This window comes from Rhizobium sp. YIM 134829, assembly GCF_046546455.1.
On sequence record NZ_JBKHKI010000009.1, the window covers coordinates 1 to 49,895 of the forward strand.

Annotated in this window: 47 protein-coding genes; 26 read left to right on the top strand and 21 right to left on the bottom strand. The window is 63.7% G+C overall.

The window, feature by feature from the left end:
• Positions 1-143: 143 nt before the first annotated feature.
• From ACLE20_RS14820 to ACLE20_RS14845, 6 genes are all read right to left on the bottom strand, one after another.
• Positions 144-296 (bottom strand): hypothetical protein, encoded by a 153-nt coding sequence (locus ACLE20_RS14820; RefSeq protein WP_410941087.1) that lies wholly within the window; start codon positions 294-296, stop codon positions 144-146.
• Between the two features lie 139 nt (positions 297-435).
• A complete protein-coding gene (locus tag ACLE20_RS14825) occupies positions 436-906 on the bottom strand; it encodes a DUF1810 domain-containing protein (protein WP_410941088.1) in 471 nt (156 codons plus the stop codon).
• Positions 907-1,021: 115 nt separating this feature from the next.
• Positions 1,022-1,621: an IMPACT family protein gene (locus ACLE20_RS14830; RefSeq protein WP_410941089.1), complete on the bottom strand. Its 600-nt coding sequence runs from the start codon at positions 1,619-1,621 to the stop codon at positions 1,022-1,024.
• Positions 1,622-1,753: 132 nt separating this feature from the next.
• On the bottom strand, positions 1,754-5,434 hold the full coding sequence (putA, locus tag ACLE20_RS14835) for a trifunctional transcriptional regulator/proline dehydrogenase/L-glutamate gamma-semialdehyde dehydrogenase (RefSeq protein ID WP_410941130.1): 3,681 nt from the start codon (positions 5,432-5,434) through the stop codon (positions 1,754-1,756).
• Positions 5,435-5,643: 209 nt separating this feature from the next.
• Positions 5,644-5,958, bottom strand: a complete 315-nt coding sequence (locus ACLE20_RS14840; RefSeq protein WP_410941090.1) for a YkgJ family cysteine cluster protein — start codon at positions 5,956-5,958, stop codon at positions 5,644-5,646.
• 25 nt (positions 5,959-5,983) lie between these two features.
• Positions 5,984-6,793 (bottom strand): phosphodiesterase, encoded by an 810-nt coding sequence (locus ACLE20_RS14845; RefSeq protein ID WP_410941091.1) that lies wholly within the window; start codon positions 6,791-6,793, stop codon positions 5,984-5,986.
• Between the two features lie 213 nt (positions 6,794-7,006).
• Here ACLE20_RS14845 and ACLE20_RS14850 point away from each other — a divergent pair, with 213 nt between their 5' ends.
• Entirely contained in the window at positions 7,007-8,041 is a 1,035-nt protein-coding gene (locus tag ACLE20_RS14850) for a proline racemase family protein (protein WP_410941092.1), read from the top strand.
• On the opposite strand, the gene ACLE20_RS14855 is transcribed toward ACLE20_RS14850, so the two are convergent.
• Positions 8,042-8,467 carry a sel1 repeat family protein gene (locus ACLE20_RS14855; RefSeq protein WP_410941093.1) on the bottom strand — a complete coding sequence of 142 codons (426 nt, stop codon included), beginning with the start codon at positions 8,465-8,467 and terminating at the stop codon, positions 8,042-8,044.
• Between the two features lie 127 nt (positions 8,468-8,594).
• Entirely contained in the window at positions 8,595-9,299 is a 705-nt protein-coding gene (locus tag ACLE20_RS14860; protein WP_410941094.1) for a Crp/Fnr family transcriptional regulator, read from the bottom strand.
• Between the two features lie 183 nt (positions 9,300-9,482).
• On the opposite strand from ACLE20_RS14860, the gene ACLE20_RS14865 reads away from it, so the two are divergent.
• Positions 9,483-9,866 carry a DoxX family protein gene (locus tag ACLE20_RS14865; protein ID WP_410941095.1) on the top strand — a complete coding sequence of 128 codons (384 nt, stop codon included), beginning with the start codon at positions 9,483-9,485 and terminating at the stop codon, positions 9,864-9,866.
• Positions 9,867-9,960: 94 nt separating this feature from the next.
• On the opposite strand, the gene ACLE20_RS14870 is transcribed toward ACLE20_RS14865, so the two are convergent.
• Together ACLE20_RS14870 and ACLE20_RS14875 are read right to left on the bottom strand one after the other, a co-directional pair.
• Complete coding sequence (locus tag ACLE20_RS14870; RefSeq protein ID WP_410941096.1) at positions 9,961-10,389, bottom strand: RbsD/FucU family protein; 429 nt, start codon at positions 10,387-10,389, stop codon at positions 9,961-9,963.
• A complete protein-coding gene (locus tag ACLE20_RS14875; protein WP_410941097.1) occupies positions 10,389-11,621 on the bottom strand; it encodes an ROK family transcriptional regulator in 1,233 nt (410 codons plus the stop codon). The genes ACLE20_RS14870 and ACLE20_RS14875 overlap by 1 nt, the downstream gene beginning before the upstream one ends.
• Before the next feature lie 260 nt (positions 11,622-11,881).
• Between ACLE20_RS14875 and ACLE20_RS14880 the strand changes: the two genes are divergently transcribed.
• The 7 genes from ACLE20_RS14880 (at position 11,882) to ACLE20_RS14910 (ending at position 18,612) form a co-directional block, all read left to right on the top strand.
• Positions 11,882-12,904, top strand: coding sequence for a sugar ABC transporter substrate-binding protein (locus tag ACLE20_RS14880; RefSeq protein WP_410941098.1), 1,023 nt, complete (start codon positions 11,882-11,884; stop codon positions 12,902-12,904).
• A gap of 254 nt (positions 12,905-13,158) precedes the next feature.
• Complete coding sequence (locus ACLE20_RS14885; RefSeq protein ID WP_410941099.1) at positions 13,159-14,262, top strand: ABC transporter permease; 1,104 nt, start codon at positions 13,159-13,161, stop codon at positions 14,260-14,262.
• A complete protein-coding gene (locus tag ACLE20_RS14890; protein WP_410941100.1) occupies positions 14,262-15,059 on the top strand; it encodes an ATP-binding cassette domain-containing protein in 798 nt (265 codons plus the stop codon). Before ACLE20_RS14885 ends, ACLE20_RS14890 begins: the two co-directional genes overlap by 1 nt.
• Positions 15,056-15,688, top strand: coding sequence for a nucleoside triphosphate hydrolase (locus ACLE20_RS14895; protein ID WP_410941101.1), 633 nt, complete (start codon positions 15,056-15,058; stop codon positions 15,686-15,688). Before ACLE20_RS14890 ends, ACLE20_RS14895 begins: the two co-directional genes overlap by 4 nt.
• Before the next feature lie 120 nt (positions 15,689-15,808).
• Positions 15,809-16,867, top strand: a complete 1,059-nt coding sequence (gene pyrC / locus ACLE20_RS14900; protein WP_410941131.1) for a dihydroorotase — start codon at positions 15,809-15,811, stop codon at positions 16,865-16,867.
• Between the two features lie 42 nt (positions 16,868-16,909).
• Entirely contained in the window at positions 16,910-17,605 is a 696-nt protein-coding gene (locus ACLE20_RS14905; RefSeq protein ID WP_410941102.1) for an orotate phosphoribosyltransferase, read from the top strand.
• Positions 17,606-17,685: 80 nt separating this feature from the next.
• On the top strand, positions 17,686-18,612 hold the full coding sequence (locus ACLE20_RS14910) for a carbohydrate kinase family protein (RefSeq protein ID WP_410941103.1): 927 nt from the start codon (positions 17,686-17,688) through the stop codon (positions 18,610-18,612).
• A 37-nt stretch (positions 18,613-18,649) separates the two neighbouring features.
• On the opposite strand, the gene ACLE20_RS14915 is transcribed toward ACLE20_RS14910, so the two are convergent.
• The 4 genes from ACLE20_RS14915 to ACLE20_RS14930 all read right to left on the bottom strand — a co-directional run bounded on the left by ACLE20_RS14915 (position 18,650) and on the right by ACLE20_RS14930 (position 22,999).
• Positions 18,650-18,949: a type II toxin-antitoxin system RelE/ParE family toxin gene (locus tag ACLE20_RS14915; protein ID WP_410941104.1), complete on the bottom strand. Its 300-nt coding sequence runs from the start codon at positions 18,947-18,949 to the stop codon at positions 18,650-18,652.
• Positions 18,946-19,209: a type II toxin-antitoxin system ParD family antitoxin gene (locus ACLE20_RS14920; RefSeq protein ID WP_410941105.1), complete on the bottom strand. Its 264-nt coding sequence runs from the start codon at positions 19,207-19,209 to the stop codon at positions 18,946-18,948. The genes ACLE20_RS14915 and ACLE20_RS14920 overlap by 4 nt, the downstream gene beginning before the upstream one ends.
• Positions 19,210-19,524: 315 nt before the next feature.
• Positions 19,525-21,150, bottom strand: a complete 1,626-nt coding sequence (pgi, locus tag ACLE20_RS14925; protein ID WP_410941132.1) for a glucose-6-phosphate isomerase — start codon at positions 21,148-21,150, stop codon at positions 19,525-19,527.
• 148 nt (positions 21,151-21,298) lie between these two features.
• Positions 21,299-22,999: a long-chain-fatty-acid--CoA ligase gene (locus ACLE20_RS14930; RefSeq protein WP_410941106.1), complete on the bottom strand. Its 1,701-nt coding sequence runs from the start codon at positions 22,997-22,999 to the stop codon at positions 21,299-21,301.
• Between the two features lie 348 nt (positions 23,000-23,347).
• On the opposite strand from ACLE20_RS14930, the gene ACLE20_RS14935 reads away from it, so the two are divergent.
• The 4 genes from ACLE20_RS14935 (at position 23,348) to ACLE20_RS14950 (ending at position 28,582) form a co-directional block, all read left to right on the top strand.
• The gene (locus tag ACLE20_RS14935; protein ID WP_410941107.1) at positions 23,348-24,550 is read left to right on the top strand and encodes an MFS transporter; all 1,203 of its coding nucleotides are present in this window, start codon (positions 23,348-23,350) and stop codon (positions 24,548-24,550) included.
• A gap of 122 nt (positions 24,551-24,672) precedes the next feature.
• Positions 24,673-25,863, top strand: coding sequence for an AI-2E family transporter (locus ACLE20_RS14940; RefSeq protein ID WP_410941108.1), 1,191 nt, complete (start codon positions 24,673-24,675; stop codon positions 25,861-25,863).
• A 183-nt stretch (positions 25,864-26,046) separates the two neighbouring features.
• A complete protein-coding gene (locus tag ACLE20_RS14945) occupies positions 26,047-28,104 on the top strand; it encodes an NAD(+) synthase (protein ID WP_410941109.1) in 2,058 nt (685 codons plus the stop codon).
• Between the two features lie 172 nt (positions 28,105-28,276).
• Positions 28,277-28,582, top strand: coding sequence for a hypothetical protein (locus ACLE20_RS14950; RefSeq protein WP_410941110.1), 306 nt, complete (start codon positions 28,277-28,279; stop codon positions 28,580-28,582).
• Here the strand turns inward: ACLE20_RS14950 and ACLE20_RS14955 are convergent.
• Complete coding sequence (locus ACLE20_RS14955) at positions 28,557-29,276, bottom strand: Crp/Fnr family transcriptional regulator (RefSeq protein WP_410941111.1); 720 nt, start codon at positions 29,274-29,276, stop codon at positions 28,557-28,559. The two genes, ACLE20_RS14950 and ACLE20_RS14955, sit on opposite strands and share 26 nt — an antisense overlap.
• Before the next feature lie 155 nt (positions 29,277-29,431).
• Here ACLE20_RS14955 and ACLE20_RS14960 point away from each other — a divergent pair, with 155 nt between their 5' ends.
• Together ACLE20_RS14960 and ACLE20_RS14965 are read left to right on the top strand one after the other, a co-directional pair.
• Positions 29,432-29,692, top strand: coding sequence for a DUF6894 family protein (locus tag ACLE20_RS14960; protein WP_410941112.1), 261 nt, complete (start codon positions 29,432-29,434; stop codon positions 29,690-29,692).
• A 175-nt stretch (positions 29,693-29,867) separates the two neighbouring features.
• Complete coding sequence (locus tag ACLE20_RS14965; protein ID WP_410941113.1) at positions 29,868-32,099, top strand: PAS domain S-box protein; 2,232 nt, start codon at positions 29,868-29,870, stop codon at positions 32,097-32,099.
• Between the two features lie 26 nt (positions 32,100-32,125).
• Here the strand turns inward: ACLE20_RS14965 and ACLE20_RS14970 are convergent, their stop codons facing one another.
• Together ACLE20_RS14970 and ACLE20_RS14975 are read right to left on the bottom strand one after the other, a co-directional pair.
• Complete coding sequence (locus ACLE20_RS14970; protein WP_410941114.1) at positions 32,126-33,007, bottom strand: DMT family transporter; 882 nt, start codon at positions 33,005-33,007, stop codon at positions 32,126-32,128.
• A gap of 100 nt (positions 33,008-33,107) precedes the next feature.
• A complete protein-coding gene (locus ACLE20_RS14975; RefSeq protein WP_410941115.1) occupies positions 33,108-33,251 on the bottom strand; it encodes a hypothetical protein in 144 nt (47 codons plus the stop codon).
• Between the two features lie 121 nt (positions 33,252-33,372).
• On the opposite strand from ACLE20_RS14975, the gene abc-f reads away from it, so the two are divergent.
• Positions 33,373-34,995: a ribosomal protection-like ABC-F family protein gene (gene abc-f / locus ACLE20_RS14980; RefSeq protein WP_410941116.1), complete on the top strand. Its 1,623-nt coding sequence runs from the start codon at positions 33,373-33,375 to the stop codon at positions 34,993-34,995.
• A 45-nt stretch (positions 34,996-35,040) separates the two neighbouring features.
• Here the strand turns inward: abc-f and ACLE20_RS14985 are convergent, their stop codons facing one another.
• Positions 35,041-35,526, bottom strand: a complete 486-nt coding sequence (locus ACLE20_RS14985; RefSeq protein WP_410941133.1) for a dual specificity protein phosphatase family protein — start codon at positions 35,524-35,526, stop codon at positions 35,041-35,043.
• 335 nt (positions 35,527-35,861) lie between these two features.
• Entirely contained in the window at positions 35,862-36,083 is a 222-nt protein-coding gene (locus tag ACLE20_RS14990) for a hypothetical protein (RefSeq protein WP_410941117.1), read from the bottom strand.
• Between the two features lie 280 nt (positions 36,084-36,363).
• On the opposite strand from ACLE20_RS14990, the gene ACLE20_RS14995 reads away from it, so the two are divergent.
• The 9 genes from ACLE20_RS14995 to ACLE20_RS15035 all read left to right on the top strand — a co-directional run bounded on the left by ACLE20_RS14995 (position 36,364) and on the right by ACLE20_RS15035 (position 47,350).
• Positions 36,364-38,037, top strand: a complete 1,674-nt coding sequence (locus tag ACLE20_RS14995; protein WP_410941118.1) for a methyl-accepting chemotaxis protein — start codon at positions 36,364-36,366, stop codon at positions 38,035-38,037.
• A gap of 211 nt (positions 38,038-38,248) precedes the next feature.
• Complete coding sequence (locus ACLE20_RS15000; RefSeq protein WP_410941119.1) at positions 38,249-39,379, top strand: vWA domain-containing protein; 1,131 nt, start codon at positions 38,249-38,251, stop codon at positions 39,377-39,379.
• A gap of 408 nt (positions 39,380-39,787) precedes the next feature.
• Complete coding sequence (locus ACLE20_RS15005) at positions 39,788-41,290, top strand: tyrosine-type recombinase/integrase (RefSeq protein WP_410941120.1); 1,503 nt, start codon at positions 39,788-39,790, stop codon at positions 41,288-41,290.
• Positions 41,291-41,545: 255 nt separating this feature from the next.
• Positions 41,546-41,743, top strand: a complete 198-nt coding sequence (locus tag ACLE20_RS15010; RefSeq protein WP_410941121.1) for a helix-turn-helix transcriptional regulator — start codon at positions 41,546-41,548, stop codon at positions 41,741-41,743.
• Positions 41,740-41,928: a hypothetical protein gene (locus tag ACLE20_RS15015; RefSeq protein ID WP_410941122.1), complete on the top strand. Its 189-nt coding sequence runs from the start codon at positions 41,740-41,742 to the stop codon at positions 41,926-41,928. The genes ACLE20_RS15010 and ACLE20_RS15015 overlap by 4 nt, the downstream gene beginning before the upstream one ends.
• A 268-nt stretch (positions 41,929-42,196) precedes the next feature.
• On the top strand, positions 42,197-43,204 hold the full coding sequence (locus ACLE20_RS15020; protein WP_410941123.1) for a hypothetical protein: 1,008 nt from the start codon (positions 42,197-42,199) through the stop codon (positions 43,202-43,204).
• Positions 43,205-43,893: 689 nt separating this feature from the next.
• Positions 43,894-44,454, top strand: coding sequence for a hypothetical protein (locus ACLE20_RS15025; protein ID WP_410941124.1), 561 nt, complete (start codon positions 43,894-43,896; stop codon positions 44,452-44,454).
• Positions 44,455-44,607: 153 nt separating this feature from the next.
• Complete coding sequence (locus ACLE20_RS15030; RefSeq protein ID WP_410941125.1) at positions 44,608-44,871, top strand: hypothetical protein; 264 nt, start codon at positions 44,608-44,610, stop codon at positions 44,869-44,871.
• Between the two features lie 61 nt (positions 44,872-44,932).
• Positions 44,933-47,350 carry a hypothetical protein gene (locus tag ACLE20_RS15035; protein ID WP_410941126.1) on the top strand — a complete coding sequence of 806 codons (2,418 nt, stop codon included), beginning with the start codon at positions 44,933-44,935 and terminating at the stop codon, positions 47,348-47,350.
• Positions 47,351-47,509: 159 nt separating this feature from the next.
• Here the strand turns inward: ACLE20_RS15035 and ACLE20_RS15040 are convergent, their stop codons facing one another.
• The gene (locus tag ACLE20_RS15040; RefSeq protein WP_410941127.1) at positions 47,510-47,800 is read right to left on the bottom strand and encodes a hypothetical protein; all 291 of its coding nucleotides are present in this window, start codon (positions 47,798-47,800) and stop codon (positions 47,510-47,512) included.
• Between the two features lie 689 nt (positions 47,801-48,489).
• Between ACLE20_RS15040 and ACLE20_RS15045 the strand changes: the two genes are divergently transcribed.
• Positions 48,490-48,759 (top strand): hypothetical protein, encoded by a 270-nt coding sequence (locus ACLE20_RS15045; RefSeq protein WP_410941128.1) that lies wholly within the window; start codon positions 48,490-48,492, stop codon positions 48,757-48,759.
• A gap of 451 nt (positions 48,760-49,210) precedes the next feature.
• Here the strand turns inward: ACLE20_RS15045 and ACLE20_RS15050 are convergent.
• The coding region (locus tag ACLE20_RS15050; RefSeq protein ID WP_410941129.1) for a manganese catalase family protein at positions 49,211-49,895 on the bottom strand (685 nt) is incomplete at its 5' end.

The following is a 49,895-nucleotide window of genomic DNA, read 5'->3' on the forward strand; positions in this document are numbered from 1 at the left end:
AAATCAACCGACGATCGAGGAGGAAGCTACACTTCAGATTACACCCAGAGCCGCCTGATCATGACGGCCCGGAACCACACCCGAAATTACACCATCTTGACGGACGCTATCCGTTGCGGAGACGATGCCTCCTGTTTGCGCCTTTAGCGCTTGTCGTAGAGCTCTTCGACGCGACGCTTCTGCATGGCCTTCTCCACGCCGCTCAGGCGGCGCCTTGCGATGATGCCATAGGCGATCGCGATGCCGAGGATGAGGGCGCCGCCGCCCGTGGCAAAGAGCCAGAGATTGTTTTCCATGCTGCATCTCCTTGAGCGGCACGGGCCGACTGCCGGTGTCGCGACGTTCGGAGAACGGGCGATGGGAAGCTTGGTTCCGAACGCGCATGCCGCCGGATCCGGCTGCCGTCGCTGCTTCGCTGCGCCTGTGCCTTCGCCTTCAAGACCGGCGCACAGCGTCCGACGGTGGTGGTGACGGCATTTCGCTTAGGAGGGCGTCGAGCGTGCGCGGATCGGGGTCGCCGCCAAAGAAACGGTCGAGAGCCGCCTGGAAGGGCGCAGGGTCTTCGGCCGCTTCTCGAAACAGCGTCATCGAGGAGCGGAACTTCAGGTCGTCGGGGCTCGAGAAGATGGCATGGGCGGTTGGAGTGCCGGGCAGGGCGGTGACGGCCTCGGTGCAGGCCAGCAGCCTGCCCGACAGGGTGGGGTGCGCGACATAGGCGCGCGCTTCGGCAAGGCCCGAGAGGGCGAAGTGCTGCGCCGTGGAGGAACTGCCGAGCCCCTTGATTTGCGGGAAGATGAACCAGATCCAGTGGCTGCGCTTCGCGCCCGCCCGCAGCTCGGCAAGCGCCGTCTCATAGACGCCGCGCTGTGCCTCGATGAAGCGCGCAAGGTTGAATGGGTCCGGCATGACGTTCCCTCGGATTGGAAAGCAGTTGCTCTGGCGAATTTCTGGTGAAGAATGCAACCAAGAGAAAATTTATGAGCACATTTCGCGCTTAGGAACATTCAAAGCGGCATTTTGTTCACGACACAGCGCTCTTCTCGATCACGCGGAGGCTCCCGCGCCCGCGCGTAATATCGCCGAGCAATCTGCCGACGCGCTCGGCATCTGCTTCCGGCAAGGCAATCGCCAGCCGCGCGCCCTGCGCGTCGAACTGCTCGCTCAGGATCAGCACGCCAGCCTGGGTCAGCCGCGCTTTCAAGCGCGCGAGATCGGCGAAGGGGCAGGTGATGTCCATCTCGATCCGCGCCACCCGCTCGATCGTCTCCGCCTCTCTCAGGCATGCCGCCGCCGTGCCGCCATAGGCGCGCATCAGCCCGCCACTGCCGAGCAGGATGCCGCCGAACCAGCGGACGACGAGAACCGCCACGTCCTCGAGCCCTTGGCCTTCGATCGCCTGCAGGATCGGCCGGCCCGCCGTGCCGGACGGTTCGCCATCGTCGGACGCGCGCGAGACCGGTCCGACCTTGAAGGCCCAGCAATTGTGGCTGGCGGCGGGATCGGCCGCAGCCGCGATGAAGGCACGCGCTTCCGCCTCGTCGGCAATCGGCGTGGCGATCGCCAGAAAGCGGCTCTTGCGGATCTCCTGGGCGAAGCGGTGCGGGGCGGCGAGCGTCAACATGGCGCCCGTCATAGCGCGCGCGGCCTGTGCTGGCCATTCGGCCTTTGCGCCGATCACCTCTGAAGAGGCGAGACGGCCCGGCGGTCATCCTCCCCGGGCCGTCTCGAACGCCGCAATCGGCTTCTATGCGGTTCAGCCGATTGACATCAGGCTGGCATTGCCGCCGGCGGCGGCCGTGTTGATGCTGGTCGAGACCTCTTCGAGCAGCCAATTGAGGCAGATGGCATCCGGATCGACGCGGAGAGCGGCTGTGCTCGCTGCCTGAACGAGGATGAGAGGCCCAGGCAGTTCGGCAACGGCCTTCGTTGCCGCAAGGATTGTCGCGCCGTCTCCTTCGATCAACGCGCCCGCATAGGGTCCGCTCGCAGCCCGGTCGCGGGTGATGGCCGCTCGGGCGGCGAGCGAGGCAGGCAGCGCCTGGATCAGGGCCTCGATCTCAGCGCTGGCATCGGCCTCGCCGCCGCTGAGGGCGATCAAGGCGCTATTGCCTGTGGCGAAGACAGCGGCGAGCTGGCGGGTCAGTCCGGTCACCGTCTGCGGCATCAGCAGGATCTGGCCGCGCGGATGCAGCGCGTAGAGATTGCGCTCACCGACGGGACCCGCAAGCTCGCTGGTCAGGCCGAGCGCCGACTGGCTGCCCGTCTCACGGGCGGCATCGGCATCGGCGCGGGCGCCGCGACCGTCCAGCCATTTGGCGAAATCGAGCAGCGCCGGATCGGTATGGACGGAGCTCACCTGCGGCGGCACCGGCGGACGCGCCACCAGCCGGCCGAGATAGAGCGGGCCGCCGGCCTTGGGCCCGGTGCCGGAAAGACCGCGGCCACCAAAGGGCTGCACGCCAACCACGGCGCCGATGATGTTGCGGTTGACATAGACATTGCCGGCCTTCACCCGGCTCGTCACATGGGCGATCGTCTCGTCGAGACGGGTGTGAAGCCCAAAGGTCAGGCCATAGCCGGTGGCGTTGATGTCGTCGATCAGCCGGTCGAGATCGGCGCGTTGATAGCGCAGCACATGGAGAACCGGGCCGAAGACCTCGCGCTTGAGCTCCGACAGCGCGCCGATCTCGATGATGGTCGGCGCGACGAAGGTGCCGGCGTCCGTTTCCGGCGGCAGCGGCAGGCGGTCGATCCGGGCGCCGCGGGCGGCAAAGGCGGCCACATGCGCCTCGATCGTCTCGCGGGCTTCCGCCGTGATGACCGGGCCGATATCGACGCTCAGCCGATCCGTCCTGCCGATCGAGAGCTCCTGCAGGGCGCCCTTGAGCATGGTCAGAACCCGGTCGGCGATATCGTTTTGCAGGCAAAGCACGCGCAGCGCCGAGCAGCGCTGGCCGGCGCTGTCGAAGGCGGAGGCGATGACGTCGAAGACCACCTGTTCGGCAAGCGCGGAGGAATCGACCACCATGGCGTTCTGGCCGCCCGTCTCGGCGATCAGCGGGATCGGCCGGCCCTGCGGCGAGAGCCGGTTGGCGAGCTGCGCCTGGATCAGCCGCGCCACCTCGGTGGAGCCGGTGAACATCACGCCCGCCACGCCATCGGCACCGACGAGCGCGGCACCCACGCGGCCGTCACCCGGCAGAAGCTGCAATACAGCCTCCGGCACGCCTGCCGCATGCAGCTGGCGCACGGCCTCGGCGGCGATCAGCGGCGTCTCCTCGGCCGGCTTGGCGAGAACCGGATTGCCGGCAACCAGGGCGGCGGCCACCTGGCCGGTGAAGATCGCCAGCGGGAAGTTCCAGGGGCTGATGCAGACGATCGGCCCAAGCGCACCATGGCCCGGGCCGAGCGTCCGGCTTGCCTGTTCGGCGTAATAGCGCAGGAAGTCGACGGCTTCGCGCACCTCGGAAATCGCATTGGCGGCGGACTTGCCGGCCTCACGGATGATGAGGCCGAGCAGGCGCGGCATGTCCGCCTCCAGCCGGTCTGCGGCGCGCAGCAGGCAGGCGGCGCGTTCGGGAGCCGGTGTGGCGGCCCAGGCGGCGGCAGCGTGGCTCGCCGTGGCCAGTGCCGCCCGCGCTTCCTCATCGCTGGCTTCGGTGACATGGCCGACGACATCGCCATGGTCTGCCGGGTTGAGCACCGGGCGGGCCGGGCCGGACGCATTCGAGCCGGCCGCGCGCCAGTCTTCGGCAACACTGGCCGTCAGAGCGCCGCCCAGGCTCTCCAGCACGTCCTCATTGCTCAGATCCAGGCCGGCGGCATTGCGGCGCGTGCCATAGAGCGCCTCGGGAAGCCGGATCTTGTCATGCGGGGCGCCCGGCTGCGGCATGGCACGCACGACCTCCACCGGATCGGCGACCAGCTCATCCACGGAAACGGCGGGGTCGGCAATGCGGTTGACGAAAGAGGAGTTGGCGCCGTTTTCCAGAAGCCGGCGAACGAGATAGGCAAGCAGCGTCTCATGCGTGCCGACGGGCGCATAGATGCGGCAGGGACGGTTGAGCTTTTCCGGGCCGACCACCTCGTCATAGAGCGGCTCGCCCATGCCATGCAGGCACTGGAACTCATAATCGCCGACGGTGAAGTCTGGTCCTGCCAGCTCATAGATCGTCGCGAGCGTCTGGGCATTGTGCGTGGCGAATTGCGGGAAGACGAGCGCGCGGGCGTCGAGCAGCTTGCGGGCGCAGGCGATGTAGGAGACGTCGGTGTGGACCTTGCGCGTAAAGACCGGGAAATCGGCAAGGCCATCGAGCTGCGCGCGCTTGATCTCGGCGTCCCAATAGGCACCCTTGACGAGCCGCACCATGATGCGATGCCCGGAGCGGCGCGCGAGGTCGATGATGACGTCGAGCACGAAGGGGCAGCGCTTGCCATAGGCCTGCACCACGAAGCCGAGACCGTTCCAGCCGGAGAGCGCCGGATCGAGCCGCAGCGCTTCCAGGAGATCCAGCGACAGCTCGAGCCTGTCCGCCTCTTCGGCATCGATATTGAGGCCGATATCGTAACCCTTGGCGATCAGGGCCAGGGCTTTGACCTTTGGCAGCAGTTCGTCCATCACCCGTTCGGCCTGGGCGCGGCTGTAGCGGGGATGAAGCGCGGACAGCTTGATGGAGATGCCGGGCCCTTCATAGATGCCGCGCCCAGCGGCTGCCTTGCCGATGGCGTGAATCGCGTTCTCGTAGTCGCTGTAATAACGCTCGGCATCCGCCGCGGTCGTCGCCGCTTCGCCCAGCATGTCGTAGGAATAGCGGAAGCCGCGGGCCTCCAGCGGCCGGGCGCGCTTCAGTGCTTCGGCGATCGTCTCGCCGGTCACGAACTGTTCGCCCATCATCCGCATGGCCATGTCGACGCCGCGGCGGATCACCGGCTCGCCGGCCCGCGCGATGAGCCGGGTCAGTGCGGCGGAAAGGCTGCGGTCGTTGACTGTCGAGGTCAGCTTGCCGGTGACGACCAGGCCCCAGGTCGCGGCATTGACGAAGAGCGAGCGGCCGCCGCCGAGATGGGCGCGCCAGTCGCCGGTGGCGATCTTGTCGCGGATCAGCGCGTCGCGCGTTGCCATGTCCGGGATGCGCAGCAGCGCTTCCGCCAGGCACATCAGCGCCACGCCTTCCTGGCTGGAAAGTGAATATTCATGCACCAGCCCCTCGACGCCCGAGCCCTTGTGCTTGGCGCGCAGCGCGGTGATCAGCCGGCGCGCCGTCTCGCGCGCCCGTCCCCGCACATCGTCCGGCAGGCTTGCGGTGGAAAGGAGAGGGGCCAGGCATTCGGGTTCGCTGCGCCGGTACGCCGCGGTCACCGCCCGGCGCAGGGCCGAGCGCGGCGCCACGGGCGGCGCGAACGCGGCAAAGGGGTCCGGCGCGGAGACGACCATTGGCTTCGGCTGCAGCGGGCTCATGAGCAGGCCTTTCGATCAGCGAGGACCGAAGCGGCCCCGGCTTGAAGATGAGGTGGATGGGGAGAAGATAAGAAGAAGCTCTCCGAATGGCCATCCGGAAAAACACGCCAATCGCCGTATCTTCGGCGGTCATGGACGGCTCCCGCCGTGCATTCTGCGGCGGATCTCGAACGTCTTGGTCGATCCTAGAGGAGGACCTTCATCGAGAGCGCCTGGCGCGCCGTCAGGCATTCGTCGTCGCCGGGCAGGCAGGTGCGGCAGACCTGGGGGCGGACGGCATAGATACGGCAGCCGACATGCTGGCCGAGCGTGCCGTCGAGCGCCGAGCAGCGGTCGTTCTCGCAGCGCATGCCGCCGAGATCGGCGGCGACAAACTTTTCGGGGATCATCGCCAGCTCTGCCTCGCTTTCCAGCGAGAAGCGCGGCCAGTCCGCCGAATAGGCGCAGCAGGCCCCGCAGGTCTGGCAGTCGAAATCGTCTGTGGGCACGGCTGGGCTCATGCGTCATCCTACCACGCGCCGTCGGTCAGGCGATACGCAGATTGTCCCGAACCGCGATCTCGTAATCCTCGGTGTGGACCAGAACGCCGTCTCGGGTCACCAGAGCAATACCGTAGGCGGCAGGCTCGTCGACGGAGAGCGAGGTGTCGGGCGTGTCGAAAGGCATGGGCTGCTGGTGGACGGTGCTCTTGAACACCGAGAAGCCGATGCCGCGATGCGAGCCGGAAATGGTGCGGTGGACATGGCCGGCAAAGATATGGCGCACGCCGCCGCGGCGCTCGATCACGTCATAGAACTCCGCTTCGTTGGCAAGCCGGATCGCATCCATGCCGGAAAAGCCGGTCTCATGCGGCGGGTGATGCAGGAAGAGCAGCACGGGCCGCCCGCCGGCCCCGGCGATCGCCTTGTCCAGGAAGGCGAGCCGCGCCGGGCAGAGCAGGCCGGCATGAACATGCGGCGCGCCATAGGTGGCGAGCGCCACCGAATCGAGGATGATGAGCCGGCAGTCCGCGAGGTCGACGATGGACTGGACGAAGCCGTTCTCGTCGCGGGCGACATCCGCAAAGACGCTCTGGAAGACCGGCCGCTGATCGTGATTGCCGATGGTGATCGACAGCGGCGGCACCAGCCGGTCGAGCAGCCCCTTCAGCCGCCGATAGGAGACCTCGTCGCCATGATGGGCGAGATCGCCGGTGATGACGACGCGGTCGGCATCGGCATGATGGCGGTTGATATGCTCGATCCCGGCTTCCAGCCGCTGATAGGGGTCGATCCCGATGATCCGATGCCCCTCGGGCACCATGTGCAGGTCGGTGAGCAGGATGAGCTTGGTCATGGCGCTTTCGTCGGTTGAAGGTTCGACCCGGTATAGGACGCCAGTGTGGCGCGCGGATAAAGGCGAGCGGCCTCGATCAAGCCGGAAGACTAGGGGAGGCGCTGCGTGGCGCAAGCCGTTCCGCTTGGGCTAGGCAGGGCGTGCGCAGCGGGCTATCAACGGCCGCTCGGTCACATTCGGCCGAAACGTGCAGGCATGCCAGGGAGAGCCGCCATGAGATGGAAGCGCACGATCCAGTTGCTCGACGTGCATTGCGAGGGCGAGATCGGCAAGGTGGCGATCGGTGGCGTACCGAAGATACCCGGCAACAGCATCGCCGAGCAGCTGCACCACATCAATACGGTGGATGACAGCCTGCGCCGCTTCCTCTGCCTGGAGCCGCGCGCCGCCTCGATCGGCTCGGTCAATCTGCTGGTGCCGCCGAAGCGCCCGGAAGCCGATGCCGGCTTCATCATCCTGCAGGCCGACCAGGCGCACGCCATGTCCGGCTCCAATTCGATCTGCGTAACCACGGCGCTTCTGGAGTCCGGCATCGTCGAGATGAAGGAGCCGGAGACGGTCGTCATGCTCGACACGGCGGCCGGCCTCGTCAAGGCGACCGCGACCTGCCGCGACGGGCGCTGCGAGCGCGTGACGCTGACGATGACCCCATCTTTCGTCCAGGAGCTGGATGTCGCCGTCGAAACGCCCGATTGGGGCCGGATCTCCGTCGATCTCTGCTTCGGCGGCGTCTTCTATGCCCTGGTCGATGTCCACCAGATCGGCACGACGATCGAGAAGGCCAATGCGCGCCGCCTGGTCGAGGCAGGCATGGCGATCAAGGAGATCGTCAACCGCACCATCCCGACCGTGCATCCGGAGATCCCGGAGATTTCGGGCGTTGCCTACGTCATGTTCCGCCAGACGGAGGACGATGGCACGGTGCGCACCTGCACCACCATGTGGCCGGGCCGGGTCGATCGCTCGCCTTGCGGGACGGGAAGTTCTGCCAATCTCGCGACGCTTCACGCTCGCGGCCTGGCAAAGCCCGGTGATGTCTTCACCTCGCGCTCGATCATCGGCTCGGAGTTCAAGGTCGGCCTGGAGCGCGAGACCGAGGTGGCCGGCCGCAAGGCAATCATTCCAACGATCTCCGGTCGCGGCTGGACGTTCGGGTTGCATCAGGTTGCGCTCGACCCCTTCGACCCGCTGGCCGAAGGTTTCGCGTTGACCGATACATGGGGCCCGGAGGCCGGCCAGATCCGCTGATCAGCGCAGCCGCGCCGTCTTCGTGACCAGGCTCACCTCGCGAGCGAGCTCGGTGCCGTTGGCGATCGCTGCGAAATCGGCCTGTGCGGCGGCATAGCCGGCATCCGCCGCTTCCTTCAGGATCGGCACGGCGCGTTCGCGCTGGCCGGCCTGTTCGAGGACGCGCGAGAGCTGATAGGCGGAGCGCGGGCTCCCGCCATGCTTATAGGCCTCTCGGCAGGCGGACAGCGCGACGCCAATCCGGATCTGCTCGGCAGAGACGGGCGGGTAGGCCAGGTTACGGCCGATGTCGGACACGCTGCCGGCCTCGGCGTCGCATTGTTCGGCCGGGCTATGATAGGCGCCTTCGCCGGCAAAGGCGGGAAGGGTTGGCAGCAAGCCGACCAGGAGGAGGGCGGCAAATCGGCGGGCAGAAGACGGGTTCATCGTCAAAGGTCTCATTCCAGTGTCATGCGACCCTACGAACGAACGAGAGTCATGACTGTTCCGCTGGAAACAGCGCTTCGGCCGAAAGCGAACGATGACGGTTAACGGCCGTCGGGATGGTGCGGCCTCAGGCCTCGTCGGGTTCGGCAAAGGCCTTGAGCAGCCCGATATGGCAGGTGATGACGCCCTCATGGCGAAGGATGGCGCCATTCTCTTCCAAAGTCAGGATGGCGCGGTTCACCTTGGGCCGGCTGGCGCCGAGAATCGCGGCAATATCGGCCTGGCTCAGCGTCAGGCGCAGATTGGCGCTCTCCGGCAGATCGGCGCCATGGATCTGTTTGAGTGTCGCAAGGAAGAAACGGGCGACCCGTGAGTTCAGATCGTAGAGCGCGATCGTCTCCAGCCGGTCGGTGGTATCGCGCAGCATGGAGCAGAGATAGCGCAGGATCGCCTCACCCGCCTGCGGGCGATGGGTGATGAGGTCGAGAAAGGGCTTGCGGGCGATTGCATAGCCTTCCGTCGCCACCAGAGCCGTGGCGTCGGCCGAGCGCGGCTGGCCGTCGAGCAGCGCCACCTCGCCGAACAGCGCCCCCGGCTCGATATGGCGAAGAAGAAGTTCGCGCCCCTGTGGGGTCAGCAGCGAGATCTTGATGCGGCCGGAGATCACCGCGATCATTTCGTGTCCCGCATCGCCGCGCTGGAAGAGCAGGGCGCCCTGGGCCCATTTGCGATGGGTGGCGATCGATGCGAGGAGCGCAATGGTTTCGGCGTCGAACTCCTCAAAGATTGGAAAGGACCGCCAGAATGCGGGGCTCCGGTTGATCTCGCTCATGCACTTTCCTCCCCTTGTCAGTCGTGTCTCGCGTTACCCCAACAGTCACTGATCTATGGGTCAGTTGACAGCAGCGAGCCATCGTTCACAAGGGTTGAACGATGTGTCGCGTAAGCACCCGCTTTGCAATCCGGTCTTTGCTGATACAGCTTCCGCATCGAACTCGTCACAGCGGAGCACCCCATGTCGCAGCCTGTCATCGTCCTGATCGGACGCATCCTTCTTTCGATCATCTTCATCCTGGCCGGTTTTGGCAAGATTACCAATATCGGCGGCACGGCCGGCTATTTCGGCAGCATGGGTCTGCCGGTGCCGATGGTCACCGCAGTCGTCGTCTCGCTGGTCGAGCTCGTCGGCGGCCTGTTCATCCTGGTCGGCTTCCTCACCCGTCCGACGGCCTATGTGCTGGCGCTCTTCTGCATCGCCACCGCCTTCATCGCTCACTACAATTTTTCCGACATGAACCAGATGATCAACTTCCAGAAGAACTTCGCCATGGCTGGCGGCTTCCTGGTGCTGGCCGCCTTCGGCCCGAGCACGCTCTCGGTCGACGCGCGCCGCGCCTGATCCGCAACCTCCCTGTCCCTCCCAGGACGACAATGAAAACACCCGCCGGGCGCTTGTCCGGCGGGTGTTTTCGTTCGGTCATCTGCGTCGTCGCTTACGGGTAGATCACGCCCTTGCGCAGGATCAGATTACCATAGAGCCGCGGCTCACTGGTCTGGACCACCGTATGGGCGGCGCGCACCCGTTCATAGAACTCCGCACCGACCAGGGGCACGACGGCTCGGTCTGGCTCGTGGCGCTTGCAGCAAGCGATCAGTTCCTCATGCACCGGATCGAGCAGGTCGCGGTCATGCTTCACGGTGGCGCGGAATATCGCCGCAGATACGAAGTCGTCGATCGGCAGCACGCTGAGGATCGCATCGATCACCGGAACGATCGGATGGCCGTCGAGGCGCACCAGGCGCCGCCCATGTTCCAGTGCCGGATAATTGCCGTCGACGACGGCGATCTCGTCGCCATGACCCATGGCGCGCAGCGTCGAGAGCAGCTCCGGGCTGAGGATCGGGTTCAGGCCTTTCAACATCAGTCTGTTTCCTTGAAGAGGATGGAGGTATCGAGAAGATAGCGCGAGAGGAGCGGCAGGCTGGCGCCGCCAATGGCGCGGGCTTCCGATCCGACCGCGCCTTCGATGATGTCGGGAACGATGACGCCCTGCAGGTCGAGTTCCTGAACAGCGCTGCGCGTGGCGGCAACGATGCGGGCGCGGACCCAGGCGGGAAAGCCACCATCGATGACCGCAGCCCCGAAATCAATGATCGAGGCGGCGGAGATGATGGCGCGGGCGAGCGCCGATGCCGTGCTGTCGATCCAGGCGGCGAGCGGCGGTCCGAAATCGATCCACTCCTCCGCCGAATAGTAGAGCGGTCGGGGATCGATGCCGGCCGCCTTCAGCATGTTTTCCAGCACGAAGATCGAGGCCACCTTCAGGAGCGGCGTCGTGCCGCCATTCGGTCCCGGGACCTGGAGGGGCCCGAGCGCCCCTGCCGTCCCCGTCCGGCCGGAAAACAGCGCGGAATTGAGGACGATGCCGCCGCCGATGAACGAGCCGATGTAGAAATAGATGAAGTCGGGATAGCTGGCACCGACGCCGAAGACCAGCTCGGCGCCGCAGGCGCTGGTGGCGTCGTTCTGGATATGGATGGGGTGGCGCGTCCGCGCGGCGAGTTCGCCAGCCAGATCGACGGTCCGCCAGCGCTCCATCGTTTCCGCGGGGGCGCCGACCTCCGCCGCCCAATTCCACAGTTCAAACGGCGTCGCCACGCCGATGCCGGCAATGCGCGCGCGCTGCGTCGCCGTCAGCATCTGCTCGATCTTGCCGATGCCCTCGACGATGAAGTTGAGGATCGCGTCCGGATCCGGATAGGGATAGGGCTGATGCAGGTTGAGGCGGATGGCGCCGACGAAGTCCATCAGCACGAGGTCCGCACTGCGTCGGCCGATCTTGACGCCGAAGGAATAGACCGCATCAGGGTTGAGCATCATCGGCACGGAGGGCTGTCCCACCCGGCCGCGCATCGGCTCGCCGCGGATCAGCAGATCGTCGCCCTCCAGTCCGCGCATGATGACCGAGACCGTCTGGGCCGAGAGGCCTGAGCGCCGGGCGATCTCGGCCTTTGACAGGCTGCCATGCCGGCGCACCAGCGACATGACCAGCCGTTCGTTGTGCGCGCGCACACGGGTCTGGTTCGCTCCCCCAGCGGGATCGACCACATCCGGAAGGGTCGTGCCCTGATCCGGCGCGCTGAAAGGCCCCATCTTCTTCCTCCCGCCACAGCCGTTTACGCTGGGCCACCCCGGTGGCGCTGCTCTTATTCGAGGCGCTCTGCACAGGGCTTGGGCAGAGCATGCCACGGATTTTTAATAATTCAACTTGATTTATTTATTGACAGCTGCGCGACGAACGTGTTCTCTCGCTAACGGAGACACGGTGGCTCAATGGAGGGATGCCAGAGCCGCCGCGTTGGCCAGAAAGGTCCGGCGCTGCCGGTCCCGTTTTGATCCTTGGGAGGATATCCATGAAGTCTTTGATTACCGCCGGTCTCGGCGCGCTGGCGCTTGGCGTCGTTTTCGCTGCTCCGGTTCAGGCTGCCGACGTTTCGGCCTGCCTCATCACCAAGACCGACACCAACCCCTTCTTCGTCAAGATGAAGGAAGGTGCTGAAGCCAAGGCCAAGGAACTCGGCGTTTCGCTGAAGTCCTATGCCGGCAAGATCGATGGCGATTCCGAAAGCCAGGTTGCCGCCGTTGAAACCTGCATCGCCGATGGCGCCAAGGGTATCCTGATCGCCGCCTCCGACACCACCGGCATCGTGCCGACGATCAAGAAGGCCCGCGATGCCGGCCTCCTGGTCATCGCGCTCGACACGCCCCTGACGCCGGCCGACAGCGCTGACGCCACCTTCGCCACCGACAACCTGCTCGCCGGCAAGCTGATCGGCCAGTGGGCTGCCGCGACCCTCGGCGATGCCGCCAAGGACGCCAAGGTCGCCTTCCTCGACCTCACCCCCTCGCAGCCGACGGTCGACGTCCTGCGCGACCAGGGCTTCATGATCGGCTTCGGCATCGACCCGAAGGACCCGAACAAGATCGGCGATGAGGACGATGCGCGGATCGTCGGTCATGACATCACCAACGGCAATGAAGAAGGCGGCCGCACCGCCATGGAAAACCTTCTTCAGAAGGATCCGACCATCAACGTCGTTCACACGATCAACGAACCGGCAGCTGCCGGTGCCTATGAAGCGCTCAAGTCCGTTGGCCGCGAGAAGGACGTGCTGATCGTATCGGTCGATGGCGGCTGCCCGGGCGTCAAGAACGTTGAAGACGGTGTGATCGGCGCCACCTCGCAGCAGTATCCGCTGCAGATGGCCGCTCTCGGCGTCGAAGCGATCAAGAAGTTCGCCGACACCGGCGAAAAGCCGCAGCCGACCCCCGGCAAGACCTTCTTCGACACGGGCGTCGCGCTCGTGACCGCCAAGCCGGCTGCCGGCGTCGAGTCGATCGACGTCCAGGCCGGTAAGGACAAGTGCTGGGGCTGATCTTCAGTCCCGACGGGCACCCCCGTTCGAAGGGCGGCTCCTGCCGCCCTTCCTTTGATCATCCTGAGACCTGCCCCCGGCGCTTCGCCGCGATTCGGGGGCTGCCTGCAGAAAGCGTCGTGGCCAGCCTGGCCGCGGCGCGACGCTGCAGCATCGATCGAAGCGTGGAGCCAATCCCATCATGAACGATGGGCGGCGCTCTGGGCCCGGCCCGCGCGGTGTAACGCGGCCGCGCCGCAAGGGAGGCGAATGACATGAGCGAGCCAACAGCAGCAGCGACCGCGACCGGAACGCCGGCGCGCGCGCCGCAGGACTTCGAAACGGTCCTGTCCGGCAGTTCCAAACAGGTGGCATCCTTCGATACGCATCAGAAGAGCGCCCTGCAGCATTTCCAGCACTTCCTGCACTCGCGGCCCTCCGCCGTGCCGCTGATCGTGCTGGTCCTGTCGCTGATCATCTTCGGATCGGTCCTCGGCAGCAAATTCTTCTCCGCCTTCTCCATGACGCTCATCCTTCAGCAGGTGGCGATCACCGGCATCGTCGGTGCCGCCCAGACCCTCGTCATCATGACGGCCGGCATCGACCTGTCGGTCGGCGCCATCATGGTGCTCTCGTCGGTCATCATGGGCCAGTTCGTCTTCCGCTACGGCTTGCCGGTCGAGCTTGCCATTCTCTGCGGTTTCGGCGTCGGCGCCCTCTGCGGGGCGATCAATGGCTGGCTCGTCTCCAAGATGAAGCTGCCGCCCTTCATCGTCACGCTCGGCATGTGGCAGATCATCCTGGCCTCGAACTTCCTCTATTCTGCCAACGAGACGATCCGCAGCCAGGACATCGAAGCGACCGCGCCGCTGCTCAAGCTGTTCGGCGAGAATTTCCGCATCGGTGGCGCCGTCTTCACCTACGGCGTCGTCGCGATGTTCCTTCTGGTCATCCTGCTCTGGTACGTCCTGAACAAGACCGCCTGGGGCCGCCATCTCTACGCGGTGGGCGATGATCCGGTGGCGGCCGAGCTCGCCGGCGTCAACGTCAAGCGCATGCTGCTGTCGGTCTACACACTGTCGGGCATCATCTGCGCGCTGGCCGGCTGGGCACTCATCGGCCGCATCGGTTCGGTCTCGCCGACCGCGGGCCAGTTCGCCAATATCGAATCCATCACGGCCGTAGTGATCGGCGGCATCTCGCTCTTCGGCGGTCGCGGCTCCATCATGGGCATGCTGTTCGGCGCGCTCATCGTCGGCGTCTTCCAGCTCGGTCTGCGCCTCATCGGTACCGACCCGCAGTGGACGTATCTCATGATCGGCGTCCTCATCATCGCCGCCGTTGCAATCGACCAGTGGATCAGAAAGGTAGCCGGCTGATGGTCACGCCCTCCTATTCCGAAGCCCCCATCCTCACCGCCCGCAAGCTCGTCAAGCGCTATGGCCGCGTCACCGCGCTCGACCATGCCGATTTCGACCTGCACAAGGGCGAAATCCTGGCCGTGATCGGCGACAACGGCGCCGGCAAGTCCTCGCTGATCAAGGCGATCTCCGGTGCCGTCCGTCCCGACGAAGGCGAGATCCGGCTCGATGGCGAATTGGTCAGCTTCAAGTCGCCGATCGAGGCGCAGAAGGCCGGCATCGAGACGGTCTATCAGAACCTCGCCGTCTCGCCGGCGCTCTCGATTGCCGACAACATGTTCCTCGGCCGCGAGATCCGCAAACCGGGCATCCTCGGTTCGGTGTTCCGCATGCTCGACAAGCCCGCCATGGAGAAGTTCTCCCGCGACAAGCTTTCCGAGCTTGGCCTGATGACCATCCAGAACATCAACCAGGCGGTGGAAACGCTCTCCGGCGGCCAGCGGCAGGGCGTGGCGGTGGCGCGCGCCGCCGCCTTCGGCTCCAAGCTCGTCATCCTGGACGAGCCGACGGCCGCTCTCGGCGTCAAGGAAAGCCGACGCGTGCTGGAGCTCATCCTCGACGTCCGCTCGCGCGGCCTGCCGATCGTGCTCATCTCGCACAACATGCCGCATGTCTTCGAAGTGGCGGATCGCATCCACATCCACCGCCTCGGCAAGCGCCTCTGCGTCATCAATCCGAAAGATTACTCCATGTCGGATGCGGTGGCCTTCATGACCGGGGCCAAGGAGCCGCCGCGCGAGGCGATCGCGGCATGACCATCACTGTCGGCACGATTGCCGATCAGATCCTGGCGCGGGCTCAAGGCGCGCGCCGCTTCATCACCGCCATTGCCGGCCCGCCCGGGGCCGGCAAGTCCACGCTCTCCGAGGCGCTGCTCGAAGAGCTGGCCCGCCGCGGGGAGCGCGCCGCCATCCTGCCGATGGATGGCTTCCACATGGACAACGGCATCCTCGAGGAGCGCGGTCTTTTGAAGCGCAAGGGCGTGCCCGAGAGCTTCGACGTGCGGGGCTTCCTCGATATCGTCCAGGCGGTGCGCCGCGCCGATGAAGAGGTGCTCGTCCCGGTCTTCGACCGCGACCGCGAGCTCTCGATCGGCTCGGCCCGGGCGATCGCGCTCGAGACGCGCATCATCCTCGCCGAAGGCAATTACCTGCTGCTCAACGAAGCGCCCTGGACCCGGCTGGCGCCGCTCTTCGATTTCACCATGCTCGTCGGCCCGCCCTATGCGGTGCTGGAAGAGCGGCTGCGCGCCCGCTGGGAGCATTACAAGCTGAGCGAAGAGGAAATCCGCTGGAAACTTTACGGCAACGATCTGCCGAACGGCGAGCGCATCCTCAATGGCTCGCGGCCGGCCGATCTACGGATCGATCTCTTCGAACGTTAGCCGCGTTTTACCCTGCCGGTCTTGAATGCATCGCTTGGCGCGACAGGGTCGTGCATCACCTTGTCAAGGCGGTCGCGATGGGGCAAACGAGGGCGACATCCCGCAAAGCGAAGGCCGATGATGAGCGCTGAGCAGACCACCCACCTCACCCTTCGCCGCCCGGACGACTGGCATCTCCACCTGCGCGATGGGGAGATGCTGAAAGGCGTACTGCCGGACACCAGCCGCCATTTCGCCCGCGCCATCATCATGCCCAATCTCGTGCCGCCGGTGGTGACGACGAAGGATGCCGCGGCCTATCGCGACCGCATTCTGGCAGCCCTTCCCGAAGGCCACCGTTTCACGCCGCTGATGACGCTCTATCTGACCGAGCACACCGAGGCGGGCGATGTCGCCGCCGGCAAGGCGAGCGGGCTGATCACGGCGGTGAAGCTTTATCCGGCGGGTGCGACGACCAATTCGCACGGCGGCGTGCGCGATCTTGGCAAGGTCATGCCTGTGCTCGAAAAAATGGCGGAGATCGGCCTGCCACTCTGCGTCCATGGCGAGGTGACGACGCCGGAGGTCGATATTTTCGACCGCGAGGCCGTGTTCATCGAGACCGTGCTCGACCCGCTGCGCCGTCGCCTGCCGGAGCTCAAGGTGACGATGGAGCATGTCACCACGAAAGACGGCATCGACTATATCCGCGCGGCCGAGCGGAACCTCGCCGGCAGCATCACCACCCATCACCTGATCATCAACCGCAATGCCATCCTCGTCGGCGGCATCCGCCCGCATTACTATTGCCTGCCGGTGGCCAAGCGCGAGGTGCATCGCCTCGCTTTGCGTGCCGCCGCTACCTCCGGTGATCCTCGCTTCTTCCTCGGCACTGACAGCGCCCCGCATGTCGACCCGCTGAAAGAGTGTGCCTGCGGCTGCGCGGGCATCTACACCTCGATCAACACGATGAGCTGCCTCGGCCATGTCTTCGAGCAGGATGGGGCGCTCGACCGGCTGGAGGCCTTCGCCTCGCTGAACGGCCCGGCCTGGTATGGTCTGCCGGTGAATGAAGAGCGGATCACGCTCATTCGGCGCGCGGCGCCGCTTGCCTTTCCCGCCAAGATCGACACCGGTGCCGGTCCGGTCACCGTGTTCGATCCCATGTTCCCGCTGCATTGGGATGTGGCCGACGCCTGAGGCGCCGCGATCCATCCCCTCATCTCTGCCAGGATGCCGCCCATGATGCTCAGTTCCTTCCCCGACAAGGCCGTGATGGCCGAGCTGCTTGCCCGGATGCTCTGGGAGATCAAGGCCGTGCATTTTCGCGCCGACCAGCCCTATAAGCTCGCCTCCGGCATGGCGAGCCCGGTCTATATCGACTGCCGAAAGCTGATCTCCTATCCACGCATCCGCTCGACCGTCATGGATTTCGCCGCCGCAACGATCTTACGTGAAGCCGGCTTCGAAGCCTTCGACGTGGTGGCCGGCGGCGAAACGGCGGGCATTCCCTTTGCGGCCCTGCTGGCCGAGCGCCTGGCCCTGCCGATGATCTATGTGCGCAAGGCTCCGAAAGGGCATGGTCGCACCAGCCAGATCGAGGGACACATGCCTGAAGGCGCCCGGGTCCTGGTCATCGAGGACCTGACGACCGCTGGCGTCTCCATGTTCACCTTCATCGACGCGATCCGAGCGGCCGGCGGCGTGGTCGATCACGGCATGGCGCTGTTCTACTACGACATCTTCCCGGAGGGTCGCGCCAACATGGCCAAGAAGGGCATCACGCTGCACAACATCGCCACCTGGCGCCAGGTTCTGGCGGTGGCGCGCGAAGACAATCTCTTCGACGCTCAGACGCTGGAGAGCGTTCAATCCTTCCTCGATGCGCCACTCGACTGGTCCGGCCGACACGGCGGCATCAGCGCGCTTGCCGGCTAGAGCCTTTCCGGTGACCAGTAGATCACCGGAAATACTCTAGCACCGCATCGACGAGACCCGTTCACAACCCGGAGAAAGACATGATCATCTGCTGTGGGGAAGCCCTGATCGACATGCTGCCGCGCGAAAGCACGCTCGGCGAATCCGCCTTTGCGCCCTATGCGGGCGGCGCCATCTTCAATACGGCGATTGCGCTCGGACGGCTCGGCATCCCAACCGGCTTTTTCACCGGGCTCTCGACCGATATGTTCGGCGATATCCTGCGCGAGACGCTGAAGGCCAGCAATGTCGACTTCGGTCCCTGCGCCACCTCAGACCTGCACACGACGCTTGCCGTGGTGAAGCTCGTCAACGGCTCGGCAACCTATGCCTTCTTCGACGAGAACACCGCCGGCCGGATGATCACCGAGGCGGACCTGCCGGCGCTCGGCGATTTCTGCGAGGCGCTGCACTTCGGCGCGATCAGCCTGATCCCCGAGCCCTGCGGCTCCACCTATGAAGCGCTGATGGTTCGCGAGCACGAGAAGCGCGTCATCTCCTTCGACCCGAACATCCGCCCCGGCTTCATCAAGGACCGAGAGGCGCACAAGGCCCGCATGCTGCGCATGGCGGCGATGGCCGATATCGTGAAGTTCTCCGACGAGGACCTCGACTGGTTTGGCGAAGAGGGCAGCCATGAGACGCTCGCCGGCGAATGGCTCAAACGCGGCCCCAAGCTCGTCGTCATCACCAAGGGTGCGGACGGCGCCGACGGCTATACGAGCCGCGGCAAGGTTTCGGTGGCGGGCGAAAAGGTCACCGTCGTGGATACCGTCGGGGCAGGGGATACCTTCGATGCCGGCATCCTCGCCTCGCTGAAGCTCAACAACCTGCTGACCAAGCAGGCGGTCGCAAATCTGAACGACGCGCAGCTGCGCGATGCGCTGGCCCTCGGCGCCAAGGCCGCCGCCGTCACCGTCTCCCGCGCCGGCGCCAACCCACCCTTCGCGCATGAGATCGGGATGTGACGTCGATCTAGATGCCGATCGGAGAGCGACTTTTGGTTCAATTCTCCGGGAACAGAAAGTTCTCAAGGTTCTGCGCACCGTGAAGGATGTGCAGAACTTCGATCGTTTCCGCCACGATACGGTAAAAGATTAGGTAGTTGCCGTGAACTCGCCTCCGCAAGCCGATATGGCCGTAGCGCGGGACGAGCGGGAACGCCAAGGGCATGTCAGCAAGGCTCGCACAGCGCGAGAGAAGTTCTTGGACAAAGGTGATCGAGCGCTGAGGGTTGTCGCGTGCAATATGATCTGAGATCCGCTCGAGGTCAGCTTCCGCGGAACGGGAGATGAGGACGATCACGTCTGACGATCGGCGGACATCCGTCGATACTTGGCGACGAGCCGATCCTCGACCTCTGCCACGGGTGAGCTCCGCCCCGCTTCCGCATCCGCGAGACCCTGTCCAATGGCACCGTCAAGGGCAGCCATGCGCTTCTCGCGCTCCTCCAGCAGCCGTACGCCCTCCCGTAGAACGTCGTCTCGCGAGCGAAAGCGCCCGGTGCTTACGAGGATCTCGACATATTTTTCCAGCTGTTCACCAAGCTGCGCGCGCTGAGCCATCATAAATCTCCTTAAAGGAGCTTAATGCACGACGACCCGGAGGCGCAAGATCGCAGTTCGAGCAGCGGGACTTTCGGACTGGTGCCGCGCTTGATCCTGAATGTTAAAGACGGCGATCTTCAGGAACGGAGTTCCATCACACGCCGAACGTACGTCGGATTTCTTCGAGCGTTTCGAAGTCAAAGTCGACCAAGCTTATGCAAACTTTCGCTGACCTCAGCTTCGACGCCGCCTGGTGGCTTACATAGAGAAAGGCAGCGGAGAGGCTGCCTTTCCATGGGTTGTAGCTCAGATTTGAGAACTGTGATTCGAACCTCAGACCTTCGCCGCCAGCAGCGCCTTCACCAGCCCGGCGGTGGAGCTGTCATGGCCATCGGGGCTTTCCTTGCCTTCGACGACCGGCAGCAGGCCGGTTGCCAGTTCCTTGCCAAGTTCCACGCCCCACTGGTCGAAGGAATTAATGTTGAAGAGCGCGCCTTCGACGAAGACGCGGTGCTCGTAGAGCGCGATCAGCCGTCCGAGGGAGAAGGGCGTCAGCTTGTCATAGACGAGCGTCAGCGACGGGCGGTTGCCGGTGAAGACCCGGTGCGGGGCGATGTGATCGGCCTTGGCCTCGTTCATGCCCTTGTCGGTTAGCTGCTTCTTGGCTTCTTCCAGCGTGCGGCCCTTCATCAGCGCTTCCGACTGCGCCAGGCAGTTGGCGATCAGCAGGTCGTGCTGATGGCGAAGGGACGGCTCGTGGCCATTGGCAGCAATCATGAATTCGGCCGGAATGACCGTCGTGCCCTGGTGGATGAGCTGGTAGAAGGCGTGCTGGCCGTTGGTGCCGGGCTCGCCCCAGACCACCGGGCCGCTGTCGCCTTCGACCGGCGTGCCGTCGAGGGTGACGCCCTTGCCGTTCGACTCCATGTCCAACTGCTGCAGATAAGCCGGGAAGCGCGAGAGGCGCTGGTCGTAGGGCAGGATGGCGCGGGAGGGATAGCCGAGAACGTTGCGATGGTAATAGCCGATCAGGCCAAGCAGCAGCGGCAGGTTCTGGCGCAGCGGCGCGGTCTTGAAATGCACGTCGATCGCATGGGCGCCCGCCAGGAACTCGCCGAACTTCTCCTTGCCGATCGCGATCATCAGCGGCAGGCCGATTGCCGACCAGATGGAATAGCGTCCGCCGACCCAATCCCAGAAGCCGAAGATGCGATCGCTCTCGATGCCGAAGGCGGCGACCTTGTCGAGCGCAGTGGAGACGGCGCAGAAATGATGGCCGACCGCCGCCTCACCGAGCGCATCGGCAATGAAGGCGCGCGCCGTCTGGGCGTTGGTCATCGTCTCGATGGTGGTGAAGGTCTTCGAGGCAACGATGAAAAGCGTGGTCTCGGGGTCGAGGAGCTTCAGCGTGTCGGCAATATGGGCGGCGTCGATATTGGAGACGAAATGGGCGCGCGGGCCATCATGCTCCGGCGCCAGCGCCAGCGTCGCCATGACCGGGCCGAGATCGGAACCGCCGATGCCGATATTGACGACATCGGTGATCCCCTTTCCGGTCGCGCCTTTCAGCGTGCCGTTGCGGATACCGTCCGAGAAGCGGCCCATGGCTTCGAGCACGCCATTGACGTCCGGCATGACATCCTTGCCGTCGACCAGGACCGGCGTATTGGCCCGGTTACGCAGCGCCGTATGCAGGACGGCGCGGCCTTCGGTGAAATTGATCGCTTCGCCGGCGAACATCGCGTCGCGCTTCCTGGCAACACCCGCGGCTTCAGCCAGCGCTTCCAGCCCGTCGAGCACCTTGTCGTTGACCGCGCACTTCGAATAGTCGAGCAGCAGGTCGTCGAGCCGGACGCTGAAACGAGCGAAGCGCTCGGGATCGGCGGCAAAGGCCGCGCGAATATCGGTTGCCTTCGTCTCGGCAGCGGTGCTTTTCAGGTTTTCGACCAGCGCTTTCATCATCGGGCTCCTCGGCAGCGGGGCGTCGGCGAACCGTCTCGCCGTCGGCCGGGCCGCATTCCATGGAGCGGTCAACCGGCCGCGCTAGCTAGTCGCTTTGAAGCCTCTAAATCAAGACCGAGGCGGTGATTTTCGCGCGCACGACGCGTCAGCTGCGCAGGTCCTTGCGCAGGATCTTGCCGACGTTGCTCTTCGGCAATTCGGGGCGAAATTCGATGATCCGGGGCCGCTTGTAATTGGTGAGGTGGACTGCGCAATGGGCCCGGATCGCCGCTTCGTCCAGCGCGTCGTCGCTTTTGACCACGAAGAGCTTGACGGCCTCGCCCGAATGGCGGTCCTCGACGCCGACGACGGCGCATTCGCGCACGCCGGGTAGCATCATCACTACCTCCTCGATCTCGTTGGGGAATACGTTGAAGCCCGAGACCAGGATCATGTCCTTCTTGCGATCGACGATCTTGACGAGGCCCGCCGCCGTCATGAGCCCGATGTCGCCGGTGCGGAAAAAGCCGTCCGGAAAGATCGCCGCGGCCGTTTCCTCGGGGCGGTTCCAGTAGCCGCGCATCACCTGCGGGCCGCGGATGCAGATCTCGCCGATCTCGCCGAGCGCCAGCGGCCGGCCGTCATCGTCGCGGATCTCGACCTCGGTGGAGGAGAGCGGCAGGCCGATCGCGCCGGTGAAGTCCGGCAGGTCGAGCCGGTTGGCGGTGGCCACAGGCGCGGTTTCCGAGAGGCCATAGCCTTCCTTGATCGGGCAGCCGGTCATCGCCTCCCAGCGTTCGGCCACCGGCCGCTGCACCGCCATCCCGCCGCCAAAGGTCAGTGTCAGCGCAGAGAAGTCGAGCGTTTGGAAATCGCGATTGTTCATCAGCGCGTTGAACAGCGTGTTGAGGCCGGGAAAGATGACAATCCTGTGCCGGCGCAGCTCCTTGACGAAGGCGGGGATATCGCGCGGATTGGGGATCAGCACATTGCTGCCGCCGAGCGCCAGGCCCATCAGCGCGTTCACCGTCAGCGCGAAAATATGGTAGAGCGGCAGGGCGCAAAGGAAGACCAGCGGATCCGGACGCGGTTTGCGCAGGAAGGCCGTCTCCACCCAGAGCGACATCTGGGCGATATTCGCCATCAGATTGGCATGGGTCAGCGTCGCGCCCTTGGAGATGCCGGTCGTGCCGCCGGTATATTGCAGGAAGGCGACATCCTGTGGGGTCATCGAGACGGGCGAGAGCGCCATGGCCGTGCCTTTGACGAGCGCAGTGCGAAACGGCACATGGCCTGGCAGCGACCAGGCGGGGACCAGTTTCTTCACCCGGCGAACCACCAGATTGACGACATGGCCCTTGAGACCCAGCATGTCCCCCATGCTGGCGACGACGACATGACGGACCGCGGTGCGCGCCACGACCTGCGAGAGCGTGTGGGCGAAGTTCTCAAGAACGACGATCGCCTTCGCGCCGGAATCCTTCAGCTGATATTCGAGCTCGCGCGGCGTATAGAGCGGGTTGATGTTGACGACGATGAGCCCCGCTTTGAGGATGCCGAACACTGTCACCGGGTTCTGCAATATATTGGGCAGCATGACGCCGACGCGATCGCCCTTTTCCAGCCCCAGCGACTGGAGATAGGCACCGATGGCGGTGGCCTTTTCCTGAAGCGCGGCAAAGCTCAGCGTGGCGCCGAGCGAGTGGTAGGCGGTGCGTGTCCCATTCACCGCGCAACAACGGTCGAAGAAGGCTGCAAGCGAACTGTCGGGAAGGGGCTCGATGTCCGCCGGCACGCCGGGCGGATAGGATTTGAGCCATGGCCGCTCCCGGACAAGCTCTCCCGCGATCACCGCATTGTCCGCCATGACGCCCTCTCTCCCGTGCAGCGGCCGAGCCTGCCCTGCGATCCTGTGCTTCTTACGGCCAAGGCGCCTGCTCCTCCGCAGGCACGCAGCCCATCTGCAGCCTTCAGTTTAGGCCAATAGACCTCCGCTGCAAGTTTCGTCTTCGTAGCTGACGTGCACGTCAACGTCAACCAGCTATGCGCTTGGGTCAACAGAGAGTTACCCATGGCGCATGGCTCGCAAGCGAGGCTTTGCCGTGGTCTCCGAAGCGGTCTATGGCGGTGAGGACTGCAGCCACAGCCGCGGGATTGCACCGCCGGGGCTGTCTTCTCCATCCGGACCCATTTTCTCCGAAAGGACGGCACCGCCATGTCGGATCATGCCATTTCCATCGCCACTGCGCCAAGGCGCGGCAGCATGTCGGCGGCCGAGCTGGCGCTCGCCGTCGGCGGCTTCGGCATCGGCACCGGCGAATTTGCGATCATGGGCCTGCTGCCCCAGGTGGCGGACGACCTCTCCATCTCCGTGCCCTCGGCCGGCATGGTCATCAGCGCCTATGCGCTCGGCGTGGTCGTCGGTGCGCCGCTGATCGCCGTGCTCGCTGCGCGGCACTCGCGCCAGCGTGTGCTTCTTCTCTTGATGGCGCTATTCGCGCTCGGCAATTTCGCTAGCACCATCGCCCCCAACTTCGGCCTGCTCGTCGGCGCCCGCTTCCTGGCCGGCCTGCCGCATGGCGCCTATTTCGGCGTGGCCTCGCTGGTGGCGGCCGGCATGGTGGCGCCGCATCAGCGCGCCCGGGCCATCGGTCGGGTCATGCTGGGGCTGACGGTCGCGACCCTCGTCGGAACGCCGCTGGTCGCCTGGTTCGGCCAGGCGCTTGGCTGGCGCACCGCCTTCGCCATCGTCGGCGCCATCAGCCTCGTCACCATGGCGTTGATCCTGATGCATGTGCCGCGCGACAAGGCCAACCCTGCCGCCACGCCGCTCCGCGAACTCGCTGCGCTCGGCAAGACGCAGGTCTGGCTGACGCTCGCCATCTGCTCGATCGGCTGCGGCGGCATGTTTGCCGTGTTCAGCTACATCACCCCCGCGCTGACCGAAGTGGCCGGCGTGCCGCTTTCGGGTGTGCCGCTGATGCTGACGCTGTTCGGCGCCGGCATGATCCTCGGCAATGTCGTCGGCTCGCGGCTCGCCGACTGGTCGCTCGTCAAGGCGATCGGCCTGGCGCTGGTCTTCAACCTCGCCACCTTCGTGCTCTTCGCGCTCACCATGGACTCGCCCTGGATCGCGGTGGTCAATGTCGTGATGGTCGGCTGCGGCTTTGCGGTGGTGCCTGGTATTCAAACGCGGCTGATGGATGTTTCAGGCGAGGCGCAAACGCTGGCGGCTGCGTTGATGCACTCGGCCTTCAATCTCGCCAATGCGCTCGGCGCCTGGCTCGGCGGACTCTCGATCGCAGCCGGCTATGGCTGGACGTCGACCGGCGGCGTCGGCGCGGTCATGGCGGTGTTCGGCATCGTCATCTTCCTCCTCTCCGTGCGGCTCGATCGGAAGAGGGCAGCGCGGATCTGACAGGCTGAGCGCCTTATCTAATCTGCCCGTCATATTTTGGCTGCCTTTATGGAATTGTCATCCCGGCTTGCGCAACATGATGCTATGATCGTCCGACAGGCGGGATAGCGGGACGTCCATCCATGGAGGAGCAGGTGCGGTTGACTGCAAGCGAGCGGACACGCAGCCCCGCCGAGCCACGACTGCTGGGCCGCTCGGCCGCCTATGATCGCTCGGCCCTGATCGGCCCGACCTCGGCTGCCCGCTGGCTCCTTGTCTTCGTGCTGCTGGCCGGCGCCTATTTCTTCCACGGCTTCCTGGTTCCCGTACTCGCCGCCACCGTGATTGGCTTTGCCAGCTGGCCGCTCTATCGCCGACTTCTGAGGCTGACCGGCGGCAGCCGCACCATCGGCGCAACGGTCGCCATCATCCTGGTCGTCGCCTTCATCGTCACGCCGATTTCGATCGCCGTCGTTTATGCCGTGGACGAGTTCCGCGGCTGGGTGGTGTGGGCGATCGAAGCCAATGCCACGGGCGCGCCCGTGCCGGCCTGGGTGCTGCAGCTGCCGGTCGGCGGCGCCTGGTTCGGCGAACAATGGGCCAAGCATGTCGGCCATCCCGGTGCGCTCGGCGAGCTGGTGCAGCTCGTCTCCGGCTCCAATATCGGCAATATCTATCGCGGCGTGCTGGTGGTCGGTGCCTCGACGGCGAAAGCCTTTCTTACCCTTCTCTTCATGCTGATCACGCTGTTCTTCGTCTATCGCGATGGCGAGACCTTCGTAGCGCAGCTCGACCGCCTGGGCGAACGGATCCTTCCCACGCGCTGGGAGCGTGTCTCACGCATCGTGCCGCTGACGATCAGCTCGACCGTGACCGGCATGGGCCTGATCGCGATCGGCGAAGGCATCGTGCTCGGTATCGCCTACTGGATCGCCGGCGTGCCGTCGCCGGTGACGCTCGGCATCATCACCGGCGTCATGGCGCTGATCCCGGGCGGCGCGCCGCTCTCCTTCACGCTGGTCTCCATCTATCTGGTCGCCGATGGCGCCGCCTTTGCCGGTGCAGCGCTGTTCGTCTGGGGCACTGTCGAGCTCTTCATCGTCGACAAGACCCTTCGGCCGCGCCTCGTCGGCGGACCGATCAAACTGCCTTTCCTGCCGACCTTCTTCGGCTTGGTGGGCGGGGTGAAGACCATGGGCTTCCTCGGCCTGTTCGTCGGCCCCGTGCTGATGGCGCTGCTCGTCGCCATCTGGCGTGAATGGCTGCGCGAGGTCGAAGTGCCCATCGTGGCCGAGACCGAGGCCGAGCCGGCCAAGCTGATCAAGCACGCCTGAGCCGGTCGATCATCTCCTCCTGCCCGACACTTGCCGGGAACCGCCAGCTGGATCGCCGTGTTGGCGCTTGCGGGCGTGTCCGCTTCGATCGATAAAGGACGCCCGACGGGGCCGGCGCCTCAGTCTCCTACGCGCCACCCGTGACAGGAAGAGAGCGGATCCCGCTCCGAAAGGGTTGCCACGGTGAATTTCTTTTCTGCCTACGACCAGGGCTTCGTCCGCGTTGCCGCCTGCACGCCACGTTGCGAGGTCGCCGACCCTGCCTTCAATGCCGACGAAGTCATTGCCTTGGCTCGGCAGGGCCATGACCGCTCCGTCGGCCTGATGGTGTTCCCGGAACTTTGCATTTCCAGCTATTCGCTTGACGACCTGCTCGGCCAGGCCGCTCTCCATGACGCTGTCCATGCGGCCCTTGCCCGTGTCGTCGAGGCAAGCCGCGACCTGATGCCCGTTCTCCTTGTCGGCGCCCCGATCGAGAAGGCGGGTCGGCTCTACAATTGTGCCATCGCCATCCACCGCGGCACGATCCTGGGCGCGGTCCCGAAGAGCTATCTGCCCAACTACCGGGAATTCTACGAGAAGCGCTGGTGCGTCTCCGGCCGCGACGTCCGCGGCGAAACGATCGAGATTGCCGGGCTGACCGTGCCCTTCGGCGTCGATCTCCTGTTCTCGGCCAGCGACATGCGCGGCTTCGTCTTCCATGTAGAGATCTGCGAGGATGTCTGGATCGCCGCCTCGCCGAGCGACTTCGGCGCCTTGTCCGGCGCGGTGATCCTGACCAATCTCTCGGCCAGCAACGTCACCGTCGGCAAGGCCGCCACGCGGCGGTTGCTCTGCGCCGCGCAGTCGGAACGCTGCTTCTCGGCCTACGTCTATGCCGCGGCGGGCCCGGGGGAATCGACCACTGATCTCGCCTGGGACGGTCAGGCCTGTATTTACGAGCTCGGCAACCGGCTGGCCGAGACCGAGCGTTTCCCTTCGGGCGCGCAGATGTGCGTCGCCGATATCGACGTCGACCGACTGCTGCTCGAGCGGTTGCGCACCGGCACCTTCAACGATGCGGCCACCCATGCCGCGCGCGCCGATCGCAGCTTCCGCACGGTCGCGTTCCGCTTTCAGCCCCCCTCGGAGGATATCGGGCTCATCCGCCCGCTGTCACGCTTCCCCTTCGTGCCCAACAATCCCGAACAGCTCGATCAGGACTGCTACGAGACCTATAACATCCAGGTCCAGGGTCTGATGAAGCGGCTGCAGGCGACCGGCATCCGCAAGATTTGCATCGGCGTCTCGGGCGGGCTCGATTCCACCCATGCGCTGATCGTCGCCGCCCGCGCCTTCGACCAGCTCGGCCTGCCGAGGGAGAACATTCTCGGCTTCACCATGCCGGGTTTTGCCACCGGCGACACCACCAAGTCGAACGCCTGGTCACTGATGCGCTCGCTGGGGCTGACGGCGGAAGAGATCGATATCCGGCCGCTGGCCGAGCAGCTTCTGAAAGACCTGCGCCATCCCTATTCCGAAGGCAAGCCGGTCTACGACATCACCTTCGAGAACGTTCAGGCGGGCTTGCGTACCGATTTCCTGTTCCGCGCCGCCAACCGCTATGACGCGCTGGTGCTCGGCACGGGCGATCTCTCGGAAATCGCGCTTGGCTGGTCCACCTATGGGGTAGGCGACCAGATGAGCCACTACAATGTCAACGCCTCGGTGCCGAAGACGCTGATCCAGCATCTGATCCGCTGGGTGGTACGCAGGGAGCTCTTCGATGCCGAAACGAACGGCACGCTCCTCGGCGTGCTCGATACGGTCATCTCGCCCGAACTCGTGCCGGCCGACGAGAGCGGCGCTCTGCAGAGCACGGAAGACAAGATCGGGCCCTATGCGCTGCACGACTTCGCGCTCTACTACATCACCCGCTTCGGCCTGAAGCCGTCCAAGGTCGCCTTCCTCGCCTGGCACGCCTGGCGGGATGCGAACGCCGGCGCTTGGCCGGCCGGTTTCCCCGAGGATGCCAAGGGCGGCTATGACCTCGCCACCATCCGCCGCTGGCTGGAGGCCTTCCTGTTCCGCTTCTTCACCACCGCCCAGTTCAAGCGCTCGGCCTCGCCGAACGGGCCGAAGGTGACGTCTGGCGGCTCGCTCTCGCCGCGCGGCGACTGGCGCGCGCCGTCGGATGGCAATGCGCGGCTCTGGCTCGAGGAACTGCGCGGCAACGTCCCCGAGCGCGAACCCGCGTCCTGAGGAGATCCGAGCTGTCGAGAGACCCGGGCGGGCGCCCTGCGTCCACCGGCGCTGCGTCGGTCACCGTATACCTTTCCCAGTCCTGAAGGATGAGGGACGATTTCTCGCGATTGCCGGACCCTCGTCCTTCGGCAAGACTGAGGCCCGGTGTGAGAGCAACGGATGCAGGCGGATGGGACTGGTTCTGATCCAGGGTGGACGGGCAGAGGCCGAAGACAGCGCGGTGCCGACGGTCGCCGCTGTGGAGCGCGAGGCCGCCCGCCGGCTCGATCTGGTGGCCTTCGGGCGCGAGGCGGCGCGCGAAGCCGCCACCGGGCGCCCCATGCCGCTGCCACTGCGGATCTACGGCCTGCAGGTCAAGGCGATCGCGCTTGGTCTCTGCCGCCTGGAGGTGATCCCCGACGATTATCGCGCCGATCTCTACTGGCCCTCGGCGGGCGGCCTTCGAGGTCTCAGCGTGGTTCGACCTGGAAGCTGAGATAGGTCGGGTCGAAATCGGCGATGGCTGCCAGTTCGTCCCAGGCGAGGATCTCGATCGTCTGGTTGGTCCAGCTGATCAGCCCGTCGCGGCGCAGACTCTGGATGGTGCGATTCATATGGACGAGGGACAGGCCCAGCACATCGGCCATTTCGCCTTGGGAGAGCGGAAAATAGAAAGACCTCCCCTCGGTCAAGCCGACTGCGCGGAGTCGGACGAAAAGCTCGCAGATGATATGGGCAAGATGCGCCCGCTTCGACCGGCGGCCCATGGCGACGATCCACTCGCGATGGACGGCACCATCCACCAGCGTCTTCAGCCAGAACAGCCGCGTCAGATGCGGCGCGCTATGGGTGAGCGTTAAAAGATCAGCATGATCGACGGTGATGATGCGGCAGGGCGAAAGCGCGACGATGCCATGGTCCATCGTCTTCAGCAGGAAGGCATGAAGATCGACGAAATCGCCCGGCACATGCAGCGCGGTGATCTGGCGCGTGCCGTCGACGGTCAGCTTGTAGCGCGCGGCAAATCCGCTGGCGAGAACCGTGCTGAACAGCGGCCGGCTGCCCTGTTTGACGATATCCTCATCCGGCTCGACGTTCCGTTCCTTGTCGAGGATCATCCGAAGCTGCGCACGCTCGGCCTCGGAAACGATGTCGTGGTTTTCCAGGCTTCGGAAAAGAATGTCGATCACGTCTGGCTCCAGATCATCCAACCGCCATAGAACGGGCGATAACGGTTTATTTACCTTACCATTTCCCACTGCTTCGTCATCATCCGACAGGCTGGTGAAGGCCCGGAACAAAGCTTGCAGCGGACGCTTACGTAATCTGAAGCGGAGTGGAGCACATGAGCCGCTATTACTTTGATCTGAGCAACGGAGTCGAGCCGGTCCGCGACGAGGAAGGACAGGATTTCAGCTCCCGCAGTGAGGTCGCCCGCGAAGTGGCGCGCATCCTTGGAGACATCGCTCGGGATGAGATGGGCGATACGGGGTCCGGAACGATCTCGCTGACAGTCCGCGACCAGTCCGGACGCACGGTTTCCCGGGCGAAGCTGACTTTCAGCAATGAGTGGACCGACCCGGACTGGGCGCCGGGGAACGACTGAAGCATGTTGGTGTCGACGTCGCTTGCTGCCCTTCCCCGCTGCAAGACTGTTAAATATGAGGCAGATTTGATCGGCGCCATTGCAAATTGGCAGCCGTCGCCCCATTGTTCCTCCCACCGGATCCCGCCCCATGCGGACGGACCCGGACTCCGTCTAATCCGCATCGATTGTGCGAATGCAAGAATCCAATAACGTAAACGCACAGCGACGCTTTGCGGCTCTGCGCCGAAGCGGGCTGATCAACAGTGCCGGCAACAAGCACTTCGCTGCGCTCAGCGAACATGTGCGCGTCATGCTGGATGTGCCGGTGGCGATCATTTCGCTGGTCGAGGAGGACCGTCAGGTCTTTGCCGGACAGTGCGGACTGCCCGAACCTTGGGCGACACGTGGCGAGACGCCACTCAGCCATTCCTTCTGCCAGCATGTAGTCGACCGGAGCGAGCCGCTGATCATCATGGACGCGCGCGAAGAGCCGCTGGTCCGTGGCAATCTCGCAATCCCGGACATCGGCGTCATTGCCTATCTCGGCGTGCCGATCCTGCTGCCGACCGGGGAATGTATCGGTGCGCTGGCCGCAATCGATACCGTGCCGCACCGCTGGACCAGCCACAATCTCCGCGTCCTGCAATCGCTCGCTCAGGTGCTGGAGAACAACATCTCCGTCACGGTATCCGAACACAAGTTCCGCCGCCTGTTCGAGGACATGCAGGAGGGCTACTATGTGGCCGAGGCGGTGCGCGACGATGAGGGTCGGCTGACCGATATGGTCTTCGAAGAGGTCAATCCGGCCTTCGAGCGTTTGACGGGTCTTTCTGTCGAGAGTGTCCTCGGCCAGAGGCTCTCCCGTCTCGTTCCGGCGGCGCTGGACGATATGCTGCCGGCTTACGAGCAGGTACTCTCGACCGGCGATGTCGTCATCCATGCCAATCGTACGGATCTGCTCGGCGGACGATGGTACGAGAACCGCATCCGGCGACTGGACGAGACCCGCGTCGCCTCGATCTTCTCCGACGTCACCGACCGCAAGCGCGCGGAGGATCGTCTCGTCGCCAGCGAAATCCATTGGCGCAGCTTGTTCGAGCGGCTGCATGAGGGCTTCATCCTCGGCGAAGTGATCCGCGACGGACAGGGGCGGGTGGTGGACTGGCGCTGCCGCAAGGTCAACCGCGCCTTCGGCGAGCTGATGGGAGTCGCCGCCGAGCGCGCCATGGGTGAGACGATCCGCACGGTTCTGCCGGAGGCCAATGAGACCTGGATGGACCGGGTGCAGGCCGCGGTCGATTCCGGCGCGCCAACCGTCTTCACCGGGCCGGCGGGAACGAGCGGGCGCTGGTTCGAAGCGCATGCCCAGCCCTTCGGCGACGATTGTTTCGTGGCGCTCTTCGTCGACGTGACGGAACGGCTGAAGATGGAAAGCGTGCTGCGCGACCGTGAGCGTCAGCTGCGCACAGTGGTCGAGACGGTGCCGCTCGGCGTGCTGCTGGCCGAGGCGCCAAGCGGGCGGATCATCATGCAGAACCGTCGCCTGGTGCAGATGCTCGGCCAGGACGCGATGGAAGCGACCTCGATGGATCGTTATTCGATCTTCAACGCGCGCGACGCGGAGGGGCGCCGCGTCCCGCCGGAAGACTATCCTTTGAGCCGGATCGTGACCGGGCAGTGCGAAAGCGCCGGGCTCGAACTTCTCTATCAGCGCCGCGATGGCAGTGAGACATGGCTCTCGGTGTCTGCCGAAGCCGTGCACGATGCCGGCGGCGCGCTGACCGGCGCAGTCGTCGCCGTTTCCGACATTTCCGATCGCAAACGGGCCGAGGCCGAGCAGACGCTGATCAACCGCGAGATCAGCCACAGGCTCAAGAACACCCTCGCCATGGTGCAGGCGATCGCCTCGCAGACGCTCAAGCGTGTGCCGGACCGCCAGCTGGTCCAGTCCTTCGAGCGGCGGCTGCACGCGCTCAGCTCCGCGCATGACGTGCTCTTCGCCCGCAATGCCTCCTCGGCGGCGGTGGAAACGCTGGTCGGCAGCACGCTCTCCCGTATCGCGCCCGTTGATCGATTCGACATTTCCGGCCCCGACGTCGAAGTGGGACCCAAGGGCACCCTGTCTCTGGCGCTGCTGGTGCATGAGATGGGCACCAATGCGGTGAAATATGGAGCGCTCTCGAATGAAGAGGGCCGTGTCGCGCTCGCCTGGGTAATCGAAGGGCAAGGAGACGAAGCGGTCTTCCGCCTGACCTGGCAGGAACGCGGCGGGCCGCTGGTCTCACCCCCCGACCAGCGGGGCTTCGGATCCAAGCTGATCGGCATGGGTCTGGTGGGCGCCGGCCAGGTGGAAACGCGCTTCGACCCAGAAGGCTTTTCCGCCAGCATGGCCGCCGACCTCGCGCGGCTCCGGCAGACGGACTAAGGGCCAAGGCACGCTTGGCCGGCTCCTCAGCGGGGTCGGCGGCTCCGGCTGGGAATGAGGCCAAGCACCAACAGGCAGCCCATCACGATCACGGCAGCGCCGGCGAGCTGGATGCCGGTCAGAGGCTCGCCCAAGACGACCGCGCCGACGAAGACCGCGACGAGGGTCACGGCGAATTCGACGCTGATCGAGCGTGTCGCACCGATCCGGGCAACCAGCCGGAAATAGAGCACATAGGTCAGCGCGCTCATCATGAGCGCGGAGGTGAAGAGGGCTGCCCAGTCGAGCGGCTGCGGCCAGGCGGGGACCGGCACGATGAGGAGGAGCGGCAGGCTGATCAGCCCACCGGTCAGAAAGGCAGCGGCCGTCACCTCCAGCGCGTCGACGCCGGCAAGCCGGGCACTGACGACATTGCTGCCGAAGGCAGCGCAGAAGCTGCCGGCAAGGCAGGCGGCGCAGCCGAGCAGGAAGGAGGGCGTGGCGGGCACCGCTGGAAAGCCGACGAGCAGCACGATGCCGATGAGACCGAGGACAAGGCCGAGCAGCCGAGCCGGCGTGATGCGCTCCAGCCCCCAAGCCTGCGCGATGACCATGGAGAAGAGCGGAATGGCCGCGACGATGATCGCCGCCATCGCCGTGCCGATCCGCGGCGTGCCATAGGAAAGGCCGATCAATTGTCCGGCCACGGTGGTGGCACCGACCAGCGCCAGCGACGGGAAACCGGAGGTAAAGCGTAGCCTCCGGCCCGACAGCCGCGCGAAGAGGATGAGCGCCGCGCCGGCGATCAGCGCGCGAAAGGCCACGGCCCCGGCCCAGCCGAAACCATCCACCACCTGCAGGACGACGAGAAAGGAAAGGCCCCAGGCAAGCGCCAGGAAGAGGTAGGTGGCGAGATCGCGGGTCTGCATGCACACTCGGGCAAATGGAAGGGCGGATATGGCGTCCCTAGCCGAGTTTGCAGGCTTCCCGAAAGCCTATTCTGCCTGGACGGCTAAATTCCTCGACCCATCAACCCGGAAGGGTCACGGCGCCAGGGTCGGCCGGTGTCAAAAACAGGTAATAGGCGGCGGCCACCAGCATCGCGATGATGAAGATGGTGATCACGAAACGCCGCATGCCGCGGCCGGCTTTTTTGTCAGTGCTTGTTGTCATGACCGCTCCAACAGAGGGGAAGCGGCTTTTGTTCCCGGGCATGCTGCGTTGCGGAAAAGGGGCAGGACAGGCAGGACCGCCTATGCCATAAGGCGGCGACCAACGAGAAGCCCGACCGACCATGATCCGTATCGAAAACATCAGCAAGCAGAACAGCCACCGCCTCCTCTTCATCGAGGCCTCCGCGGCCTTGAACAAGGGCGAGAAGATCGGCCTCGTCGGGCCAAACGGCGCCGGCAAGACGACCCTGTTTCGCATGGTCACCGGCCAGGAACTCCCAGACGAGGGACAGATCTCGGTCGAGAAGGGGGTGACGATCGGCTATTTCGACCAGGATGTCGGCGAAATGTCCGGCCGCAGTGCGGTGGCCGAGGTCATGGACGGTGCCGGCCCGGTCAGCATCGTCGCCGCGGAACTGCGCGATCTCGAAACGGCCATGGTCGATCCCGAGCGGATGGACGAGATGGATGCGATCATCGAGCGCTATGGCGAGGTCCAGGCCCGCTATGAGGAGCTTGACGGCTATGCGCTGGAAGGCCGGGCGCGCGAGGTGCTGGATGGCCTGAGCTTTACCCAGGCGATGATGGATGGCGATGTCGGCAAGCTTTCCGGCGGCTGGAAGATGCGCGTGGCGCTTGCCCGCATCCTCCTGATGCGCCCCGATGTGATGCTGCTCGACGAGCCGAGCAACCATCTGGATCTCGAAAGCCTGATCTGGCTCGAATCCTTCCTCAAGACCTATGAGGGTGCGCTGCTGATGACCTCGCATGATCGCGAGTTCATGAACCGGATCGTCACCAAGATCATCGAGATCGATGCCGGATCGCTGACCAGCTATTCCGGTGACTATGCCTTCTACGAGCAGCAGCGGGCCCTGAACGAGAAGCACCAGCAGGCGCAGTTCGAGCGCCAGCAGGCCATGCTCGCCAAGGAGATCAAGTTCATCGAACGGTTCAAGGCGCGCGCCTCGCATGCCTCGCAGGTGCAGAGCCGCGTCAAAAAGCTGGAAAAGATCGATCGCGTGGAGCCGCCGCGCCGCCGTCAGACGGTCGCCTTCGACTTTCTGCCGGCGCCGCGGTCCGGCGAGGATGTGGTGAGCCTGAAGAAGGTGCAGAAGTCCTACGGGCCGCGCATCATCTATGACGGGCTCGACTTCACCGTGAGGCGTCGCGAACGCTGGTGCATCATGGGCGTCAACGGCGCCGGCAAGTCGACGCTTCTCAAGCTGGTTGCGGGCACGGCCACGCCCGATGCCGGCACGGTGGCGCTCGGCGCCAGCGTCAAGATGGGCTATTTTGCCCAGCATGCCATGGATCTACTCGACGGCGAACGTACCGTCTTCGAATGGCTGGAAGAGAGCTTCCCGAAGGCGGGCCAGGGTTCGCTGCGCGCGCTTGCCGGCTGCTTCGGCTTTTCAGGCGATGATGTGGAGAAGCGCTGCCGGGTCCTGTCCGGAGGCGAGAAGGCCCGCCTCGTCATGGCCGCCATGCTGTTCGATCCGCCGAACCTTCTGGTGCTCGATGAGCCGACCAACCATCTCGATCTCGATACCAAGGAAATGCTGATCAAGGCGCTGGCCCAATATGAGGGCACCATGCTGTTCGTCTCGCATGATCGCCACTTCCTGGCAGCCTTGTCTAACCGCGTCCTCGAACTCACGCCGGACGGCATTCATCAATATGGTGGCGGTTACACGGACTATGTCGCACGCACGGGGCAGGAAGCGCCGGGGCTGCATAGCTGATACCGGGTCCGAACGGATCGACGCGCGTCGTTTAGCCCGCGCTCGTCAGAAACCGAGCGTTTCCTCGAAGGCGTCCCAGGACTGGTACATTTCATAGCGGCCCACGCCGCGGATCGGCACATGGCCATAGAGGGGAGAAAGTTGCAGTTCCGCCTGCAGCTCGCTGCGGCCGGCCACGGCGCCGAGATAGATGGCGCTCGCCAGGCCCGTCCGGTTGGCGCCATGCTCGCAGTGGATCAGCAGCGGTTTCGGTGCGTCCCGCATCAGTTCGGCCAGCCTTGCGCTGTCCTCGTTGGAAAGCACCTTTTTCGAGCTCAGCGGCAGGTCGATCAGCGTGATGCCGGACTGCTTGGCCGCCGCGACCTCATCCGCATACCACTCGGTCCGCTTCTCGTTGCGCAGGTTGAGGATCGTCTTGATGCCGTAGCGCTCGGCATAGAGCGCCACGTCGTCTCCGCTCGGTTGGCCGGAGCGATAGAGTTCGCCGGGGATGACCGTGTGGAAATTGCCGGTCAGCTGATCGACGCCCATCTTTGCGCCAAGCGTGGCCGGCAGGGCGAGAAGGCAGAGCGCCACGAGACCGGTGATGCGAAGGCGGCGGCGGAGAAGGGGCGTTGAGCGAAGAGCGACCATGACTGGTTCTATCGCGGGACGCCAGGGCGCCGCAAGACGCTCACGCAGTTGTGCGCGGGCGCTTGCTGACAGAAGCAGATCACGAGCCGGAGTCCTGATTGATCGCCGGAGGCGATGGCCGGCTCGGCTGCTCGCGGGTGCGATCGGCCAATCGCACCCACCAGACAGAGACGAAGGCGGGGCCGCCGACTGACTCGGTCCAACCGGCTCGGTCTGCCGCGGTTGCCTCAGAGTTAGGAGGAAAAGATCCGTTCGATGATGAATACCATGTCCTGATCGGCCGAACAGAGTTCGCATCGTCCTTCATCGACGCAGGTCAAGATGGTGTCGATCTGGCGTTCGTTGCGTTCATTGGCCAGGAGCAAGACCCGCCGAAGATCCAACGCACTCAAACTGACCGGTCGCCGCGTCAGGCGACCATGGCGATAAACGCTCAACTGATAATTATCGATCATGCCGTCTCCCCATAGGCTCGGGTGACAATAACATGAAGATTTTTGCCTTGCTTAGTATGTGCTAAAGCGTACGCATGCGCGCGTCGCAAGAGACAATCTCGCATCGCAATATTAGGCAAAAAGATGAAAAATAAGTAATATCTAATACATTGTATTAAGCCTTTTACTGTTTTAAGTTACTGGATGTGTGTGGAGCAATCCTTAAGATTGGTGAGGCCGGATCTCAGAATTGCTTAATGGGCTCGCATGATACTGAACCAAACACGAAGGGGGACTAATCGTGGTTGGTTTCACGACATTCAGCGACGCCGCGAATGTGGTCCGCGCGCTCTCCAGCTCGCAGGCCGTCATCGAGTTCGATCTCACCGGACGGGTGCTCACTGCCAACGCCAATTTCTGCTCAGCGATGGGATATCGGGCGGAGGAAATCCTTGGACAGCACCATGCGCTGTTTTGTGATCCGGCGACGGTGGCATCGCCAGCCTACAAGGCTTTCTGGGCGGGCCTCGCCGCCGGGCGCTTCGATGCCGGCGTCTATCGACGGGTCGGCAAGGGCGGACGCGAAGTCTGGATCCAGGCCACCTACAACCCCGTCCTTCGCGGGTCCAGGCCCTACAAGGTCATCAAGCTCGCCGCGGACATCACCGCGGCAAAGCGGGCGGCGATCGAGGATGCGGGCAAGCTGGATGCCATTTCCCGCTCCCAGGCCGTGATCGAATTTACTCCGGCCGGCGAGATCATCACCGCCAATGCCAATTTCTGTTCCACCCTCGGCTACCGGCTGGAGGAGATCGTTGGGCGCCATCACAGCCTCTTCTGCAAGCGCGACTATGTGGAGTCGCCGGCATACAAATCCTTCTGGCCGCGCCTGGCTGCGGGCGAATTCATCGCCAGCGAGTTCGTGCGCGTCGCAAAGAATGGTAGCGAGGTCTGGATCCAGGCCGCCTATAACCCGATCCTCGACGCGGACGGACAGGTGACGAAGGTGGTGAAGTTCGCCACCGACGTGACCGAGCGCATGAGCGCGATCAACGAGATGGGCTCGGCCATGAAGCGTGTCTCTGAGGGTGACCTCACCTGCACGCTGACCCAGAACTTCGTGCCCTCGATGGAGGCGCTGCGGGGCGATTTCAATACGACGCTCGCGCAATTGCGCACCACGTTGTCCGGCATTGGCGTTGCCGTCGAGGCGGTCGCCTCCGCTGCGCGCGAAATCAGCGCGAATGCCGACAATTTCTCGCGCCGCGTCGAGCAGCAGGCGGCCTCGCTCGAAGAGACGGCGGCTGCGCTCGAGCAAATCACCACGACCGTCAACGATACGAGCCGCAGCGCCGAAGAGGCAGGCGGGCTGGTGGCCAAGGCGCGCGAGAGCGCCGAATGTTCCGGCGAGCTGGTCGCAACCGCCGTCGGCGCCATGGCCGATATTCAAACCTCCTCGGACGGCATTGCCAGCATCATCGGCGTCATCGACGAAATTGCGTTCCAGACCAATCTCCTGGCGCTCAACGCCGGGGTGGAGGCAGCCCGCGCCGGCGAGGCCGGCAAGGGGTTTGCCGTCGTGGCGCAGGAGGTGCGCGAACTGGCCCAGCGCTCGGCCCAGGCGGCCAAGGAGATCAAGTCCCTGATCGGCTCGTCGGGACGGCATGTAAAGACCGGCGTCGAACTGGTAGACCGGACCGGTGGGACGCTGAAGGCGATCGCCGATGAGGTAACGCGCATTGATGGAAACATTACCGCCATCGCCGCTGCCGCCCGCGAACAGGCGAGCGGCCTGCGCGAGATCAACATCGCCGTTAACAGCATGGACCAGGCGACCCAGCAGAATGCGGCCATGGCCGAGGAAAGCACCGCCGCATCGCATGACCTCGCCAATCAAGCGGCCGCGCTGCGCGAACTGCTGAGCCGCTTCAACTACGCCGTCGCGCGGGAGCGGGGCCTTCGTACGGCCGCGTGACATCGGGGCATCACGAATAGGACGTGACAAGCGGGCGCTCCGGCGCCCGCTTTCGTATTGATAAACTGACGTTTTGGCCGCCTATTCGTGCGCCAAGGAGCACGCAGATGCCGCGGCGGCACGATTCAGCTTTTCTTAAGAGCGTTCGTGAACGGAAACCTATTCTTTTTGAGTCATCGTGCACTTACAAAATACGCTGATGGAGTGACAGATGGATCGCCGGACCTCGTCCCTGCGGTTGGTGCGTGCCTTTGCCCGCGAACGCGGCGGCAATTTCGCCATGATGGGGGCGCTGCTCCTGCCGATGCTGATCGGCGCGGCCGGCGTCGGCATCGATGTCACCCGCCTTGTGCTCGCCAAGACCGAGCTGCAGGACGCGGTCGATGTCGCAGCACTGGCGGCCTCCTCCGGCCTCGCCAATGAGGTGATGACGGTCGACCAGGCGAAGGCCGTGGCCCGCAACAATCTGGTCATCGCCATGTCCAACGCCAAGCGGTCCGGCATGACGGTCGAAGAGGCGAAGGACGCCGACGATGTGGCGAAGAACGCCGAGATTACCATCGACACCAGCGCGACCGGCGTCGGCAGCGGCAAGAAATACACGATCATCGTCAGCGCCTCGTCGCGTCAGAGATTAACGCCGCTGTCGAAGATGCTGGGCCTGAACGACGTGACCCTCTCGGCCACGGGGCAGTCGGTCGGCACGACGGCGACGGAAAGTGCGCTCTCGATGTTCCTCGTGCTCGATCGTTCAGGTTCGATGGGGGAGAAGACCAACATCACGGGGGTCAACAAGATCCAGTCCCTGAAGCTCGCCGTCGCCGGACTGCTGACGCAGATGACGAAAGCAGATCCGAACGACACCTATGTCCGCACCGCTGCCGTTTCCTATAATGGCCAGATGGACACGCCAAGCGCCTTCACCTGGACGGAAAAGACGACGCTCGACTATGTCAATGCGTTGACGGCGAAAGACTCCACCAATTCGAGCAAGGCAATGGAGACCGCCTTTACTTCGCTGACAAACGGCAATGAGGATGAGGCACACAGGATCAAAAATGGGCTCGTCCCGAAGAAATTCATCGTCTTCATGACGGACGGCGACAACACCAGCAGCAGCTACGATACCGCCACCAAGAAAACCTGCAACGATGCGCGGGCGAAGAACGTCACCGTCTATACCGTCGCCTTCATGGCGCCGGCGAAGGGCAAGTCGCTGCTGCAGAGCTGCGCGACCTCGCCCAGCCATTACTTCCCCGCCGAAAACGCCAACGCCCTGATCGCCGCCTTCGCCTCCATCGGCCGCGACGCCTCCCAGCTCGCTGTCCGGCTGACGAAGTAAGATCGACATCACCGCGCGCGTGGGGGACGATCGAGCCCTACAGGAGGGGAAGGTCGGGACAATGTCCCGACCTTCCCCATCACGCGAGATACGGCAGCCCCTCAGCGTTGAAGAATGCAGCAAGAGGCAGCCTTGATCCCCGAAGCGCCCTGCGACGCGCTCGCTGGCGCCCAAACCGCCGCGCCCGATGAACAACCCTGTGATTGAAAATTAATGGTGCCGCTTACGTGACTCGAACACGTGACCCCATCATTACGAATGAGTTGGGCGACCGCATCATTTGAAACCATGATGGGTCATGCTGCTCGCGTAAGCCCATGCTTTCTGGACTTTCTTATCGGTAATGCTTCATAGTGCGTCTTTACGTATCGCTATAGCGCGCGTGTTTTGTTGCCCAGGAGTTGCCCGATGTTGCCCGAGAAAGAACGGAAGGGGAGGGTGAACCTCACCGACAAGGCCCTCAAGGCGATGAAGCCGGCGCCGGCCGGCACTGACCGTTACGAAGTCGCGGATGCAATCGTGCCCGGTTTACGCGTTCGTGTGAATGAGGCCGGCAGAAAGACCTTCGTTCTGCTCGCTCGATTCCCGATCTCAACGACTGGCAAAAGGAAGCCAAGGGTCGATGGAAAGATAAATCCAACTCGCAGGACCATCGGCGTCTACGTCGAGGGGGGTGTCACCGGTCGATCGAACTCAAAAGAGGGCGGCGATGCTCCGATTGGCTCGCTCGGGGACGCTCGCAAGACTGCACGGCAGTGGCACGAGCTTCTAAGCCAAGGCATCGACCCGCAGACACTTATCGCGGAGACGCGCGCCCGGGAGAGGATTCGCCAGGACAACAGCTTCGGCTTCGTCGTCGAAGAGTATCTGAAGACAGCGGTACTCGGGCCGGACGAGAAGAATCCTCTCATGCGCGTTGGCAAGGAGATCGCAAGAAACCTCCGAGTCGAGTTCGTAAATGACAAATGGGAGACCGGTCAGAAGGGTGCGGGGCAGGCGGCAGGCGGGAAAGGCAAGAAGCGGCCGGGCCTCGGCCCGCGTCCGATCAGCGGCATCACGAAGCAGGACATCCTCGCCGTTGTCGACGCGGCCATTGCCCGCGGCTCTCGCACGATGGCGCACAATCTTTTGGCTCACGTCCGGATGCTCTTCAATTGGGCAATTGATTCTGGACGCTTCGGAATCGAGGCATCCCCTTGCGATCGTATCAAGCCAAAGAGCGTGATCGGGCGAAAGACTAAGCGGAAGCGCGTTCTGAGCGATGCCGAGCTCCGCGCGGTGTGGGCCGCCTCTGAGAAGATTGGCTATCCATACGGCCCCATCTACCAGCTCTTGCTTCTCACCGGGCTTCGGAAAGGCGAGGTGTCGGACGCGCCGCGCCGTGAGTTTGATCTCGCTCGAAAGATGTGGACCATTCCGAAAGAGCGGATGAAGATGGACAATGACCACCATGTCCCTCTGAGCGATCTCGCCTGCGCTGTGTTGCAGAAATTGCCGCAGTTTGAACGATCCGCCTTCGCCTTCAGCACCAGCCTTGGCGCAAAGCCGGTCAACGGCTTCTCCAAAGCTAAAACGATCCTGGATCGGACAATGCTCAATGAGATGAGGAGAGCAGTGGCGGAAGAAGGCGGCGATCCAGAAGAGGTGACGCTGCAGCCATTCGTGATCCACGACATTAGGCGCACGGTTCGGACGAGGCTATCGGCGCTCGGGGTGAACCGTGTCGTTGCCGAGCTCATTCTCGCCCACGCGCAAAAGGATCTCGATGCTGTCTACGACCAGCATGCTTTTATCGACGAGCGGCGCCAGGCACTGGACAAATGGGCGATGGCAATGCGGTCGATAGTTGCGCCGACTTCTGGCAACGTAATCTCGTTCGAGGCCCGTCAAAATGCGAAGCAGCTGACTTGACGGGGCGGGGGGACTCGCGAAACTATATGACACGTCTTGCACCGATTAGACGCAACCCGATCAATGGAGAAGCCCCTTAGTCGTTTCCTTCAACTGAGCACGCTGCACGCCCCCTGACAAACAAAACGTCTGGTTAGCCACGCGAGCCACAGTTCAAAAAACCTAGAGCATCGATCCTGACTTCGGTCGGGGGTGACGGTTTTTGCTGTGCGCTGTTGTGGAAGACATGGGGCTTCAGGCGAGAGTGAGGAAACGATGAAGCTGCTATCTCCTGAAGGTCTGAAAGAGCGAGGCATCACTCTTTCGCGGTCGCAACTCTCCCGGTTGATGAAGGCTGGGAAATTTCCTCCAACAATCCAAATCGGCTTCCGGAAGCGAGCGTGGCTCGAATCCGAAGTAGAGTCGTGGCTGCGACAACGCATTGAAGAGCGTGACCAGGGAGGCGCAGCATGACCGGCGCCGATCACGAACACAATGAAGCGGTCACGCGTGCCGCGAGATGGCTTGCTGAGCAGAAGAACCCGCCGCATCCGATCGTCCCACGCTTGCGTGAGCAGTTCGGCCTCACGTCGCTGGAAGCGTGTGAGGCGGCAGCGCTCTCTCAGACCTATCGCACCTGCCGGCAAGTTTTCTCATGAGCAGGCGCGATTTCGAGAAATCGCGATCGCAGCGATTGATTGTCGGCCGAGGCTACGAGCCCATCGAAGGGGGCCTCATCGCTACAGGTCCTGACAAGCCGCGGCGACGCAAGGCTGCTTCCCGCGAAGAACTTGAGAGGCTGCTCACGCCATCCACCATAATCACGAAAATCATCACCTGCGAATGCGGGCATAGCGGAAAGGTGCGGATCCCGATCGCGCGAGCGCATAGCCGGTTTCAGTGTGTCACCTGCGGAAGGACGACACGATGAGCGACGCACGGTTTTTCGCAGTTGATCGCCAAGCATGGCAGTCGGTCTGTCGCCTCGGGATTAATGAGGCGGTTTCGTACCTCATAATTGCGTCCGGTACTGGTAGAGATCATCGCACGTCAGCATGGTCAGCTACCTCAGTTGAGAAATACTCCGGGATGCATCACGTGCGAGCCAAGGAGGCTATATCACAGCTCTTGGGAGCCGGCTTTCTTACGGTTGAGGCCCGGGGGAAGCTTCGACGCTACAAGCTCCTGCTAGGTGACGAGCCCCAACTCATCTGGCTCCCTACGTCAATAATCGAGGGCATCAACGGAGAGCGGCCGCCGGTCAAGCTGCTTCGGAAGGCGCAGAACGTGGATGCGCTCAGGCTTTTCGTCGATCTCTACTTCTTCCATGATCTCGCCGGGAATGGTGGTTGCGAATGGCGGCCGTACATTGGCATTCGGATGCCATTCGTCCGCGAGGCCGTCGCAGAGTGTGGAGCTCATAACCTGTGGCGATTTTCGCCAAAACTGCGTCCTGATGGTAAGCCCACGATCGAAGTTTTTCGGGATGCGGCGTTTGTCGTCCCCGAGTTCTTTACAGCGTTTGAGGTTATACAGCGAGCTGGCCTCGTCGACTTCGTGGAGCATCTCGTCGACAGCGACAGTAGGACTGGAGAAGTTATTCATCCCCTGCCGATGAAAAATCGTGGCGAGCCCGGCGAGCAATGCATTACCCGAGCTGCCGTCGCCGCGGGCATAAGAATGGCTCCCTCCTGGACCTCTCACCAACAAGACACAATCATCGTTCCTGTTGAGGCAATCGCCTCAAACGTTCAACTGATCGGAATCGCCCGTCTCCTCTACAAGCCGCACGTTAAGCAGACGCGAGCTTGGTTTGAACAGTCGGCGGAGTGGATGCAGGTCGCGGCCGGATTCGATAATTTAGCTTCCGGTATCGAGGACGGGAGAGATTCCGGTATTAAGAAACTCTCAAGAATCGATCAAGGATTGTTCTAGGAGGGATCAAGCTCTTTCCCCGATACTATCATGCGCTCATCGCCGCGCGGCTAGTCCTCATTGCCGGACAGGCTAGTCGACGCGGTTCGACACCCGACGTTTCACGTCAGCAAATTTCAGCGATGGAGAAAGAAATGACCAGGTTCGAAGACTGCTTTCCTCCCGACATAGTCCAAGCGGTCTATGCTCGTCTCGAGCAGGAAGCGGCTAAGATGGCGCCAACAACCGCCTCCGCTCAGGAGAAGGTGATCGATCTGGCGACATACCGAAAGAGGGTGGTTTCAACCGCACCAGACGACAGGGCCTGAAAGACAGGGCAACACGGCAACATCATCTCGGAAGCTTCCGGTTTCAATCAAAATAGGGGCTCCGTTGGGGAGCTCACATGACTGAGAGTGTGGTGTTTACAGCTAACGAGAGTTCACACGAAATATTCGAGGCGGCTCAGTGAAGGAATTCTGTCAGGCGCGACCACATCATCCGCAATGATGAGGCGATCCCTCCAGAACGACTTGTTATAATATTGATTTCGTGGGATAAATCATAGATGTCAGCAGCGGGGATCGTCGAAAAGTATGTGAGTGGGCAACATAGGCTGAGATCGGGCGACGTTTTTGCGTTTCTAAATCGGAACTTGCAATCAAAGTGGCGATCCAAACTCGCTGAAATCGCAGAAAAGGGCGAGCCGCGTGGCAGCAAACCATAGTACATCACCGAAAGCGTTGACTGCTGCCCGTCGCCGCGAGGCCGCTAAGCCAGGCCGCGACAAAATGATCGGTCGCGGATCCGGCCTCACTCCTCGTGTGCGGCAAGCCATCGATCGGCTCGTCTTTGGTGACGAGACCGACCGAACCGCTGTCATCCGCCTTGGGGATGCAGCGGCTTCTGTTGGCATCACCTCCAGAGCTCTGCGTGCGGCGATGCTCAAGCCTGCAGTCGATAGCTATTACCAGCAGCAGATGGTCGCGCTCCGAAACGGCGAGAGAGCTGCAAGCATTCGAACGATCGCTGAGATAAGGGACGACCCTGCTTTGAAGGGCAACGCTGCAGGGGCGACCGCGCGCCTGAAGGCCGCGACCGCTTTAGCATTCGATCCGCCGGGGGCGCCGCAGGTAAACGTTCAATTGAACACGATGACGCAAGTGACGCCCGGCTACGTAATCGATCTCCGACGAGAGAGAAGGGAGCCGATCGAGCATGAGGGGGGCTTACCGCAAGCAGCCCAGCAGGCAGGCTATGAGGACGCGTAAGCAGCCCCCGCACCCCCCTCTTTCCTGCCTGCGCCTGCTCGCCCGGGGGTGGGGGCAAAATTCCGCGCGCGCGCGCGCAGTCCACCCTCAAGCGCAAGTGCCGCACCTTCAGACATCGCCATGAGAAAAATTTTCACTATCAGGAGACATCGCGTGGCTGACACCCTCAAGCTACTGCCAGCTATCTTTTCTTGGGACCTCGGTTCCGTACTCGTTGACCTCGGCGACGGGCTCGGCCGTCGCCCGCTGCAAGAGGTGTTGGACGAAGCTGATGAGGACATCGCTATTGCCAGCAAGATCGAAGAAAACGTGGCTTTGCTCATTCGCGCACAAGGCCGTTGTGCCGCAGAGACTACGGAGCGCTCTGGTACCCCTCAGGCAGATGGACACAGTTTTTCCACCTCCAAACATTCCTAAGACAACCCGAATACGCCGCTATTGGTGAAAGTTACTGCGTGTCGAGAAAAGGATCAGATAAATGAGCATTGCGAATTGCCTTTCTCGCCTGGTGCAGTCCAAACGGATCTCTCAGAAAGCGGCTGACGACGCGCTAGCGCTGTACGAGGGCATGCAGCGCCGCCTGTATCCGACCATGGGCCCGATGTCGTCTGAGGCTGCCGGCGCGCTTGAGGCGGCCCGCGTCATGAAGGAGGCGGCGGAGCGGCGGAAGCTCATGGCGGCGAAGCAGGCGATCGCCTACACGACCGCGCTGAACCGGATGCAGCAGCACCCGAGCGGGCTGACGGCCGGACTTCAGAGCATGATCGTGCGCGACAACCTTGAGGCCGGCGAGGCCATGGGCAACGCGATCCACATCGACGGCCATAGCGAGAACGTCACGAAGCGGCTGCTCGGCATGATGAACGGGGCGATGGAGCCCTATGCCTCGCGGCTCGCCGGCCTGAGCCAGGACACCGAATCCATTTGGAATGTGGTGCGAGAGCTGTTCGGTAAGGACACCGGCGACCAGGCGGCGAAGGCGGCGGCGAAGGGTTGGTCTGACACCACGGCCTATGCGGTCGAGCGAGTGAAGCGCGCGGGCAAGCCGGTCTCTGTGCTCGAAGACTGGCGGTTGCCGCAAAGCTGGGACACCAGCCGGCTGCGCAAGTTCTCCCAGGCAGAGTTCACGAACGACCTGATGACCGAATATGAGGCCGGCAATCTACGCGTCATCGATGCGGAAGGGCAGGGCGACGCGCCCCGGGCCGCGGTGGGCGGCATCATCGCGAACGCCTATAATGACATCACCCTCGGTCGGACCGGTAACGGCGGCGCGGCCGGCTTCACGAACCAGTTGCGCGTGTTCCGCTTCCAGTCGCCCGACGCATACATCCGGCTGATGAAGAAATACGGGATGGGCGACGGCGGGCTCTACAACACGATGATGGGGCACTTCGGCGGCATGGGCCGGGAGATTGCCTCTGTCGAGATCCTGGGGCCGAATTATCAGCATAATTTTAAGAAGCTGCTTGATGCCGCGCGCCGGGGTGACGCTTCCCGGGAGAGGACAGTAGGGCAGAAGATCGCCAGCATCGTGTCGCTGAACACCCCGGCGGCGGTGCAGCGGACCTTTGACGCGGCGACGGGCAAGCTCGGCATGGCGCAAAGCGAGCTGATCGCTGGCATCGGCGGCGGCATGCGCAACATCCAGACCGCAGCCCGGCTCGGCTCGGCCACCATTGCCGCGCTCCCGGGCGACAGCTTCACTGCGGCGCTGGCGGCCAACGTCAACGGCATCCCGGCGACCGCGGTGCTCGGCCGGCTGGTCAAGGATCTGACAACGAACCGGGAGGGCGCCGAGGCAATCGCCCGGCAGATCAACCTTACGGCGGCGTCAATCATGGATCATGCCATCGGCTCGAAGCGTTTCGCCGATGAGGTGGTGGGGCAGGGGCTCACAGGTCGCATCGCCGACACCACGATGCGCGTCACCGGCATCAACGTCTGGACCGAGGGTCTTAAGCGAGCCTGGGGCATGGAGTTCAACGGCTTTATCGCACGCCAAGCCGACGTGCCTTTCGACAAGCTCGATCCGGCCTTCAATGGCTTCCTCCGCCGCTATGGCTTCACGGCCGAGCAGTGGGACAAGCTGCGCGCGACGCCGCCGATCGAAGCAGACGGCGCCAAATTCTTCGACATCAACGGAGTCGAGGACCAGCTTCTGGCGGACAGGCTGATGAACGCCATTCTCGACGAGCGGCGCTTCGCCATTCTTGAGCCTGATGCCCGGGTGCGCGGCGCGATGGCCGCTGGACTCCAGAGTGGCACAGTCACCGGCGAGCTGATGCGCTCGGCGATGCAGTTCAAGAGCTTTCCGATGACGTTCATGATGACCCATATGATGCGGTCGGCCATCCAAGACGGAGCTTGGGGAAAAAGCATGGCGGGTCTTAAGCTCGTCAGCCTCATGACCATCGCCGGTGGCGTGGCATCTCAAATGCAGTCTCTTATCGCCGGTCGAGACCCCCAAGACATGGGGACACAACAGTTTTGGACACAAGCTTTCTTGCGCGGCGGTGGTGCAGGTATGCTCGCAGACATCCTTACAGCAGGCGTATCGCGCGGCGGTGATGGCCTAACAGAATATGCTCTGGGCCCTGGACCCGGTGCTGTTTTCTCAGGAGCTGGCGATTTCATGCAGTCTGTGGCCGGCAACAAGGAGATGACCGGCAAGATGCTGGCGCAGCACGTCAAGGCGTGGACGCCGGGCTCGTCGCTGTGGTTCGCCAAGATCGCGACGGACCGCCTGCTGTTCGACAATGTGCAGGCCATGGTCGACCCGAATTATCGGCGGACCTTCGCCCGCTATGAGCGGCGGATGAAGAAGGAATTCGGCCAGTCGTTCTGGTGGGCGCCCGGAGACAGTTTGCCAAAGAGGTCGCCGAAACTTCCTTGAAGGTCAAGCGGTCCCCTATCGTCCACGCGATAGGAGACGCTCATGATAAATTCCGCCGCAACAGGCTACATCGCAGCATTGGCCACATGGCGGATCAATTGGGTCTCAAGCCTGGTGCGATGTGCTAGGCGACCCGCATCCCCTCCCGCCAGACCGATGTCACCAAAGGCGGTTGGCGGGGGGTGGTTCGGATGCGGATGAGGTCGGCGCGGCGGCCGACGTCGTTGCGGCCGCGGTCGTGCAGGCCCGCTGCGTCGGCCGGATTGGCGGTACCAGCCGCACGGCGGCGGGAAGGTCGGTCAGTTCCTGCTCCGACAGCAGGAAAACGGCCTGGAGGAGGCTGAAGGGGACATAGTCGGAGGAGAAGATGTCCAGCGCGCCCATCAGCACCTGAAGCCCGCTTTCCCGAGACAGAGCGGCGGCTTCGCGCGTTGTCGGGAATTCGGCCAAAGCAATGCCGAGCGTCAGTCCCTCCGCGACATGTTCCGGCGTCGCGTCGTCGTGAGAGGCGATGGCGATGCCGGCGGCATGGCAGTGCGCGGCAAGTGTCTTGCGGTTGCGGTCTGAATAGGCCTGCGAGTCGGCGATGCGCCGCTGGCTGAAAGTCTCGAAAGCGGCATCCGAAAGCTTCTTCTTGCCCTAGTAGTAGATGCGGAGGCCTCGAGGCTGACGAGTTGGCGCTGGCCAGGCGCATGATCCATCAGCGAGGCCAGGCGCACGCGGTCATTGCCGCGGATCCGCTCGAACTGGTCGACAACGTCAGGCACGGAGACTTCGTAGCGCACGTGAATGAAGTGCTCCGCCGCAGCCGCCCGGCCGCCGAGGCTGCGGAGATCGTGTCCGCCATGTCGTCGGCGATGCGACAGAGCGAGCCTATCGCCGCGGTGACGTGCTGGAGAAGCGCCGTAAGCTGATGCTGGCCTAGGCACAGCCATTTGCCAGCCGGCGCGCGCCGGAGAGCCGAAGGCGCCACCGGTTGATTACGCCGGCGCCGACCAGGACATCTTTTCTTGAAGTACTGAGAGCATGCCCCGCACTCTGCTACGCATCGCCGCTGCGCTGCTCGCGCTCGCCGGCTGCCAACCATCGAAGAGCATCAAGCTGAGATCGACGAGAGCCTGTACGCCAGGCTGGAGGCTTTGGACGGCTCGACGATCGCGCAGTTCACGGCGCAGACTGGGACGCTGCCGGCCGACGCGTATCCGGTCCAAGGTGGACGCATGTTCGTCTTCCGGACTGATCCCGTCATGATCACGATCCCGGCGACCCAGGTCACGCCAGCGATCACGCGCACGGCGCACTGCCAGCTGCTGATCCAGGCCGAACCGATAGACAGCCGCGGCACCGCAGATAACTGGAAGATCATCGGAACGCAGCGGACCGGAGCGTGCAACATTCTAGCGATTTAGTCATGCAGTCCGGCTTCCAGTGGTGTCATTGTGACTTTGCGCGAAACGCCACTTGACTGAAACTTTCTCTCGATCAGCTTCGTAACCGTCTCCAGTCAACGAGAGTAGCCTAGTCGAGGCCCTTCTCATGGCGAGCATTTTCGATCCTGGAAAGGTCGAAGCCCTACTTGACTGCGCCAGGCGGGTCTGGGTCGCGCAGTACACCGAAGGTAAGGACCGCCCAATGTATCTAGTCGAGAGGGTGAATGATCCCGAGTTTCCGAACCTGCATCCACCTTGTGGATGGCAAAAACGGCTGGAACCTCATAGGTCGAGCGTTGAACGACCCTAAGTATTAGCAACGCGGCGAAATCGTTGATAGGCTGCCTCATGCACGCGCGCTCAGGCTTCGAACTTAAAGTCGTGGCCTGAACGTGCGGGCTCGATGGTCATGCACAAGCGGCGTTCAAAATTACCGGGTGATTTGTTCGATCTGCGCCCCGCTATTGGGTTTGGCGGGGCCAAGAACCGGCTTCTGGCCGAGCGGCGTTGCCTGCTGCGGCTGGAAAACTCCCTTGCCGTCGATCGATCTGCCGTCTGACCAGCGGCCCGGCGCCGGCACGCTGCCATCGGCCATGAAGCCGAGCCAGGCATAGCTGAACTCCTGCTGTTCCTGGTCCTGCGGGAAGCTGTTGGGGATCGGGAAGGCGCCCGTGGCCCCGCCGAGCTCCTCCAGAGCGGCCATCCACTGGTTCTGGTGCATGGTGTCGCGGGCGATCAGGAAGGAGAGCATCTCCTTCATCCCCGGATCGCTGGTCATGTTGTAGAGCCGCACCGCCAGCACGCGGCCGGTCGATTCCGCCGCGATATTTGCGGTCATGTCGGCGGCGATATTGCCGCTTGCATAGATATGCGCCATGTCGAAGGGCACGCCATCGGAGTCGACCGGCATTGCGGAAAGCCCGCTGGACAGCAGGTTCTTCATGTTGATGCCGTTCAGCACTGAGCCGCCGACCGCGTCGGCGCTGATATCCTCCTTGACGCTAAGCGGGGCGCCTTCGAGATTGAGCGCGACGGCCGTCGCCAGCATCTCGATATGGCCGAATTCCTCCGTTGCCGTGTTGAGCAACATGTCGCGGAACTTCGGATTGCCGCGT

Excerpts from the sequence above, each read along its gene's own strand:
- ACLE20_RS14820 (WP_410941087.1), bottom strand. The coding sequence starts at position 296 with ATGGAAAACAATCTCTGGCTCTTTGCCACGGGCGGCGGCGCCCTCATC.
- ACLE20_RS14825 (WP_410941088.1), bottom strand. The coding sequence starts at position 906 with ATGCCGGACCCATTCAACCTTGCGCGCTTCATCGAGGCACAGCGCGGC.
- ACLE20_RS14830 (WP_410941089.1), bottom strand. The coding sequence starts at position 1,621 with ATGTTGACGCTCGCCGCCCCGCACCGCTTCGCCCAGGAGATCCGCAAG.
- putA (WP_410941130.1), bottom strand. The coding sequence starts at position 5,434 with ATGGTCGTCTCCGCGCCGGACCCCTTTGCCGCGTTCGCGCCGCCCGTG.
- ACLE20_RS14840 (WP_410941090.1), bottom strand. The coding sequence starts at position 5,958 with ATGAGCCCAGCCGTGCCCACAGACGATTTCGACTGCCAGACCTGCGGG.
- ACLE20_RS14845 (WP_410941091.1), bottom strand. The coding sequence starts at position 6,793 with ATGACCAAGCTCATCCTGCTCACCGACCTGCACATGGTGCCCGAGGGG.
- ACLE20_RS14850 (WP_410941092.1), top strand. The coding sequence starts at position 7,007 with ATGAGATGGAAGCGCACGATCCAGTTGCTCGACGTGCATTGCGAGGGC.
- ACLE20_RS14855 (WP_410941093.1), bottom strand. The coding sequence starts at position 8,467 with ATGAACCCGTCTTCTGCCCGCCGATTTGCCGCCCTCCTCCTGGTCGGC.
- ACLE20_RS14860 (WP_410941094.1), bottom strand. The coding sequence starts at position 9,299 with ATGAGCGAGATCAACCGGAGCCCCGCATTCTGGCGGTCCTTTCCAATC.
- ACLE20_RS14865 (WP_410941095.1), top strand. The coding sequence starts at position 9,483 with ATGTCGCAGCCTGTCATCGTCCTGATCGGACGCATCCTTCTTTCGATC.
- ACLE20_RS14870 (WP_410941096.1), bottom strand. The coding sequence starts at position 10,389 with ATGTTGAAAGGCCTGAACCCGATCCTCAGCCCGGAGCTGCTCTCGACG.
- ACLE20_RS14875 (WP_410941097.1), bottom strand. The coding sequence starts at position 11,621 with ATGGGGCCTTTCAGCGCGCCGGATCAGGGCACGACCCTTCCGGATGTG.
- ACLE20_RS14880 (WP_410941098.1), top strand. The coding sequence starts at position 11,882 with ATGAAGTCTTTGATTACCGCCGGTCTCGGCGCGCTGGCGCTTGGCGTC.
- ACLE20_RS14885 (WP_410941099.1), top strand. The coding sequence starts at position 13,159 with ATGAGCGAGCCAACAGCAGCAGCGACCGCGACCGGAACGCCGGCGCGC.
- ACLE20_RS14890 (WP_410941100.1), top strand. The coding sequence starts at position 14,262 with ATGGTCACGCCCTCCTATTCCGAAGCCCCCATCCTCACCGCCCGCAAG.
- ACLE20_RS14895 (WP_410941101.1), top strand. The coding sequence starts at position 15,056 with ATGACCATCACTGTCGGCACGATTGCCGATCAGATCCTGGCGCGGGCT.
- pyrC (WP_410941131.1), top strand. The coding sequence starts at position 15,809 with ATGAGCGCTGAGCAGACCACCCACCTCACCCTTCGCCGCCCGGACGAC.
- ACLE20_RS14905 (WP_410941102.1), top strand. The coding sequence starts at position 16,910 with ATGATGCTCAGTTCCTTCCCCGACAAGGCCGTGATGGCCGAGCTGCTT.
- ACLE20_RS14910 (WP_410941103.1), top strand. The coding sequence starts at position 17,686 with ATGATCATCTGCTGTGGGGAAGCCCTGATCGACATGCTGCCGCGCGAA.
- ACLE20_RS14920 (WP_410941105.1), bottom strand. The coding sequence starts at position 19,209 with ATGGCTCAGCGCGCGCAGCTTGGTGAACAGCTGGAAAAATATGTCGAG.
- pgi (WP_410941132.1), bottom strand. The coding sequence starts at position 21,150 with ATGAAAGCGCTGGTCGAAAACCTGAAAAGCACCGCTGCCGAGACGAAG.
- ACLE20_RS14930 (WP_410941106.1), bottom strand. The coding sequence starts at position 22,999 with ATGGCGGACAATGCGGTGATCGCGGGAGAGCTTGTCCGGGAGCGGCCA.
- ACLE20_RS14935 (WP_410941107.1), top strand. The coding sequence starts at position 23,348 with ATGTCGGATCATGCCATTTCCATCGCCACTGCGCCAAGGCGCGGCAGC.
- ACLE20_RS14940 (WP_410941108.1), top strand. The coding sequence starts at position 24,673 with ATGGAGGAGCAGGTGCGGTTGACTGCAAGCGAGCGGACACGCAGCCCC.
- ACLE20_RS14950 (WP_410941110.1), top strand. The coding sequence starts at position 28,277 with ATGGGACTGGTTCTGATCCAGGGTGGACGGGCAGAGGCCGAAGACAGC.
- ACLE20_RS14960 (WP_410941112.1), top strand. The coding sequence starts at position 29,432 with ATGAGCCGCTATTACTTTGATCTGAGCAACGGAGTCGAGCCGGTCCGC.
- ACLE20_RS14965 (WP_410941113.1), top strand. The coding sequence starts at position 29,868 with ATGCAAGAATCCAATAACGTAAACGCACAGCGACGCTTTGCGGCTCTG.
- ACLE20_RS14970 (WP_410941114.1), bottom strand. The coding sequence starts at position 33,007 with ATGCAGACCCGCGATCTCGCCACCTACCTCTTCCTGGCGCTTGCCTGG.
- ACLE20_RS14975 (WP_410941115.1), bottom strand. The coding sequence starts at position 33,251 with ATGACAACAAGCACTGACAAAAAAGCCGGCCGCGGCATGCGGCGTTTC.
- abc-f (WP_410941116.1), top strand. The coding sequence starts at position 33,373 with ATGATCCGTATCGAAAACATCAGCAAGCAGAACAGCCACCGCCTCCTC.
- ACLE20_RS14985 (WP_410941133.1), bottom strand. The coding sequence starts at position 35,526 with ATGGGCGTCGATCAGCTGACCGGCAATTTCCACACGGTCATCCCCGGC.
- ACLE20_RS14990 (WP_410941117.1), bottom strand. The coding sequence starts at position 36,083 with ATGATCGATAATTATCAGTTGAGCGTTTATCGCCATGGTCGCCTGACG.
- ACLE20_RS15000 (WP_410941119.1), top strand. The coding sequence starts at position 38,249 with ATGGATCGCCGGACCTCGTCCCTGCGGTTGGTGCGTGCCTTTGCCCGC.
- ACLE20_RS15005 (WP_410941120.1), top strand. The coding sequence starts at position 39,788 with ATGTTGCCCGAGAAAGAACGGAAGGGGAGGGTGAACCTCACCGACAAG.
- ACLE20_RS15010 (WP_410941121.1), top strand. The coding sequence starts at position 41,546 with ATGAAGCTGCTATCTCCTGAAGGTCTGAAAGAGCGAGGCATCACTCTT.
- ACLE20_RS15015 (WP_410941122.1), top strand. The coding sequence starts at position 41,740 with ATGACCGGCGCCGATCACGAACACAATGAAGCGGTCACGCGTGCCGCG.
- ACLE20_RS15020 (WP_410941123.1), top strand. The coding sequence starts at position 42,197 with ATGAGCGACGCACGGTTTTTCGCAGTTGATCGCCAAGCATGGCAGTCG.
- ACLE20_RS15035 (WP_410941126.1), top strand. The coding sequence starts at position 44,933 with ATGAGCATTGCGAATTGCCTTTCTCGCCTGGTGCAGTCCAAACGGATC.